This is a genomic window from Natronoflexus pectinivorans, from assembly GCF_004345615.1.
GTDB classification, from domain to species: Bacteria; Bacteroidota; Bacteroidia; order Bacteroidales; family Marinilabiliaceae; genus Natronoflexus; species Natronoflexus pectinivorans.
Map to the genome: position 1 here is coordinate 115,344 of NZ_SLWK01000007.1, position 57,671 is coordinate 173,014.

Genomic DNA, 57,671 nt, shown 5'->3' on the forward strand with positions numbered 1-57,671 from the left:
AGGAAGAATCTCAACAAAAGCACCAAAAGGTACGATTGATTTAACTTTTCCTTTGTAAACCTTGCCCATTTCAGGTATGGCTACAATGGCGTTGATTCTGTCAAGCGCTTTGTCAATGGCTTCTTTGTTATCGGCAGCAATGTCCACTTGTCCAAACATGCCTTCTTCGGTAATGGTCAAAATGGTTCCGGTAGAAGCTTGGATTTCCTGAATGATTTTACCTCCGGGGCCAATTACTGCACCAATCATCTCCTTAGGAATTTTAATTGAAACGATTCTTGGGGCGTGTGGTTTGTAGTCGGCACGTGGTTCTGGCATGGTTTCAACCAGTTTTTCGAGGATGTGCAAACGACCGGCTTTTGCCTGCTCAAGGGCTTTTTCAAGAATTTCATATGAAAGTCCTGCCACTTTTATATCCATTTGTGTGGCGGTGATTCCTTTTGTGGTACCGGTAACTTTAAAGTCCATGTCACCCAGGTGATCTTCGTCACCAAGAATATCAGACAATACTACATATTTCTCTGATTTTGTGTCGGTGATAAGTCCCATGGCGATACCGGAAACGGGTGCTTTAATTTTAATCCCTGCATCCATCAGTGCCAGAGTTCCTGCGCAAACAGTCGCCATGGATGAAGATCCGTTTGACTCAAGTATGTCAGACATAACCCTGATAACATAAGGATTATCTGCAGGAATCATTCCTTTAAGAGCTCTCATGGCCAAGTTTCCGTGACCAATTTCGCGTCGTCCAACGCCGCGGTATGGTCTGGCTTCTCCGGTTGAGAAAGGAGGGAAGTTATAGTGGAGCAAAAATCGGTCGATGCTTCTGTTAAGAACATCGTCCACGATTTTTTCGTCCATTTTGGTTCCAAGCGTAACGGTTGTTAATGACTGGGTTTCACCTCTTGTGAAAATGGATGCTCCATGGGGACCCGGCAAACAATCAACCTCACACCAAATGGGACGAATTTCGTCCATTTTTCGTCCGTCTATGCGGACGTTTTCATCCAGCATGAATCTGCGTACAGCCTCTTTTTCAACATCGTGGTAGTACTTTTTTATCAAATCCATTGGGATTTCGCTCTCTTCCTCATCGACATAGTTGGCCTCAATGAAGTCTTTCACTACCTGGCTGAAATCGTTAAGTCTTTCAAGTTTGTTTGGGTTCGCCTTTTTTGCAACAGCATAGGCTTTGTCATAGGTCTCTTTCCAAACTTTCTCACGTAGTTCTTCATCGTTTTCCTCATGGTTGTATTCGCGGGCTGGCTTTTTGCCAAGCATTTCAACCAGTTCCATTTGAGCTTTACACTGAATTTTGATGGCGTCGTGAGCCACTTTCATAGCTTCAAGCAGTTCGGCTTCTGAAACTTCGTCCATTTCACCTTCTACCATCATTATGTTGTCGTAGGAAGCACCTACGATGATGTCCAAATCGGCTTTCTGCATTTGTGAAACAGTGGGGTTGACTACCAACTGTCCATCAATGCGCGCAACACGCACTTCAGAAATTGGCCCCTTGAAAGGAATGTCTGAAACAGCTAAAGCAGCTGATGCTGCCAGTCCTGCTAAAGCATCGGGAGTACTCTCTTTATCAGCCGAAATTAGTGAGACATTCACGAAAGTATCTGCATGATAATCTTCCGGGAACAAAGGACGTAATGCTCTGTCCACAAGCCTGGAGACCAGAATTTCATAGTCTGAAGGACGAGATTCTCTTTTTTGGAAACCTCCGGGGAAACGCCCAATGGCTGAAAATTTTTCTCTGTATTCAACAGACAACGGCATAAAATCTGTGCCGGGTTTTGCTTCCTGTGCAGATACCACAGTTGCAAGTAGGTATGTGTTACCCATGCGTACAATGACAGAGCCGTCGGCCTGTTTGGCTAACTTTCCGGTCTCTATCACGATTGATCTTCCATCGCCAAGATCAATCACTTTTTCAATTGACTTAATCATAACTTTTCTAAAATTTTTCGTCCCAAAGATAGAATAATATCTATGGACAATTAACTTTTTATCGATAAATATTCGTTAAACAGTTTCTGCAATAGATCATTATGCTTTTCGATTAGCAGAGGTTTATTTTGTGTAATGTGTTGTTATTGAGGGTTATAATACAGTGATGTTGTAGTTGTATTTTATTGATATCCTGCACGATATGCAAAATTGAATTTTTATTGAATAACGATGTTTTACTGGAAACGATAAGCAAAAACGAACGATTTTTACTAAGATAGAGAAACTGTTTATTGTAGTTTTTGTTCAAAACAGAGAATTGAAGATAAGAAGCGTTGGTTGGAGGGATAGGCTGTGAATTAAAAAAGGCAACTCTTTTTAGTTTGAGTTGCCTTTTTGTTAGTTTCGGATTACTTACGTATTCCCAGTTCTTTAATAATAGCCCTGTAGCGGTTAATGTCTTTGGCTTTTAGATAATCGAGCAATCTGCGTCGCTTACCTACCATTTTTACCAACGCATGTTCTGTGCTATAATCTTTTTTGTTTGACTTGAGATGCTCAGTCAAATGCGAAATACGGTGAGAAAATAATGCAATCTGGCTCTCTGGGGAACCAGTATCAGTATTAGACTTTCCGTACTTTGCGAAGATTTCCTTTTTTACTTCTTGATTCAAATACATAACAATATGATTGTAAAATTATTTTGAGCCGCAAATATAATTCTTTTTTATGAATTGTATTGAATTCGAGAGTGGTTTTTTGTTTTATATCATTTTTTTATTCGAAGTAAGGGTTTTTTTTGTTTTTTCTGTCTTTTAATTGAGAGGTGAGATTTTTACGTAAAAAATTTCCATTAGTTTATACGGTTTAGTTCAATGAATTAGAAATAATAAATTCTATAGATATGAAACGATTTTATATTATCGGATTGCTTTTCTTCCTTGTATTAGGTGGAATGCATGCACAACGGGTTGTAAAAGGTTATGTACTAACATTGGATGATTTCACAGTATCGAATATTGAGATACGTGCAAAAAAATCCGGAGCCGCTGTTCAGTCTGATTCAGCCGGTCATTTTGTAATAGTCACAGAAGAGCGCGACGTACTAACTTTTTCAGGAAAAGTCTTTGATAGGGAACGAGTTCGAATTAATCGACGTACTCCGGATACTTTGGAGGTAAATATTAAGTTTAAGAATACTCCGGAGAACCGACAGTTGGCTGTAGGATATGGTTATATGAACGAGCGGGACGTTACTTTTGCAGCATCTCAGATAGACCATAAACGAGAAGATTTCTGTATGTATAGTGATGTTTTTGAATTGATTAAAGGGCGTTTTCCGGGCGTTCAGGTACTATCAGGTGGGCGCGAACCTGAAGTTATTATTCGGGGGATGAGTTCTGTGGTTACTTCAAACTGTGCGCTTTACGTAATTGATGGAGTGGTTGTAAACTCAATTGGACACATTTCGCCATGCCAAATCTCCAAAATAAGTGTATTGCGTGATTCTTCAGCCTCTATTTACGGAAGTAGAGGGGCGAATGGGGTGGTGTTGATTGAGACGCACAGAGCGCATTGAGATTAGCTAACTAAGTTGGCACGCATACGCGTGCCAACTTAGTTTAAGTGCTCATTATTCCAGTATTGTTTGAAACGTTCGCCCATTATGTTATTACTAGTTTCAGAGCTGGCTATGATACCCAATTATTAAACAACTCTAAACGAATGTTTCATTAGAGAAGGTTTAATCGGGCTCTCATATAATTCTTGAAAATTCTTCAAATATTACACAGATGTTCTTTTTTTGCTGATTTTATTTATTTACTAAACCGGAAATAATCAAAATCTGCAAAACCGGAATCATTGGTGGTTTGCTGACGGGTACAGAAAACACCAACTTTTGCTCCAATCCAGTGACCACGAGTCGCTCTAAATTTTGTATCCATTGATCTGAATCTTCGACCATTGGTGCTGTAGCTGAATTCTGTCATAAAGTCTGCACCAACTTTTATGCGCAGATAAACGGTTTTTGTGTCAACTTTTTGTGCAAAGACTTCTTTTTCTTTCTCGCCGTGTTGAGCTCCGTTGTTGATGTTGTAAACCAGATAGATGCCATCTTCACGATCTTCAAGCGCAAATGATGCATAGTTTCTACCCATTACAATTACGCCTGCACGTTCGCCAAGTTTGTTTTCATTGGGGTTGAATGTCATTTTTGTTTCCACAGTAAATGCTTCCCCGGGAAATTTTTGCAGCAACAGGTTTGGTACTTGGTAATAACTTACAGCATCTTCAGGAATCAAATCAGAGAAGAGTCTTAATTGTTGAGTTCCGGGGTTAATAAATGCCCAAGTATTTTTGGGATTGGCGTGCCACTGCCATTGTAAACCAAGTTCTACGTTATCAAATTCATCAGAATCGGGAGGCGTTACAATAGGAAAAGTGCCTCCAACATTTGGTTTGCGGTGATGAGATACTGGTTCTCCAATGCCATCACCATTGTTGTCGATGCCAATGATTGGCCAACCGTCATTCCATATCATGGGGTTCAGATGAGTGATTCTTCCGTAAGCATCTTTACACTGAAAATGAATGAACCAGTGTTCTCCTGAATCTAGTTGAACCCAACCACCCTGGTGAGGGCCGTTTATGTTGGTGTTTCCTTGGTGCATTACAGTTCTGTTTTCGTAAGGCCCATATACATTTTTAGAGCGGAGTACTTCCTGCCAGCCCGGAGTTACACCACCTGCCGGGGCAAAAATGTAGTAGTATCCGTTCCATTTGTAAAATTTGGGGCCTTCAATGGTTTCATGTGCTTCATGTCCGTCGAACACTATTTTGCCTTCGTTCAACAGATGAGTTCCACAAGGACTCATTTCACTCACCACCAAAATGCTCTTGATGCCTGCTCTACTACCTGCATAGGCGTAAACCAGATAGGCGCGTCCGTCATCGTCCCAAAGAGGAGAAGGATCAATCAGACCTTTACCTCCCTGAACCAGGTGCGGTTTACTCCAGGGGCCTGCCGGGTCCTCAGCTTTAAGCATGTAGATTCCAAAATCGGGATCACCATAATAAATGTAAAACTCATTGTTGTGATAACGCATGCTTGGAGCCCACACTCCGTTTCCATGTTGTGGTTTTGAATAATGATCATAAGGCATTTGACGATCCAGAGCATGTCCGATCAATTCCCAGTTAACCAAATCTTTAGAATGAAGAATTGGTAACCCCGGAATGGCATTAAAACTGGAAGCTGTCATATAAAAATCATCGCCAACCCGTATTACGTCCGGATCTGAATAGTCGGCGTAAAGTATGGGGTTTTTAAAGGTTCCGTCGCCTTGGTCTGCTACCCAGACATCAGAAACGAAGGGGGTTTGGGCGGTAACAGTCGCAATTAATATCAGCAAAACTGATAAAAGTGAAATATTCCTCATTTTAAACTGATTAATATGTTAATTATATAATTAGTAGTTTGTTAATCTTTTTATTTGATTAATTATCAAATGTTTACGGATTCTGCTTGATGTTGTGCAATTATCAGATAATAAGAAGCTTACTTATGTCTAATAATCTCGAAGTCTAACGATCTATTGATAATGTAAATGATTATTATTGATTTGTATGTATGATTTTATCCAACGGATTCCAGTTGTCGTCTCCTCCAAGCACAGTTTCGATGGAATATTTGGCTGCTTGCTCACTGGTGAGTTGGTGCGACCAGAAAACTCTGGTTTCGGGAGAAGCACCCGGGCCAAATGAGTTGTACTCAGCATAAAAAGCAGTTTGTTCTGCGAGCGGTTTATTCCAGTTGTGCCATCCTGCCGGATGCACAACTTCGCTCATATAGCAGTTCAGAAATACCGTTTGTGCATGGTCTCGCCATGGTCTACCCAAGTAAAACGAATGCTCAGGAGCGTTGCCCGTAATAGAGCAATTATTGAATACAAATCCATGATTTGTATCTTCATTGGTTGAAGCAGCAGTAATATATCCACGATTTTTTGGGAATATAATACAGTTTTCAAACCATGCGGTTGACCATCCGAAAATGAAATCAACTGTACCTTCAATGTAGCAGTTTTTATAAAATTGCCTGCTCCCTGCCTTGTGAGGATAAAGTGTATCCTGATAGCCCAAAAAACGACAGTTTTCAAAAATAATTCTATCTCCGGAAATTCTTACTGCCACAGCCTGACCTACAGGCCCGGCTGTGTTGCTAAAAGTGATGTTTCGGGCTGTAAAATCATTTCCAAAAATAAAGAATCCTGAAGATCCTGTGGTTCCCATCTCTTCACCGAAACGGTTGTGACGTGCCGCATAATCATCAAATGTAATTATTGTGTTTTCAGATGATTCCCCAATGAAAGTTACATTGTTTTTTGATGCCGGAAGCACCAGTTTTTCTTTGTATTCCCCATCTTTTATAAATATGATGGTTTCATTGCGCCTGAAATCTGGAACAGCCATAATTGCTTCCTGCACCGATTTGAAATCACCTGATTCATCTGTTGACACAACAAAATGGTATTGTGGGTTCTCAGTTGGTGTCGTTTGCGACACTAACAGGCAGATCATCATAAATATTTGAAGGATGCTGATCATATATTAAATGTTAACGGTATGACATTTCGATGGATGACAAAATGAAAGGTCCCACACCTTTCGGGTCGTTGTCGCGTATTGGTTCTGAGATATAATATTCAAAAGTTCCGTCCCGGAAGGGATTTCCACCTAATCCGGCTACTTCGCAGCACATTTCTAGGCTGATGGTTCCATCTTCATCTTCACGGATAAGATTTTCAATGATGCCATTGTATGCATTTTTTGCATATTCGAAATATTGAGCATCCAGATATCCTAAACGTGTGCTTTTTAGAAGAAAGTATGTAAGCATGGTTGAGGCAGTTGCTTCTTCATAGTTTCCTTCACGGTCGGGTTGTTCCGGTACTTGTGACCACAAGCCGGTTTGCGGATTTTGATAACGAACAACTCCCTCAGCCAAGCGGTTTATCAGTTGAATCATGTTCTGTTTTTTTGGATGATCGTCTGGAAACCATGATGTGGCGTCAACTATTCCCATGGCGTACCATCCTAAAGCGCGACCCCAGAAACCCGGCGAAAGACCTGTTTCCGGATCAGCCCATTTTTGTTCCCGTTTTTCATCCCATGCGTGGTGATACAATCCTGTTGATGGGTTGTACATATTTTTATCTACCAGATAAAACTGAAGTGCTATGTCATCAAATAAATCCGGTTCGCTAAAAACGGCACCATATTGAGCCAGAAATGGGGCTCCCATGTAAAGTCCATCCAACCACATTTGCCAGGGATAAACTTTTTTATGCCAAAATCCGCCTTCAGAGGTTCTTGGATGGTGGCGCATTTGCTCTCTCAGTAACTCAATGGCTTTAAGTAGTTTTTCTTCTCCGGTAATCTGATAGAGTTCAATCATAAATTTACCTGGATTAATTCGATCAATGTTATAATCGGTTAATTTATAAGTTAGAATTGAACCATCTTCAGAAATAAATTTATCAACAAATCCCTGAACGTAGTCAAGATATTCTTCGTTTCCAGTCTCCTTATACACCTCCATCAGAGCAGTCATCATCAGTCCATGGGTGTATTCCCATTTTGGCGTTTTGCGGAAGTCGATCATCCAAGCCTCCGGGTTGCGTTGCATGTCACACTTTGCCATGCGTTCAGCCCATTCAATATATTTATTGCTATAGTTTGTGCAGGAATTAACCAATAAGACCATAGTAGCCAATAAAAGGAATGATTTTTTCATGCTTCAAGTTTTATTTTAATTGCAATTTATTTAAATCTGAAGATTTAAAGGGGATACCAATTAGCTTAAATTGTATTATGAATTGTTTATTTTTATATTTTGGAGAAATAAAACATAAAAGGGGCTGCCATTTTTGGCAGCCCCTAAAGATTTTTATTAATTTGAAGGCACGGATAACTCGTTTACTTCTCCTTCGGATATGGCCAGGCAACAACGCCCCCTTCCAGCACCTTAACATTTGTATATCCTAAACCCTGTAAAAACATCGCCGCTTCATAACCTCGTAATGAAATCTGACAATAGGTGATTATTTCCTTGTTTTTATCCTGAGGTAAATCATCAATTCTTTTACGAATCATTCCTACCGGTATAAGGGTTTCGCCAATTCCCAAACGCATGTTTTCGTATTCATCAGGCCCACGGGTGTCAAGTATAAACATGGCATCACCATTATCAAGTTTCTTTTTCAGTTGAGGTCCGTTTATGCCTTTAAAGAATCCGCGCATTTTGTTTTCCATTACATGTGAGGTCGCAATGCTATGATCCACCGCCATCGAGAATGGAGGAGCATATGGAAGGTCTGAACTCACGATGTCTTCCACGGTTTGTTTTGCTTTAATGGCTGTTGCCCATATGGCAAGTTGCTTGCTCACCTCTCCGGGTCCTAGACATTGTGCACCCAACAATCGTCCTGTGTTTTTTTCTGCAATCAGTTTTGTTATAAGAAGCTGCCCGCCCATGAATTTTGGTTTGTCAAAGCTGGCATTCACAGCCACTTCGTAATCAAAACCGGCTTCTTTTGCTTTTATTTCAGAGAGTCCGGTTATGCCGGCGCCAAAATCAAACAGTTTGCAAATACCGGTTTGAATAGTACCCGGGAATTTGGCCGTGTTGCCCAATATCATGTTTTCTCCGGCCACTCTTCCTTCCAGGTTGGCCAGGTCTCCATAAGGAGCCAGAACATTTTTTCCGGTTATTAAATTGGGAATTTCACAACAATCGCCTGCTGCGTATATATCCGGGTCGTTGGTTTGCATGTGTTGGTTCACTAAAATTCCTCCCAATTGGCCAATTTCGATGCCGGCTTCCCTTGCTAATTTGATATTGGGTTTTACTCCAATGGCAACAACTGCCAATTCGCAAGGTATTTGTGTCCCGTTTTGAAGTTTTACAGCTTCTAGTTTCCCGTTTGACCCTATAAACTCCGCAACTCCGTTTTGAGTAATGACATTGGCTTTGGTTTTTAGGTAGTTTTCTATCAATTTGGCCATGTCCCAATCCAAAAATGAGAGCAGTTGAGGGAAAAGTTCCACCAGCGTTAACTCTATTCCTGCCAGATGGAGAGCTTCAAGAGTTTCAATGCCAATAAGCCCACCACCAATAACAACAGCTTTTTTAATTTTTCCTTCGTCTCTGATTTTACGTAAATAGTCGGCATCCTGCATGGATTGAAGTGTGGTGATTCCTTCCAGATTAATCCCAGGAACCGGAGGCATATTGGGCGTGGCTCCAGTGGCTATGATTAATTTGTCATATTCTTGGTCGCCGGATTCTCCGGTTTGGTGATTGATGTACTCTACTTTTTTGTTTACTCTGTCGATGCGGGTTATTTCTGTATTGATAACAGCCTTTATGCCTTTTGCGTTCCAGTAGAATTTCGGATCACGTACTACGCCTGTCGGGGTGTTCAGGAGTTTGTTTCTCTCATCAAAAACCCCTCCTACGTAATACGGAAATCCGCATGATGCCATGGAAAGGTCGGGTCCTTTTTGAAACATGGTGATTTCTGCATTCTGATCAAGTCGCCTTGCTCTCGCTGCGGCTTTTGGGCCTGCTGATGACCCACCTATTACAATTATTTTTTTATTTGCCATGATGATTTTTTGTTTGCTGATTTAAAGTTGCAAATATAATAAAAATGTAATAATATAAAAAAGTAGATATATAAATATGAAAATAGGTGTTCTTGTAGGATGTTGATTTTAACATAAATTGATTTTTATAAACAAAAAACACCTATATTTATCTCCGAATAATAATCCTAAATTATTGAAATTATGAAGAAGTTTTTTTTATTTATTGTTTTCATTAGTTTATCTATAAGTATGGTATCTCAGCGGATATCGAGGGACTCCAAGAGTATTCAATTTGTTAATTATCCATCTTTGTTAATGCCTGGAGTTGAGACCTATTCAACAAGTATTGATCTCAGCGCAATTGAAGGTTTATTGGAGGAAGGGAGTATGTATGTGTGGACATACAAAACTTTAAATTCCATACTCGGGCCTCAAGGATACACCCATAAAGAGAATGAGAGTGATATTGAAATTACACTTGTAGCAAAGAATTATCTGGTTTTCCCCAGCGTAACAGATGCCTCACCTGATTATGAATCTGCCTATTATCTTCCAACATATACAATACCTTTGGACTGGGAGATAGTAATTGAAGGAGCAGTTTCTCAAAGAATTCTATTATCGGAATATAAAGATAGCCTCCAGATAGTGGTTCCTCTAAGAGATGTTGGTGGGAGATTGCATAAGATATCAGATGCTGAGAAGGTTAAGGAGATAATGGAGGGTGAAAGTGAACAAATTTTAAAATCTGCGGAAAGGCAGTTTCTCTCTGAAATTATGTTGTTTACCAGTGAGGTTGTAAACAGGTCACTAAGTTATGATGTTGAGGTATTAGAAGTCCCGCTCTTTTCTTTAAGATCGAACAGACAAGTTGATGTTACCGATTGGGAGGATCCTCACAAAAATGCAGAAAAGTTATTTGAAGAATTAAGGAATGGCGTATCACCAAACGAATTGTACAATAAATACACTGATGTGTTTGATTTTTATGCACTCAAGATAGAGGAATTTAGGGGAGATGTTCGAAAGAATCGCAATTTATTGGAAGCAGCTTCAACAAATCTTATAAATATGCTGATGATAGTAAAGCCGGATGCAATAACTGTTGATCATATAGATGTGTTTGTTGAGACCAATAACGAATCCGGATCAAGAGAAGAAAAACGGAATAAATTGATGTCTCGAATTTCACACGCCTTAGCCGTTTACGAGTCAAGAAATGCATGTGAACGCGATTATGCTGATTTGTTTAATATGCCACCTTTATCAAATAATGAATATGCGGTAACTTATACAATGTCATCAGGTGAAACTAAACAAGGTGTTGTTACATATTCAACATTCTATGGGCTGCGACCTTCTGATGCATGTGTGGGTTTTTCTTTGTATGATATAGATGTTTTTAATAGTTCAGACGGAAAAGTTTCCTCTCGTCAAGCCTTAGATGTTCGAGATATTGATTCATATGAAATTTTTGGAGATAAGTATGTAAAAGTAAGGTTTAGTGATCCTACTGTAGTCTCTTTAAGAGGCGAGGAGAGTTTTATGTGGGAACTTATGGATGGAGATGTCTCAATTTATTGGCTTACTGATTCAGGGAGATCAGGTGCAGTCATAAGGAAAGGGAATAGAGGACAATTGGTATTTAATTATGCCCGATTGGCGGAGATGCTTGATGACAAGCCTGCTATAGCGGAAAAGATTCGAAATGGACATTACGGAAATCCTGAAATTAGAGAGCGTTCGTCTCGACTTGGAAATATGATGCAACAGGGTGTTGTTAATGATATTTGTCCCAGAATACTTTTAAATATTGTAGCTGATTATAATGAACTCAATTAATCCACTTATTTTAAGAAGCCCATGCTTTTAGTATGGGCTTTTTTACGTACTGGTAAGTGAGATGTAAAAAAATAATGTAAAAGAACTGTGTGGAATAATAATGCTCTCAGCAGATTATACTTGTTATGCGCCAAGTGCTTTCAGCGCATGGTAAACCAAAAACGCAGGCCACACAAATGACTTTAATACTCCCAACACACCACCCCAAAAAGTTGTGGCAACAGAAATGTAGTAGATAACTGCACCTATCCATCCAAAAATATAGATGAGGCCTGTTGGCGCTTCTTTATCAATTCTTTTGGCTTTGCTTTGGGTGCATTCTGAGTTGGTTTCCATACTGTTTTGAATTTAATTGTTGTTGCGTTTTTCAATTCTGATGGATTTTCTTCTGCCAATGGTTCTGTAATAAACATAGAGAAGAAGTACTGCAAATAATGAAGGAACCATGATGTATGCGGGCAGTTCATTTTCGGTGAAATGTTTGATGAGGAAATTAATTCCAATAATGACCAGACCAATAGGTAATATCCATCTTCCGGTTCGGTTCATGCTTAAATGAAGAGAGAGGGTTTCATCTTTCTTTACTGAAATGGGAAAGATATAACTGGATGCAATTCTTGATTTAATTTGCAGAGAATGGCTTCCTTCCTTTAATTGAATTTCAGTTTTTCCGGAATTGGAAATATTACCTTCCTCTCTTCCATCAATCCAGATTGAATAATCCACCGTTGAATTGGTGATTTCGTTTGAGCGGGTAATAATGAGTTGTGCCATTTGGTAATATAAGGTGATTAATCATTACAAAGCCGTTATGTTTAAAACATAACGGCTTTGTAATTAATGAATTTGTTAGTTCCTTCTTAAATGTGCTTTTGCATCTCTCGCGGCTCTGAACTCATTTTCCGGAGCCCAGTTTGGAAAGTGGTCGGTATTGGCCAAGTCTTTTCCAACATTATAGAACAGCCATAAATCCTGATGAATACCATCATAATTCCACAAATCGTGAACCACATCAGTGGGAGCGTGGTAACGTGATGCAGCATCTTGCTGAACCATGCGCGTGTACTCTTCGTCACGCCCAATAAAATCGCTTCCGCCATTGGCATAAATCATAGGAACTCCCTGCCGTGCCATATTAAAATGGTCGCTGCGATAGTAATAGCCCCTTTCAGGAAATGGATTTGGTTTAACCATGCGATTTTGAACTGAGGCATGCTTGTCAAGGTAATCATCCAGTTCAGATAAACCGAACCCAATGGAAACGACATCGTTTGTTGGCCCATAAACATTCAATGCATCGATGTTAATTCCGGCAACAGTGGTGGCAATGGGGAAAAGCGGATTTTCTGCATAAAATCTGGAGCCAAGTAATCCCGACTCCTCGGCAGTAACAGCCAGGAATGTCACAGAGCGTTCCGGTGCGCCCTCTTTCATAAATCTTTCGGCAATGGCCATGATGCCTGCAACACCGGTGGCATTATCAATGGCGCCATTGTAAATGTCCACACCCTGCTCGGTCACAACCATGCCAAGATGATCCCAGTGAGCCATGTAAATAACAGTTTCTTCCGGGTATTTGGTTCCCTCAATGTAGCCAATTACATTGTGGCATTCAGAGTGGTTAAAGGTATTGTTGAATGATACCGAAGCTGTTAAACCTAGTGGTTGTGCCACAAAATCACGATGCGCCGCCGCTGCGATGGTCTCCTGAATATCGATACCAGCTGCATCAAATATTTTAGTGGCTGCATCCAGATGTATCCAGCCTTCAACCGGAAGCCTGTCACGGTTTCCGTTGGTAATAACGCCATATTGCGTGCCCGACCAGGAATTTCTTACCACCTCCCATCCATAACTGGCCGGTTCTGTTTGGTGAATGATTAATGCGCCGGCAGCTCCCTGACGAGCAGCTTCTTCAAATTTGTAAGTCCAGCGACCATAGTATGTCATGGCATTTCCGGTAAACATGGTTTCGTCACCTGTGGCAAATCCAGGGTCGTTCACTAAAATTACCACTGTTTTTCCTTCTACATCAAGGCCTTCGTAGTCGTTCCAGCCATACTCGGGAGCAACCACTCCATAGCCGACAAACACCAACTCACTTTTGTCGAGTTTGAGCGATTCTTCAAGGCGATAACTGCCAACCACCATGTCGTCAAGGTAGTTGAATGAAAGCTGAGTTCCGTTTCCGGCAATGTTTAGGGTGGTGAAATCGGAACCGGTGACTTCTACCAAAGGAACTGCCTGAAGGTAAGAGTCTCCGTTGGCTGGCTTAAGTCCAATTTCCTGAAAACGCGACTTGATAAAGTCGCGTGCTTTAATTCCACCCGGTGATGCCGGTGCACGTCCCTCAAATTCGTCAGAGGCCAGTATGTTAATATCAGTCTCAATATTCTCCCCAAAAGGTTCAATGGTATATTCGGGTGTGGCACAGGCCATGAGAGTCATTAAAATGGCTCCGGGTAAATACTTGATGAATTGAAATTTGTTTTTTCGTTGCATGGAATCTTCTTTTATTGTTTATTTTTATTGGTCGATAGTCATTTTTTATTTGTCATGATTGGCTGAAACAGCCTTATTTCTTAATATTCTTAAATATCTTAAATCTAATTTTTTCTAAAATCTAAGCATCTGTCCTTTGACGACTTGTAAAGATAAAGATAAAACATTAATAAATAAATGAGATTTCTACATACATCAGACTGGCATTTGGGAAAACGTCTGGAACGATTCAGCAGAATTGAAGAGCAGCGTGAAGTTTTGGAGGAGATTTGTGAGATTGCCGAAAAGGAGAAAGTTGATGCAGTGTTGATTGCAGGCGATTTGTTCGATGCTTTTAACCCTTCGTCGGAAGCGGTTGAGTTGTTTTACCGGATGCTAAAAATAATGGCTGAAAACGGTAAAAGAGCCGTGATTGCCATTGCCGGCAATCACGATTCGCCCGAGAGAATTGAAGCTCCTGATCCGTTGGCCCGGGAGTGTGGGATTATTTTTGCCGGAATGCCCGATTCGCAGGTAACTCCTTTTTCTTTGGAATCCGGCTTGAGAGTATTGAGCAGTGATCCGGGGTTTCTGGAAATGGAACTTCCCGGTTATGATTATCCTTTGCGATTGCTGTTGACACCTTATGCCAACGAACTTCGGTTAAAGACAATGTTAGCCGTTGACAATAAAGAGTCGGATTTGCGGGAAATTCTAAAAAGCAGGTGGGAGAGTATCATTCAAGGGCACCCGCATCAAACCGGAGTAAATGTTTTGATGACTCACCTTTTTGTGATGAATAAAGGGGAGGAAAAGCCGCAAGAGCCCGATGATGAAAAACCAATTCTATATGTTGGTGGAGCACAGCCTGTGTTCAGCAGCGACTTTCCCGAAGGTTTGCATTACGTCGCTTTGGGACATTTGCATCGTCCACATCAAACGGGAGGTGGGAAATGTCCGGTGGTTTATTCCGGAAGTCCGTTGGCTTATAGTTTTGCTGAGACCAATCAGCAAAAAAAGGTTTATATCATTGACGCTGAACCTGGGAAGGCCGCGGAAGTCAAAACTGTAGATCTGAAATCAGGCTACAAGCTGATTTCAGTAAAGTTTGATAATGAAGATGCTGCATTGGAGTGGCTTCGGGATAACCAGGAGTTATACGTTGAACTTACCTTGGTTTCTAACACTTATATTACAGCCGATACGCGCCGCAAATTATTTGCGGCACATCCACGTATTGTCACCCTTATTCCCGAAGTTGAGTCGGGAAGAGAATCCGACTCAGGCAACAATGCCATAAGCATTGATTTAACAAAAAGCACCGAAGAACTTTTTGTTGATTTTTTTAAAGAGAAAAAGGGACAGGCGCCCAATGGCCGGGTTTTGGATTTGTTCAGGGAGTTGATGGGAAGTGAGAAAAGGTTGAATTAATTTACCAGTTACGCAAAGATACCGACCAAATGATACCACATAAATTAAACTTGCAGGGTTTATACAGCTACATTAACAAGCAGAGCATTGATTTTGATAATTTAACCCGTGATGGACTTTTCGGGATTTTCGGAAGTGTCGGCAGTGGAAAATCTTCGGTGCTCGAAGCCATTTCGTTTGCGTTGTATGGAAACACCGAACGGTTAAACAGCAGGGATAATCGTGCTTATAATATGATGAACTTGCGTTCGGATAAGATGTTTTTGGAGTTTGAGTTCAGCAACGGCGAAAACCGCCGTTTCCTTTGTCGGGTGGAGGGAAAAAGAAATTCCAAAAAGTTTGAAGATGTCGGAAAACTCAATCGAACTTGCTACGAAATGGCAGAAAACGGAGAGTGGATTCCCATTGATACGCCTGTTGAGGAAATAACAGGGTTGAGTTACGATAATTTTCGCCGCACTGTCATCATTCCGCAAGGGAAGTTTCAAGAGTTCCTGCAATTAGGCCCAAAGGAGCGCACTGCCATGATGCAGGAGTTGTTTCACCTCCACAGGTACGACCTATACGCCGGAGTGGCTGAGCTGCACAACAAGTCGGTGAAGGTTTTGGATGGCCTTGACGGGCAATTAAAAACGCTAGGAGAGATAAAACCTGAACAGATTGAGGAGCTCACCGTTCAACTGGAAAAATTGAAGGGTGAATCAGTCACGCTGGAAAAGGAGCTAAAGGATGTTCAGGATAAACTGACCGCTTTAAAACGACTTCAGGAGTTAAAAGTAAAACAGGAAAATGCGCAGAAATTTCTTTCTCAATTGGTTGAGAAAGAAAAGGATGTTGATAATCAGGAAAAGGAGTTGAATTTATACGAAAAAAGCGTGCGGCTTTTTAAATCACTCTTGGATGCATCACATCGTTTAAAAAACGATGTATTGGGTAATGAAAAATATCTTAAAGATGCACTTCTCGAACATGAAAAACTGAAAAAGCAACTTGAAGAGGCGTCTGTTCAATTTCAAAAAACTAAAATAGAATACGAGAAGCGTGATTTAATGAAACGCGAAGCTGACGAGATAAAGAAGTTATCGGAGGTTTTGACCTTTAGGCAGACTATTGGAGAGTTGATAAAGCGGCGGCAAAAAGGTGAGCAGATGCTGAAAGAGAAAAGAGCTGTGCAAACTGATATACGGGAAATGATTCAAGGCGCATCGGTAAAATTAACCATTGAAAAGGCGCAGTTACCGGATTTTGCCGTTTTGATGGAAATTAAGGAGTGGTACAGGCATCGGGAGCAGCTGAATAAAGACGCTGCAAGCCTTTTGAAACAGCAGCAAGAACATAATCAGCAGAGTGAAGATTTTGAAAGTAAGCTGCAAAAGCATGTTAGGGAATTGGGTCTTTCCATGCCTGATGGCATGGAAACTCTCTCTTTTTGCAAGGAATTATTGAAACAGGCGGAGTTGCAAACAGCAAAATTTGAGGAACAGTTAAAGGAGATTGAACAGAACCGTGTCCGCCTGAAAGTGCAAAATGAGTTACAGGGATTTGCCGTTGAATTGAAAGATGGGAAGCCTTGCCCTTTGTGTGGTTCGGAACATCATCCGGATTTATTAAAACCCGAAAATGTGCATGAAGAACTAACTGCGCTAAGTCAACATACTGACGTCATTCAGAAGGGGAGGCAAAACATCGCAATGCTTGAGAAACATATTCTAAAAATTCAGGCCGAGTTATCCTCTTATTGGAACGAGAAAACAAGAAACGAGAAGGAAATTTCGGCAAACAAGCAGGAGACTGAGGCACATTTGAAAACCTTCCGCTGGGAAGGACACCGTCCGGATTCGTCGGAAAAGTTAACCCGGGAACTTGAAAAACATAAAACACTGACAGTGGCGATTAATGCCGGTGAAAAAATGCTTGACCAATTGCGGAGAAACCTTGAAGATGCAGAAAAGGACTTGAAAAAATACGAAGAGCTTTTAACCACTTTAGGAAATGAACTGACCGCGAAAGAGAGCCGTGTGGAAACGCTCCTTGCCGACATCCGCCATCTAAATATGGAAGATTTCAGGGAAGCAGGTGCGCAGGAGCTGATTGATAAATCCTCCGAGTTGGTAAAGATGGCAGATGCTATTGAAATCCGCTACCAAAAGGAGGAGGAGCATGTCAACGGGTTAACCCGAAAACAGAGCGAACTTACCGGGAAAGTTTCAGAACTTCAGAAAGCGGGGTTGCAATTGCGGGATTCTCTCACCAAAAACGAACTTAAAATTGATGATTTGCTCAGGGAGAACGATGAATTAAATCGTGAAAAGTTATTGGCAATCCTGGCGTCCGAACCTGATGTGGATAAAATCAGAAAGGAGATTGAAGAATACCGGAATCTTTTGGCAGCAAAGCGTTCGGAAGTGAAACAACTCGAAGCTGATTTGCAAGGTCAGAAGTTCGATCCCGTTGAGTGGGAAGCGTTGAATAAGAGAAACGAAACTCTTTCCGATAATTTCAAGAAACTCAATATTGAATCCGGTCAGCTGGCGGAAAAAAAGAAGCGGCTCGAAACAGATTATCTCAAGTATAAGGAGCTGACTAAAACACGTGAGGAAGCAGAACTGCGTGCTGCCGATTTGTCCGACCTGCGTAACTTATTTAAAGGCAGTGGGTTTGTTAACTATATATCCACCGTTTATTTGCAGGAGTTGTGTAAAGCGGCCAACGACCGATTTTATAAACTCACACGGCAGCAGTTGTCGCTTGAATTGGGCGACGACAATATGTTTTACATCAGGGATTTTCTCAACGAGGGGCGGGTCAGGAGTGTTAAAACCCTGTCGGGAGGACAGACTTTTCAGGCGGCTCTCTCTCTCGCCTTGGCTTTGGCAGACAGCATTCAGAAGCACACCAGTGAGCACGGCAATTTTTTCTTTTTGGATGAAGGGTTCGGAACACTGGATAAGGATTCACTCCGGGTTGTGTTTGATACGCTGAAATCATTGCGACACGAAAACCGCATAGTTGGAGTCATCTCACATGTGGAGGAGATGCAGCAGGAAATCACCACTTTTTTAAAAGTGGTGAATGAAGAGAAAACCGGCAGTCAGGTAACTGCCAGTTGGGAAATTTCTTAGTTTTGTTCGAGCATGCGGTTGATTTCTTCAGCTTTCTCAGGTTCATTTAATCGTTGATAGGAATTTCTAAGAAGCAGCAAATACCTGCGGTCCCTTGGATTCATTTCGCGTAATTCAAGAGCCATGTCTCTTACTTGTCTGAAGTCTTCGGAAAGATTTCTCAACTCACGTCTTAATAAGGCATATGTTGTTGCGTTTTCATTTTGGTGATATTTTCTCATTTCTGCTTGATATCTGTTTTCAGCACGGGTGTATTTATGGCGTGCACGGTGAAACAGTGCACCTTCATAGAATGGTTTATGGTCGGGCCATTTTTTCAATCTCTCTTCGTATTTTTCCAGAATTCCTTCGTGTTGCCCGGTTCTTTCCAGAGCTCGCATGTATGCACTCTGAAGATCTAAAACATCTTTATATTCAATTTCATCATAGATGCTTAGAGCCCATTCGAAATTTCCTTGTCGAACATTGCTGACAAAAAGCTCTATGAGTCTTTCGTCGGCAAAACTAAGTTCAACAGCCGTTGTATCATTTGCCGGTTCCTGTGGAGGAGATGTTGCAAAAGAATGATGCATAAAACCATGAAAAAGAGCGGCTGTGAATAGTAAAGCAGTAATGTTTTTAAGTTTATTCATATCTTCAACGTTTAGTACCTGGATTCAAAAATAGTATTTTTCTCTTTTATTTTGGAAATCTTTGATCGATATTTGTAATTACAAGTCGGGCTGACTTTGAAGTAATTGTTTGTAATAATTTTAAAACAGCTACTTAGTACCAATATAAAACTTATGCTTTATTTTTAATTCATTCCAATTGGTAATACAAATTTAATACCGTAAAACTGCGTTGGAAATTAATTTTTTAATTATGAATAGAATCGTTTTTTTTTCGGTCATTTTATTAATTGTAAATTTGACTGTTGAGTCTCAGGGTGCAGAAAATGAAATTATAAATCGTATTTCGAGGTACGTCGGCGTAGAAACCCATAAAGATACGACCAGAATTCACGATCCGGTGATGATTAGAGAAGATGGTGTTTACTACATGTTTTCTACCGGATGGGGAATAACAATATTTAGTTCACCCGACATGATTAATTGGAAACACGAATATCCTATTTTCACCGAAGTGCCAGAATGGACTTTGGAAATTGTTCCAGATTTCAGAGGTCATTTTTGGGCTCCGGATGTTGCCTTCTTTAATAATCAGTATTATGTCTACTATTCCGTATCATCCTTTGGGCGAAACACATCAGCCATTGGAGTTGTTACCAACAAAACGTTGAATCCAGACAGCCCGGATTATGAATGGATTGATCATGGAGAAGTGATTCGCTCTATTCCTGGTGAAACTAACTGGAATGCCATTGATGCCAATATTATTCTGAGTGAAGATGGAACTCCATATATGTCGTTCGGATCATTTTGGGGTGGTTTAATGTTAGCCGAATTGAATCCTGATGGATTGTCACTTGCACATCCTATTGAGGATCTGACTCTTTTAGCAACTCGTACTACCGGGGAGAATCCCATTGAAGCGCCATTTATCTTTAAAAAGGATGATTATTATTATCTTTTTGTTTCGTTTGATTTTTGTTGCCGTGGAGAGGATAGCACATATAAGGTGGTCGTGGGTCGCTCAAATATAATCGAGGGTGAGTATTTTGATATGGATGGTCTTTCCATGTTAAAGGGAGGAGGTACTACCGTGGTTGAAGGTGGAAGTGGATACGCTGGAGTTGGGCACAATGCGGTGGTTTCGTTTGATGGAGTTGATTATTTGGTATTTCATGCGTATGATATGAGCCGGGGAGGAGGAAGCTATTTGAGAATACTCCCTATTAGATGGGAAGATGGTTGGCCGGAAGTTGATTTTTAATTTTGATCAAAAAATAAAACAACTTAACTTGTATTTACAAGTTGAGTTGTTTACATTTGCAGAAAAAAATATTGCAAATGGCTACAGTAATTATTATGCCCAAACAGGGGCAGTCCGTCGAAAGTTGCATCATAACTGAGTTTAACAAGAAGAAGGGAGACAAAGTAAACAAAGGAGATGTTTTATTTGCTTACGAAACTGATAAAGCTTCATTTGAAGAAGAATCACCGATTGATGGTGTTTTATTAGAACTGTTCTTTGATGAAGGTGACGAAGTTCCGGTTCTCACAAATGTTTGTGTGGTTGGTGAGGAAGGCGAGTCTGTTGAGGATTTTCGTCCTGGAGGTGATGAAGGTGCGTCAAAAACAATAGAAACACCTGAAAAAGAAATAGTCGAATCAACATCGATAACGGAAGATGCAGCACCTGCTCAAACTCCCGAACCACCTGCTTCAGCAAATCAAAGTTTCGGAGTTTCACCGAGGGCTCGCAATCTGGCTGAAAAGAATGGTATAGATCTGCAGAGCATTGCTGGGACTGGTCCTGGAGGACGGGTTATAGAGCGTGATGTTTCTTCTGCATCACAAAAGCAGGGAAAAGTTACACCACTTGCAAAGCAATTAATTGCTGAGGAAAATCTTCAAGCAGGGGTAGGTTCGGGATTGGGAGGAATGATAACTTCCAACGATCTGCAATCTGGAAATCCGGTTTATGGTGAAGGTTTTGAAATAAAACCACTTACCAATATGCGTAAGCTCATTGCAAAAGCAATGCACGCATCACTTCAAAATTCTGCACAATTAACACATCATCTGGGTGCCGATGCCCGAAGAATTCTTGAACTGCGTAAAAAAGCGAAAGCCGCATTGGATAATGGGTATCCGATTAACATTACGCTGAACGACATGATCTGCTTTGCCGTAATTAAGGCATTAAAGCAATTCCCACAAGTAAATGCTCATTTTATGGGCGATGGAATGAAGTTGTTTAAGAAGGTGCATTTTGGTTTGGCGGTTGATACCGATCGAGGACTAATGGTTCCTGTGGTTAAAAATGCCGATGATTTATCCATAAAAGGTTTGGCGAGCCAATTTAAAGAGATTGCCAATGCTTGCCGCAAGGGAGGTATTTCACCTGAGTTGCTGGCTTCAGATGCAGCATCTTTTACAGTTTCCAATCTCGGGAATTATGGAGTTGAAATGTTTACACCAGTCATAAATTTACCCCAGGTAGCTATTTTGGGAGTTAACACCATAGTTCCACGGCCAAAAGATTTAGGTGATGGCGTTTATGGCTTTGTGCCATATCTTGGGCTGAGTCTTACTTACGATCACCGGGCTCTGGATGGAGGAGAAGCAACGCGCTTCGTAAAGCAGGTGGCCATTGAAATTGAGAACCTGGAAATTGACTTTATTTAAAAGAGATGTATAGATGATATGCGAATAGATAGAAAAGATAAATCATAACATTTCTTTTTAGTGTATCAATCTTTCTAAAATTCTATTATCTAACAATCTAACATCTAAGAGTCTAGTATCTAACGGTCTAATAATCTATACAAAGCATGTACAATTTAGCAATTATAGGTGGCGGTCCTGCCGGTTATGTAGCTGCAGAAAGAGCAGGTGCAAAAGGGTTAAAGGTGATTCTTTTTGAGAAAAAAGATCTGGGTGGTGTATGCCTCAATGAAGGTTGCATTCCTACCAAAACTCTGCTTTATAGCGCCAAACTTTTAGATAATGCCAAAGCCGGTGAGAAATATGGTATTACGGCTGAAAATGTTTCTTTCGATTTTTCAAAAATGATGGCTCGTAAGAACAAAGTGGTAAAGAAGTTGGTAGGCGGCGTAGGGATGAAAATGAAACACCACAAAGTTGAAACAGTAAAGTCAAAAGCAATTATTAAGAGCAGGACGGCTTCAGGCATAGAAATAGAAGCAGAAGGTCAGTTATTTTTGGCTGAAAATGTGCTCATCTCCACCGGTTCTGAAGCTTCAGTTCCTCCAATACCAGGACTTAAAGAGGCAGGTGACGTGATTGTAACCAATCGCGAGATTCTGCAATTAAGCGAGTTGCCTAAATCATTAGTGGTAATTGGTGGAGGTGTAATCGGTACTGAGTTTGCCAGTTTTTTCAGTAGCCTTGGAACCAAAGTAACGGTCATTGAGATGTTGGACGAAATTTTAACCGGCATGGATCGTCAAATGAGTGCCATGCTTCGGAAAATGCTTGAGAAAAAAGGGGTTGAGTTTCATCTTTCTTCTAAGGTCACTGAGGTTAAAGGAAATGTTGTGGTATTTGAAAAGGATGGAAAATCTGATTCAGCACAGGGTGAAAAAATATTGCTAAGTGTTGGTCGCCGACCTAATATAGAAGGCGTTGGGCTTGAAAATATTGGGGTCGAATTATTCCGAGGAGGAATTAAGGTAGATCAACACATGCGCACAAATATTCCAAATGTTTATGCTGCAGGCGATGTTACCGGATTCTCCTTATTGGCACATACAGCAAGCCGCGAGGGTGAAGTTGTGGTTAATAATCTTACCGGGCGAAAAGATGTGATGCGTTACAATGCCATTCCCGGTGTTGTATATACCAATCCTGAATTTTCCGGAGTAGGAATTACAGAAGACGTTGCAAAGGCGAAAAAGATTCCATATAAAGTAGCTACTTTACCAATGGCGTATGCCGGACGGTTTGTAGCTGAAAATGAAGGGGGAGAAGGGTTATGTAAAGTTTTGGTAGGAGAAAAATATGGTGAAATATTGGGTGTTCACATGCTTGGAAATCCCTCCAGCGAAATGATTTATGGTGCTGTAATGGCCATAGAAAATGAAATGACTTTAAAAGAGATGGAAGAGGTTGTTTTTCCTCATCCCACCGTTTCTGAAATATTTAAGGAAAACGTTTTTGCCTTTTAAAAGGCAAAAACATCCATCTTACATGAATGGGAGATAAAAAATCTTCCACATCAAATAGCAAAAAAAATATAATAAATAAAACAGACTATGCCTAAAGTACAGTTTCTTGATCCCAACGAATCCCGAAAGGGTGGAAGTATTGAGTTTAAACCGATTCCGGTTAATCAGTACAACAAAACGGTTAAGGATGAATTAAAGAATTTTTCCAAAGATGAACTGATTCGCATTTATCATGACATGGTGGTAATTCGTGAATTTGAAACCATGCTGAACTTAATTAAAACAACAGGAGAATATAATGGGGTGTCTTATAATCATCCCGGACCAGCCCACTTGTCTATTGGACAGGAGGCTGCTGCTGTGGGAATGGCATTTACCTTAACGGTAGAAGATTTTATTTTTGGATCTCACCGGAGCCACGGAGAAATTTTGGCTAAAGGATTAAGCGCCATTGCCAAATTGAGCGATGATGAGTTATTGGAAATCATGGAGAAGTTTTTTGATGGATCAACGCTTAGTGTCGTGAAGAATGGATTTAATGGTTCGATAAAGGAATTGGGGCGTAGATTTTTGATTTATGGCACACTTGCGGAGGTTTTTGCGCGGGAAACAGGATTCAATAAGGGATTGGGAGGTAGTATGCATGCCTTTTTTACACCGTTTGGAGTTTACCCCAACAATGCCATTGTTGGAGGGAGTGGGGACATTGCCGTAGGAGCAGCCTTATTCAAAAAAGTAAACCGGAAACCCGGTATGGTGGTTGCAAACATTGGTGATGCATCTATGGCTTGCGGTCCGGTTTGGGAAGGAATCACTTTTGCCGCTATGGATCAATTCACCAAACTTTGGGAAGGCGACATGAAAGGTGGACTTCCGGTTATTTTCAATGTAATGAACAACCAATACGGAATGGGTGGTCAAACCTGTGGTGAAACCATGGGATATGGAATGGCTGCTCGTATTGGAGCCGGGGTTAATGAAGATCAAATGCATGCCGAACGAGTGGATGGTTATAATCCGTTGGCGGTTATTGATGCCTATAAGCGTAAACGAAAAGTTATAGAAGAGAAACGTGGTCCTGTATTGCTCGAGGTGCTTACCTACCGTTATTCCGGACACTCTCCGTCAGATGCTTCGTCGTATAGAAGCAAAGAGGAGGTGGAAGCCTGGCAATCACACGACAGCATTGTCGGATATGGAAAACAATTGGTTGAAGCCGGTGTCGCCACCGAAAAAGATTTGGATACTGTTTCTGAAGATGTGAAAAGCATCATATTTGATATGTTTAAGTTATCCATTGATCCCGAGGTTTCTCCATACATGGATATGGAAAAGCATCCTGAGTTGATTGGAGACATGATGTTTTCCAATGAATCAGTGGATGCCATGTTGCCAGGTAAAGCAGAGGTAAATCATAAAATGTCCGAGAATGCACGTGTTAAACAGCTGGAGAAAAAAGAGCGTTTTGCCTTCGATAAAGATGGAAAGCCATTCTCTAAAATGAAACAATACCAGTTGCGCGACGGGATTTTTGAGGCAATTATTGACCGTTTTTATAAAGATCCTTCGCTGGTTGCTTATGGAGAAGAAAACCGGGACTGGGGTGGTGCCTTTGCCGTATACCGTGGGTTGACAGAAGCATTGCCATATCACCGGCTTTTTAACTCACCCATTGCCGAAGCTGCAATTGCAGGAACTGCAATTGGCTATGCTATGTGCGGAGGCCGGGTGATTCCTGAAATCATGTACTGTGACTTTTTAGGACGCAGTGGCGATGAGGTCTTTAATCAGCTGCCTAAATGGCAGGCAATGAGTGGTAATGTGTTGAAAATGCCTGTGGTCATGCGTGTTTCTGTAGGGTCAAAATATGGAGCACAGCACAGTCAGGACTGGACTTCTCTGGTGGCTCACATACCTGGATTGAAGGTTGTTTTTCCCGCAACTCCTTACGATGCAAAAGGGTTAATGAATTCTGCACTACAAGGGACTGATCCAGTGATTTATTTCGAGAGTCAGAGGCTTTACGACATCGGGGAGCAGTTTCACGAAGATGGGGTTCCTGCCGGATATTATGAAATTCCGTTTGGAGAACCCGATGTTAAAAGAGAAGGAAAGGATGTTACTATTTTAACAATTGGTGCAACACTGTATCGTGCTCTTGATGCCGCCAAAATACTTGAGGAAAAACATGGAATGTCCGCAGAAATTATTGATGCGCGTTCTTTGGTGCCTTTTAACTATGAAAAAGTAATTGAATCGGTTAAGAAAACCGGACGCATCATCATTTCCGGAGATGCCACTGCACGTGGTTCATTCCTGAATGATTTGGCACGAAACATTGCAGAATTGGCGTTTGATTACCTTGATGCACCTCCGGTTGTGGTTGGGTCGCGAAACTGGATTACGCCTGCATTTGAGTTGGAAGACAGTTTTTTCCCGCAGCCTGATTGGTTCATAGATGCCATTCATGAAAAAATGGTTCCGTTGAAAGGACATGTGTGTAAAAGCAATTTCACAGATTCAGAGCAGATCAGAAGATCCAGATTGGGGGTGTAGTTTGAAATGCTTTAGATGGATTAGAAAATGGAGTTACAACCATACCGTGATCTCAATATTTTTCTCTGTCTGTAATTCTGCTTTCTAAAAATTGATAAGTTTTTTTGTAAATATTTTTCAAGTATGAATTATTATTTAAAATTTCCCGATAAAGCCACTCTTTTGCAAAAGGCAGAAGATATTCAGGATTGGAAGTCTGTAAAGGTAAATTCTCACCTGCACACACCATATTCCTTTAGTGCTTTTGATTCTGTGCCGCAAGCGCTCGATATGGCACTAAAGCAAGGAGTGCGTGTGGTTGGAATTAACGATTTTTACACCACCAATGGTTATCCTGAATGGGCTTCAGAATGCAACAAGCGCGGGTTATTCCCGCTTTTTAATATTGAGTTCATCAGTTTGAATAAAGAAGACCAGGCAAATGGTATCAGGGTGAATGATCCAAATAATCCCGGACGCACATATTTGAGTGGGAAAGGACTTTCTTATCCCTTTAAACTTGATAATCCCTGGTTACAGCAACTATTGGATGTGCGTAACGAGTCGAACAGGCATGTTGAGTCTATGTGTCAAAAGTTGAACGGGATATTAGAAAGCATAAAATCTCCTTTTAATCTCTCATTTTCAGAGATTGAAAAAGAGATGACAAACGGGAATGTCAGAGAAAGACACTTAGCAAAGGCATTGAGGTTAAAGGTGGAGGAACGTTTTTCCTCGTTAGAGGAAAAACTCGCTTTTTATCATGAATTGTTCGGCGGAAAGGATTTAAAATCATCTTTAGATGATTTTGCCGCAGTTGAAAATGAAATTCGTGGGAACCTTCTAAAGGCAGGAGGAGGGGCATTTGTTCCTGAAGATCCAAAAGCCTTTTTGGAAATGGAAACGGTTAGGCAAATCATTCTTCAAGCCGGCGGTATTCCAACCTACCCTTTTCTTGCCGACGATGCCAATGGCAATTTTACCGATTTTGAGAACGACCTTGAAAAAGTAGCCGAAATATTGAAATCAAGGGGGATTGCCTCTGTTGAGTTCATAACAACCCGCAACAGTGTGTATGTGCTGGAAAAATATGCAGGCTATTTATATGATAACGGATTTGCAGTAACCTTCGGGTCTGAACATAACTCTCCTGCCATGGAACCCATTGAACTGTTTGCAAGGAACATTACTCCTTTAACCGATCGGTTAAAGGAGATAAATCTTCGAGGAGCAGCGTTGATAGCTACGCATCAGTTTTTTGTTTCAAAGGGCGAACAGGGATATGTAAACAAAGATGGTATGGCTGATGTCTCAAAACGCGAAGAGTTTGAGAAAATTGGCAGAGCTATAATCAGTCTTGCTTAAGGTTCTTATAATTCAAAACGAAAACCAAACACAAACATGAACGAGGGTTTAAAGAAAATAGCAGAAATATCCAGGTTTTATGGCTGTCAGAAGGAGTTTGTGATAGCCGGAGGAGGCAACACTTCTTATAAAACGGATGATCGCTTGTGGGTTAAGGCGAGTGGTTTTGCACTCTCAACCATTACTGAAGAGGGTTTTGCCATGCTCGACAGGGCAAAACTTGCTGAAATTGCTTCTAAGACCTATAGCAGCGATGCATCTGAACGCGAGAATCAGGTGAAAAATGATTTGGCTGCTGCCAATCTTACACCCGAAAAACGTCCTTCTGTTGAAACATCCATGCATGATGCCATTGATTACAGTTACGTGGTGCATCTGCATCCGACTTTGGTGAATGGCGTAATGTGTGCAAATGATGTGGAAAAATATTTAGAGCCGGTTTTTGGTCCCGAAGCTCTTTATATTCCATACATCGATCCTGGATATATTCTTTTTAAGGAAGTTGAGAAACGAATATTGGCATATAGAAAGGATAACGGTTTCGATCCAAAGGTCATTTTGTTGCAAAATCACGGAATTTTTGTTTCTGCCAATGAGGTGGATGAAATAAAGGAGATTTACAGCAAGGTGATTGAGTCAATAAAAAACAATGTTAAAAAGGATATTCCTGAATCGGATATTGAAATATCCGATTTAGTTACATCTGTGGTGCCTGCCATTAGGATGATTGCAAGTGAATCGGAGTTGAAAACAGTACAGGTGCGAAACAATGGGCTGATTCGGTATTTTTCCGGTTCGGCAGATGCTTTCTCAAGAATTGAGAAACCATTTACCCCCGATATAATTGTTTATTGCAAGTCAAAATACATATATATAGATGAGGTTGAATCTGCCAAAACCATCATTTCTGAATTTCAGCTAAAATTCAACCAGTTTGTTTCAGAAAATGGTTATCCACCCAAAGTGGTTGTGGTAAGAAATCTTGGCTTGTTGGCCATTGGAGATACCAGTGCACAAACAGATATTATTTTGGATGTGTTTGAAGACCTGTTGAAGATCTCATGGCTGTCCGAATCCTTTGGAGGACAGCATTTCATGACCGATGCGCAAATCAGTTTTATCGACAACTGGGAAGTTGAAAACTATCGACGGAGCATTGCTGCCGTGGACTCAAAAGGTCGTGTAGAAAACCTCACCATTATTGTAACAGGTGCTGCACAGGGATTTGGAGAAGGAATTGCGCGTGAGCTTAAGGAGCAGGGAGCCAATATTGTTGTGGCCGATTTGAACGAAACGAAAGGAAACGAAACGGCAGAGCTGTTTAATTCCCTAAAAGGAGGGAATAAAGCAATTTTTGTAAAAACCGATGTCTCCGACATCGATCAAATAAAATTGTTGGTGAAAGCCACTGTTTCCCGTTTTGGTGCAATAGACGCATTTATAAGCAATGCCGGTATATTAAGAGCCGGGGGGTTGGATGAAATGACACCCGAATCCTTCGATTTGGTTACAAAAATCAATTATAACGCCTATTTCTATTGTACAAAAGTTGTTTCAGAAGTAATGAAACTTCAAACCAGCCACAAGTCTGATTATTATGCTGATATAATTCAAATTAACAGCAAAAGTGGTTTAAGCGGCAGTAAAAAGAATTTTGCTTATGCCGGAGGTAAGTTTGGCGGAATAGGTTTAACCCAATCATTTGCATTGGAATTGGCAGCCGATCGCATAAAGGTAAACAGCGTTTGTCCCGGTAATTTTTATGACGGACCGCTTTGGAGTGATCCTGAAAATGGACTTTTTGTACAATACTTAAATGCCGGAAAGGTGCCGGGTGCTAAATCCATCGATGATGTTAAGAACTTTTACCTGGGTCAAACACCAATTCAGCGCGGATGCACTGTAAAAGATGTGGTTAAGGGAGTTATATATCTGATTGATCAGGAGTTTGAAACAGGACAGGCTTTACCTGTTACAGGTGGTCAAATTATGTTGAAATAATTCCGGGAGACCGGATTAAAAATGTGATAATGAAAACAGAAGCAGTACGATTATACGGAAAAAAAGATCTTCGTTTGGAAGAGTTTGAGCTTCCTCCAATAAAAGAAGATGAAATATTGGCAAAAGTGATATGCGACAGCATTTGCATGTCGTCCTACAAAGCGGCAACACAGGGGACTGATCACAAAAGAATCCCCGATGATGTTTCTGATAACCCAATTATTATAGGACATGAATTTGCGGGGGAACTGGTTGAAGTTGGGTCTAAATGGGCTTCTGAGTTTAAGGTCGGCGATAAATTTTCCATACAACCGGCATTGAACTATGCAGATGGTCCGGTAGGAATTTTAAGTGCTCCCGGGTATTCCTACAAATACATTGGAGGCGATGCAACTTATGTTATCATCCCGAAAGAGGTTATGGAGTTAGGATGCTTGCTGCCCTATAAAGGCGAAGGCTTTTATCCCGCCTCTTTGTCAGAGCCTTTGTCGTGTGTAATTGGTGCTATGCATGCCAATTACCATACAACACCAGGTTCTTATGTACACAAGATGGAAATTGTGGATGGCGGTAAAATGGCCATTTTGGCCGGAGTAGGACCAATGGGATTGGCTGCCATTAATTATGTGTTGAACCGCGAGGATCGCAAACCTTCACTTTTGGTTATTACAGATATTGATCAGGGAAGGCTTGACAGAGCTGCCTCACTGTATTCTGTGGAATATGCAAAATCTAAAGGGATTGATTTACGTTATGTTAATACCGGTTCATCGAGTAATGTAGCCGCCGACTTAAAGGCAATCACCAATGGATACGGATATGATGATGTGTTTGTATTTGCTCCGGTAGTCCCAATCATTGAACAGGCCGATGAAATCCTTGCTTTTGATGGTTGCCTGAATTTCTTTGCCGGTCCCGGCGACTCCAATTTTAAAGCTCCGTTGAATTTTTACAAAGTCCATTATGAATTTACCCATTTGGTAGGAACAAGTGGAGGCAACATGGACGATATGAAAGAGGCTTTGGAGATGATGGGAAAAGGGCTGGATCCGGCCGGTCTGGTGACTCACATTGGCGGATTGGATGCGGTGATAGACACAACGTTAAAACTGCCTGAAATTCCGGGAGGCAAAAAGTTGATATACAATCATATCAAGATGCCACTGACACCTATCTCGGAATTTGAAGAGAAAGGGAAAACAAACCCATTGTTTGCCGAACTTCATGAAATATGCCAACGTCACAATGGTTTATGGAATCTTGAAGCGGAAAATCTTATTCTCGAAAAATGGAATAAGCTTAATTAAAGAATTGTATTGACCAGGTAAGGGCTGTCTTAATTTATTAAGGCAGCCTTTTTCGTTTAAACCATAAACAATTTTCTGATTAATTATATCGCTACCTGCTATGTTGTTAGCGAGTTTTTTGCGCTTGTTCGGTTTCGCATCTTTTCACTTTTATTGAAGTTATTATAAATAATGTCAAAAAATATAAACAATGTGTCACTTTGTGTATTGTTAAAAATTGTAGATGCCTATAAATTTGGTTCATAAAATTTGTGTCATTTTTTAATTGTGATTTTAATCTCGTTTTCATAATCTAATTGTAAATTATTATGCAAGCATTGTTAGGAATTCTGTTTCATTCTATTGGAGGTTTCGCTTCCGGAAGTTTCTATATGCCTTATAACAAGGTAAAGAAATGGTCGTGGGAGACATATTGGTTACTTGGTGGATTGTTTTCTTGGTTGATCATCCCTTTTTTGGCAGCCTATTTAACGGTTCCTGGTTTTTTTGAGATTCTACGACATACTTCTGGTCAACTACTTTGGATTATCTATTTCCTTGGTTTGATGTGGGGTATTGGAGGTTTAACGTATGGTTTGGGAGTTCGTTATTTAGGAATGTCCTTAGGAAATTCTGTTATTTTAGGTGTTACAGCTGCTTTTGGAGCACTGGTTCCTCCCATCTACTACGATATAATGGGCACGGTTGATAAAGTATCATTTTCTGATATGTTAAACTCCTCTGGAGGTCTTGTAGTCCTTTTCGGTGTAGCAGTATGTTTAACAGGTATTGCACTTACAGGTAGAGCCGGGCTATTAAAAGAAAAGGAACTTTCTTCGGAACAAAAATCTGCCAGTGTAAAAGAGTTCGCGTTGGTTAAAGGCTTAATCGTTGCAATTATCTCTGGGGTATTAAGTGCATTCTTTAACTATGGTATAGAAGCAGGAAAGCCACTTACCGATTATGCAATATACGAACTGGGACATAACCCTCTTTTTGTAAATAATGTTACGTTTCTGGTTATTTTATGGGGAGGCTTAACTACCAATTTAATTTGGTGTGTTTATTTAAGTATAAAAAACAACAGTTACCCTGAATATGTAAGCAAAAAAACTCCTCTCTTGAGGAATTATATGTTTGCTGCTCTTGCAGGTACCACATGGTTTCTACAGTTCTTCTTTTATGGAATGGGCGAGAGCAAAATTGGAAGTGGCGCCAGCTCCTGGATTCTTCATATGTCAACCATCATTCTTACAGCAAATATGTGGGGTATCTATAATAAAGAATGGAAGGGCACTTCCCGTAAAACCATTTTAACCATTTCCATGGGTATCGGAATTATTCTGTTATCAGTAATTATCGTGGGCATTGGTAATTCTATGGGAATAAAATAGATATGATGGAATGCCAGTAAAGGAGTAACTGAGTTGATTTAACTCCAATCAAACAAACAATCATCCAGATAAAATTTAAAATACATGCCATTATGGATAAAAGAGAACTTATAGAAAAGGCTTATGAACTGGCCAGAGAACAATATAAAGCATTTGGTGTGGACGCCGATGCGGTTGTTGAAAAAATGAATGATGTTCAAATCAGCTTGCATTGCTGGCAAACTGATGATGTTGGTGGATTTGAAAAACCCGATGCCGAGTTAGGAGGCGGAGGAATTCAAGTTACAGGAAATTTCCCGGGAAAAGCTCAGAATATAGATCAAATGCGTCAGGATTTAGATAAGGTCATGTCGCTTCTTCCAGGTAAACAACGCTTGAATCTTCATGCAATATACGGCGAGTTTGGTGGTCAATTGGTCGATCGTGATCAGATTGAGGTGAAGCACTTTCAAGGTTGGATTGATTGGGCCAAACAGCGAGGCATGGGACTTGATTTTAATGCAACTTGTTTCTCACATCCCAAAGCCGATGATGGATATACTTTGTCAAGTAAGAATGAAGATGTTCGACGTTTTTGGGTCGAGCATGTGAAGAGATGTAGAGCCATCACTGCTGAAATGGGAAAACAACTGGGGTCACCGTCTGTTCATAATACTTGGATTCCTGACGGATCAAAGGATGAATTGGTAGATCGTAACGGCCATCGGGCTTTACTAAAGAAGTCTTTGGATGAAGCGTTTGCACAAGATTATCCACGAGAGTTCATGCTTGATGCTGTAGAAAGTAAGTTGTTTGGTATTGGTGCAGAGTTCATGACTGTGGGGTCTCACGATTTCTATCTTGGGTACGCTATTAAAAACAACAAGTTGATTTGTTTGGACAATGGACATTTTCATCCCACTGAGCAGGTTGGTGATAAGGTGTCTGCTTGTCTTCAGTTTGTTGACGATCTGTTATTACATATTACCCGTGGAGTTCGATGGGATTCGGATCATGTGGTTGTGTTGAATGATGAGATTCAGTTAATAGCATCGGAAATTATTCGCAATGACTTTTTAAATAGAGTTAAAATTGGATTAGACTTTTTTGATGCCAGTATAAATAGAGTAGGAGCATATGTTGTGGGCACGCGTGCAACTCAACAAGCATTCATGAAAGCTATGCTTGAGCCATATGCCATTTTGAAGGATTTTGAAGAAAAAGGCAAATATTTCGAAAGACTAGCCTTGTTGGAAGTGATGAAATCACGCAATTTTGGAGCAGTATGGGATTATTACTGTCTGAAGAACAATGTTCCGGCCAGTGATGATTTTATTGCGGAGATTCAAAAATACGAGAAAGATGTTTTGTTAAATAGATAGTTGATTTGTTTTCGGGGAATTAACCTGTAAGGTTAATTCCCTTTTTTGTTTAAAAAGCATGTCATGTTGAAAGTTATAGCTGTTTTTGATATTGGAAAAACAAACAAAAAGCTTCTTTTGTTTGATCAGAATCTTGATGTTGTTCATCAGCATGAAGAGCCATTTTCCACCATCACGGATGAAGATGGAGAAGAGTGTGATGACATAGAGAGAATAGAGAAGTGGCTCTTCTCTTCCGTTGAATCTTTGATTAAGGAGGGGAGGTATCAAATTTGTGGTATTAACTTTTCTACTTATGGTGCTTCATTGTGCTGGCTCGATGAGAACGGATCCAGGTTAACGCCAGTATATAACTACTTAAAACAAGTCGGTAATAAATTTCAAAATGAGTTGTTTTCTGCTTTTGGTGGTGAAAAGGAATTTTGCAGAAGTACTGCCAGTCCGGCTCTTGGAATGCTATTGAATTCGGGTGTTCAGATGTTATGGGTGAAATCGGAACAGCCAGAGGTGTTTAATAAATCTAGATACATACTGCATTTCCCACAATACTTATCATCCTTGTTTACCAAAAGGTTTGTGTCGGAGCATACATCCATAGGATGTCATACATTTCTGTGGGATTTTGATAAAAACAAATATCATCAATGGTTATCAAAGGAAGGCATCTTTTTACCAGAGCCAATTAGTAACGACAAGATTACTAATGTAAAAATACATGATCAGGAGATTGCCTGTGGTATTGGAATTCATGATAGCTCTTCTTCGCTGGTGCCTTATTTTAAAGGATCAGCTGAACCATTTTTACTTATCAGCACCGGAACCTGGTGCATCAATATGAATCCTTTTAACCATTCTCCTTTAACTTTGGATGAGCTCAGACATGATTGCCTTTGTTATATGAGTATTCAACAAAATCCGGTAAAATCTTCAAGGTTTTTTATGGGGCATATTCATGATGTAAATGTGGAGCGCATCACAAGGCATTTCAAAGTTCCCGCGGATGCTTATAAAAAAGTTGAGATTGATGAGGTTCTATTGTCGGAATATATCACTAATGGAACCTCTGAAATGAAATTCTTTATAGGCGGTGTGCCTATAGATTATGTGGATACATCCACAAATCTTAGCCAATTTAAGAGTTTCTCGGAAGCTTATCACCGATTTATGTATGACCTTACGATAAAAGCATACGAATCAATTCTGCTTATTTCAGAGTCAGGAAGTTCTGCAAATAATGTGTTTATTTCCGGAGGATTTGCTCGTAATGAGATTTTTGTCAGGTTGCTTGCCGGTTTTATGCCAGAGAAAAAGGTGTTTACAACGCAGGTGGATAATTCCAGTGCATTGGGTGCTGCTTTGGTTATTTATGATAAGGTATTTCAAGGGTCTGCTCCTGAAATAAATCTGGGTCTGGTTGAATGGGATGGAATCTCTATATTAAAGCATTAAAGCATTAAAGCATTAATGCATTAATGCTTTAATCTCTTTTCTCTGTCACTTCGAAACTTGTTTTTCGTTATTCATATCCATTAAAATATTCGGAAAGATGAAATTGCTTAACACCAAATTTATGCATCCCCGTGACCAGATTGTTATGGTGATCGACAGGGTATACAAACGTGGTTTAACGACTACATCCGGTGGAAATATCAATTCCATCATTTTAACACAGTCTCCTTATTTAATGGCTTATGCCGTTTCAAATTAAATGATATAGAGGACTTAAGACGTAAATTTTGACTTAATCCTATCACTTATAAATAACTCATTGTTCTTTTTAAATCCGTTTTAGCTATGAATCTAAAAAGTCTTTTTTTAAATTTTATAATATTAATCACAACTCTGATAGTTGTCAGTTGTCAATCCTCAACAGAACATTGTGGAGAACCTGCGCCTAAGCCTCTGTTTAGGGATCCGGTATATGATGGTGCTGCAGATCCTGTTATTGTTTGGAATCATGATGAGGAGAAGTGGTTTATGTTTTATACCAACCGGCGGGCAAAAGATATTTCCTTAGATGGATTTGAATGGGTTCACGGCACCAGGATTGGAATTGCTGAGTCATACGATGGAGCCAATTGGGCATACCGAGACACAGCAAACATTAATTATCGAATGCCGGATTACACCCATTGGGCTCCTGAAGTTATTGAATATGAAGGATTGTACCATATGTTTCTTACTTATGTTCCCGGGATATTTAGAGATTGGCGCCACCCACGAGATATCATTCATCTTACAAGCACCAATCTGTTAGACTGGGATTTTGAATCAGTTTTGGAATTGGCTTCAGATCGGGTTATTGATGCATGTGTTTTTCAATTGCCTGATGGTACCTGGCGCATGTGGTATAACAACGAGCGAGCTGGTAAAGCCATGTATTTTGCCGATAGTCCGGATTTATATAATTGGACAGATAAGGGAAGAGTACAAATAGATCGAGCGCGTGGAGGTGAAGGCCCAAAAGTGTTCGAATGGAAAGGTCATTATTGGATGATAACGGATGTGTGGAGTGGACTTGCACTCTATAAATCAGATGATTTATTAAACTGGACAAATATCCCGGGAAATCTGGTAGAGAAACCTGGTATTGGAGAGGATGATAAGGTTATGGGCGGACATGCTGATGTTTTAATCAGTAACGACAGAGCATATTTGTATTATTTTACTCATCCTGGTCGCAGGGATGGTGTGGATCCAGATGATTTATTTGAACAGCGAAGGAGTTCTATTCAGGTTACTGAATTGTTCTATGAGAACGAGAGATTGGTGGCATACAGAGATTCGGTAACTTATGTCTGTCTGGTTCCTCCTGTTAGGTTTTAAATTTTATAGATTACTATACGGTCTTTGATGGAGTCAGTGCTTTTTATTTGGTTTTTATAAAACCAATGAATGAAGGGGGATATGTTAACAGTATTCATATCAATAAAATAAAGGCTGACAAAACAAGGGAGGGCATCCTTGGGATTGAAACCGACATGTTATATCAATGGAGGCACATAGTGCCGACTTATATTAATTGTTGTTTATTTAAAATCATTGTTGTCCGGTAAAGTTTTCGAGATTTCTCCTTTTGGTAAAAATGGCAAGACTTTCGTGGTTTATTGCTTTAAATGGGGTTCGTTACGGCAAAGCCGTTACGAACCCCATTCAATTAATACCCAAATAGCTCTCATTTAAACAGAAGTTTTTAAATTAATTCTTTTATACCGGACATCAGTGATTGCAAATCTAAATATATCTGATCTTTCGATTCAAATCTTTGTTTCCAAGTTTCTATAATTTGATTTAGTGGAACCAGATAAAACTCGCACCGAAGCCTCGGGACTCGTTTCATACTTTCTTAAGTTGGGTTAATTTATTCTTTTGGATTGATCATATGCAATTGAGGTGTTTGAGTTTTGTAATATCATAATGTGTAAAAAGATCAAAAAGTGCCAAAAAATTTAAATAATAGATCATTTTGTGTATTGTCACTTGTTAATATAGGTTATAATTTTAGTTATTAAATAAAGAGATTGAATTAGCCCTCTTTTAGATTGATAAAGATCAGAAAAACAGGCTTTAATCTTTCCCGAGTGGTAGTCGAGTATTAAAGTTGAGGTTGTGTTTGTAATTGCAAAACGAATTTTAGCTTTAATAATAGTGTTGAGTTATACGAAAAAAGTGTATAAAATTATTAATTGCGGGTTGTTAAGATGATAAATTAAGGTAATTATAATTAAAGAAATATGATGAGAGTTTTGTTTTTATTAAGAATGGTGGTTTTATTGGCTGTTCTGGTTTTAATTAGCTCAGGATGTGAGGATGAAGATTACTTTGAAAGACCAGGCTGGCTTGAAAAACCCATCTATAACTATTTAGAAGAACAGGGAAATTTTAACTACTATCTGGCCTGTGTGGATAAATCGGGGTTTACCAGAAATTTAAAATCTTCAGGATTCTATACTGTATTTGCTCCTAATGATGCTGCTTTTACTGAGTTTATGAGCGAGCATGGAATCAATTCTATTGATGATATATCCAATGAATTGGCACATCAAATTGTCAGTTACTCATTGGTTGCAGTTGGATCATTATCTGAACAAATCGACGATTATCAAAGAGAAGTTCTTCCAGAGGAAAGAGAAAGAAATCAGAATATTGCCTTCAAACGTACTACGTTTAATTATAAAGGGGTTTATACTTATACTGACTATAATGGTGTGGAGCGAAATGTGATAGATGTAAATGCCGTTTTAGAAAATCCAAACCTCGGTGGAACTTTCGTTATGAATGATTTCAACATGAAAAGCATTCCTTTTTTTACCGAGCGTTTTCTGAATTCAAATGGTTTATCTGTATTTGATTACAATTTCTTTTTTCCTGAAACTGAGTTTTCAGGCTTTAATGTTGTGGATGCAAAGGTTCTTGATCATGATATTGTAACCGAGAATGGAGTAATTCATGTTGTTGATAAAGTGATTCTTCCTCTTCCTAACTTAGAAGAACTTTTAATGACCACAGATGAAAGTTCCGATTTTTTTAATATGCTTGAAAATTATAAAGTAAGTTACTTTCGTGCACCACGGGATTTTGAAATTCAGCAGGAGCAAGCAACTGGTCAATATAGAGAAATATTTGTTAAGTCTTATGGCTCACTACATTTCCCCCCAACTGTAGAGAACTTTCTCAGATATGGAGGCGGATATAGAACGGATAATCAGATTGATGGCTGGACAATGTTTGCTCCAACTAACCAGGCTTTACAAAATTACTTAAACACTGAGTTTTTGGGTCGAGGTTATAATTCGTTGGATGAGATGCCTCAGTTTGTAATTGATGAGTTCTTAAATGCACATTTTTTCAGAACAACTGTGTGGCCATCCAGATTTGATCATGTTCAGAATCATTTTGGTGAACCAGCCAGATTTGATGTTAGCACCAATGTTGTTGGCCAGGCCATGGGCAGTAATGGCTTGTTTTATGTCGTGAATAAAGTGCAGGAGACCAATGCGTTTTCAACTGTTCTTGGAGATATTCTGTTAAGCCCTTCTTATACTACGATGTATCAGGCCTTGGTGTCAACGGAGAATAATTTTATTCTTCGTAACCCCATACTCCACTTGGATGTATTCTTAATTAATAATCAACATTTTGATAATATCAATTTGAATTTTAATGTCGGATTAAATCAATGGGAACATAATAACCCGGATTGGGGAAATATGGCAGCCTTCACCATTCTTGACAGATTGGTGAGCCTTCACATTATTTTTAATCAGGATATTGATTTAAGTGAAGGTTTCGGCTTGATTCAAACCAACGCAGGTGAGTATATTCGTTATTTGGCAACACCAGCTGGCACAAGGGTTTGGGGGCCTGGCCAATCACTTTCAACCGCTGCTCGACTTGTTCTTCAGGATGGTGAAATTGCAAATGAAACAAGAAATGGACGAACCATGACCCTGGATCGACCATTGATGTTTTCAACCAGAAACATTGGATATTACTTAGATGGAAATGCAAGTTACCGGGCTTTCTTTAGATATCTTGAAAAATCAGCTAGCTCTCTTGTAGAAGGAGCCGAAAGCCCAGACGAGTTTAATAGGATGGTGTATAATCCTGATAATAGACAGATTGCAGGTATCGCATCTACCACAAATCAAACTTATTTAATTCCAAACGATCAAGCAATCCAAAGAGCCGTAACTGATGGATTATTACCCCCAATTGGCCCTGCTGATTTTACTCAGGCGGAGCAAGAAATGGTATTGAGGTTTGTTCGATATCATATATTAAATGATAAAATCATTTATAGTAATGCTGATTATAATTATGAAGAGGTGTTTACTCATTATCGTGATTCTGATGGTGAAACACAGGTTTATGTATTCAGCAATTCCAATGATAGGATTGAGTTCACTGATAGGAGAGGCAGATTTGCCACCGCAACCGCAACCGCTACCAGCACCAATACAAACGTTTTAGCTAATCGGGCAGTGATACATTTGATTGATGATTATTTAGATTATCGCCCTGTAGAAAACGATTAGTAAAACCACGGGTAGAAAATTATTTTGAATAAAATGATAGAATCTATGTTTAAAATATTAAGATCAATATTGTTAATTCAGGCATTGCTATTGATTGCCATTGCTTCAACAGCACAGCAGCGTGCCATTGTCAGAGGAAAAGTTACCAGTGCCTTTGAACCTCAAGGAGTCATTGGGGTAACTGTAGCAGAGTTGGATGCCAACAATAGGCTTGTGAGTGGTACGGTTACCAATCTGGACGGTAATTATCTGTTGGAAGTTAGAAATATAGAAAACCGATTACAGTTTACCAGCATCGGTTATCTGGATCAAATAGTTGAAATTCAGGGAAGAACCACAATTAATATTGTGTTGGATGAGGCTGTTACAGAATTGGCAGGAGCAGAAATTGTTGCTCACCGTCGTACTCAGACCGGAAGTCTAAATGTACCGGACAGAAACTTAGCGATACCTATTGCAAAGATTTCTGCTGATGTGTTCGAAGGTGTGCATGCATCATCCATTGATGAAGCACTTCAGGGAAGATTGGCCGGAGTTGATATTACTGCCAATACTGGAGATCCGGGTGCAGGTATGAACATCAGAATTCGTGGAGTAAACACACTTACAGGTGATGCTTCTCCGTTAATTGTTGTTGATAATATTCCTTATGAGATAAATGTTTCCTCAGATTTTAATTTTGCAACAGCCAATGAAGAGGGTTATTCTCAAATGTTGAATATTCCTGTTGATGATATTGCCGAAATTGCTGTTTTAAAAGATGCAGCCGCTACTGCTATGTGGGGGACGAGAGCTGCAAATGGTGTGCTGCTTATTACAACGCGTAGAGGTTCGAGGTCAACAAAACCTTTAATCAATTATACTTTTAGAGGTACATATACTTTCGATCCACCTACAATTCCTCTGTTGAATGGAAATCAGTACAACACATTAATACAGGAAGCATGGTTTAACAGCTATGGAACTCCACTTCCTTTTGATACTTATCGTGAGTTTCTGCAAATCCCAGATGATCCATATTTCTATCATAACTATGGGCAAAATACAAACTGGTTAAAAGCAGTTTCTCAGAATGGTTTTATTCAAAACCATGACTTCTCTATCTCTGGTGGAGGAAACAGAGCTGTTTATCGATTTTCTGTTAACTATCAGGGACAGGAAGGCACCACTATTGGTACCGGACTGGATCGATTGTCTACACGGTTGAATCTCGATTATACGATCTCTGACCGCTTGAGGTTGAGAGCTGACTTTGCCTATAATCATGCAGACACACGAGGAAACTACCGGGATAATACATTTAGGGACAGCAGAGAGTTAAGATCTGTGGCTTATAGGAAAATGCCTAATATGTCAATTTACGAATACGATGCTTTTGGAAATTTAACCGGGAATTTCTTTTCGCCAGAGTTTAATGCACAAGGAACTGCTCCAAATACTTATAACCCTGTCGCGATGGGTAACGATGGATTTACACGGACAATCAATGACAGGATTACGAACCGACTTTCTTTGTACTACGAAATTCTGGAAGGGTTAAGATATACAATGGATCTCTCTTTTGATGTTAATACCAATAAGGTAAGACGTTTCTTGCCGCAGACTGCTACTGGCAGAACCTGGACAGACTCTTGGGTTAACAGAGCTTTTGACAAAGATGATGATTCATATACCATTTATACCAACAACCAACTCTATTTTAACAGGATGTTTAACGCCATCCATGATTTTACAGCTTCCCTAAATTTTCAAACCAATGAACGCATAGGAAGTCTTTACGAACTTGAAACAGCAAACTCGGCTTCTTCGTTGTTGCAGGATCCTTCATTGGATAATAAATACAGGGAAGCTGGTCTTGGCTTTAATTCAGGACCATGGAGAGGTCGTGATGTAGGAGCAACTGCCACTGTTCATTATGTCTTGTTAGATAGATATATTGCTTCGGGTAGTATCAGGTATGAAGGTAACTCTAAATTTGATGAGAAGAATCGATTTGGAATGTTTCCTGGTGTTTCTGCAGCATGGCGTATTTCTGGAGAACCATTCATGGAGGATTTTACCTCACTGAATGATTTAAGGCTGAGATTTAGTTATGGAGAAAACGGAAGAGTTCCTAGGCGAGAAGGAATGTTCTTTAATAATTATGGAACATTTGCTTGGTCATACTTAGGTTATAATGCAGTTTACCCTATTAATATGCAATTGGAAAACCTTAAATGGGAATCTTTTAATAGTACCAATTATGGAGTGTCAATTGAGATGTTTAATGGAAGGTTGATGGTGGATGCTGATTACTATCTGAATACAACCAAAGACATGCTTGTCTATGATACTCCAATTCCATCAACAACAGGCTTTTCCAGAATCAATGTTATGAACTTGGGAACTTTAGATAATATTGGGTATGACTTATCGGTACGTACCGTTCCAATTCGTCAAACCGATTTGAGAGTAACTTTTGATTTTAATATAGCAAGAAATTACAATATACTTAGAGAAGTTGCAGATAACTATCCATTAGAGAGAAGTCTGACTCTTTATAATGGCCAATATAGGCACATTGTTCAGGTTGATAACCCCATTGGTTCTTTTTACGGTTATCGTTATAAAGGAGTATATACCGATCCGGATCAGCTAATAGCAAGAGATGCAGCAGGAAATCAAATTCTAGACCCAAATGGAAACCCTGTATATATGGTGTTTGATTATGGTAACGTAAGGTATCCTTTCCAGTTGGGCGATGCAATGTATGAGGATATTAACCATGACGGAAATATCGACGCACAGGATGTGGTATACATTGGTGATGCAAATCCTGATTTCTATGGTGGATTTGGATCTCTTATTGATTATAAAAACTTCTCCTTTAACTATTATTTCTATTTCCGTGTTGGAAATGATATTATAAATAGAACCAAGATGGACGGAGAAAATATGTATTACTTCGACAATCAACTTGCTTCTACTCTGCGCCGATGGAGAGCACCAGGTGATGAGACAGATATCCCAAGAGCGATGATGGGGCAGGGTTATAATTGGTTGGGCTCCGACAGGTTTGTTGAAGATGGATCATTCCTGAGATTAAAGTATATCACCTTAACATATAGAGTACCCAACTCTTTTTCTCAGAGGTTTGGCATGCAAAACATGCGTTTGTCGGCCACAATGAATAACCTGTTAACATTTACAAGATATACCGGGCAGGATCCTGAGATAAATATTAATCAAAGATATGGGGATATATTTACAGTAGGCGAAGACCATTCGCGCACACCGGTGGCCAAACAATTTACGTTTAACATGTCTGTAACATTTTAAGAACCTGGAGATGATAGCCGGAATGAAGGAACATTAAAACATGAAAATGATGAAAAAGTATAAATTATATATTTCAATTCTATTTATAGCCTCTTTTGCTTTTAGCTCCTGCTCTGATTGGCTGTATATAGAACCTGAGGATGGAGTTACTGTAGATCAGTTTTGGCAAACAGAAAGAGATGTACATGCAGCTGTTATGGGGTGTTATGCTTCCATGTTAGGTGGAACCACTCATCCCGTGGCCGAAGCAATGTTCAATTGGGGAGAATTGAGGGCGGATATGATTCGCTCCTTTCGATCTATAAATAATGATTTTGAGCAGATTAATCAGGGAGAAATATTACCAACCAATAATTTTGCAAGATGGAATGGGTTTTATACCACGATTAATTTGTGTAACACCGTTTTGGAATTTGGTCCAAAGGTGGTTGAACGAGATGGGGCTTTTACTCAGGCCAGAATGAATGAGTATAAAGGCGAGGTTTTGGGATTAAGAGCTCTACTCTATTTTTATCTGGCAAGGGTATTTAATGAAGTACCATTGGTATTGGAGGCAACAACTACAGATAGCCGAATTCAGGCTCGTACAAAGGCTAGTAATGCTGATATTTTTGCACAAATAATCAGTGATCTTGAAGAGGCTGAACGTCTCATCCCAAGAGATCATGGACGATTAGAGGAAAACAAAGGCAGAATTAATTACTATACAATAAAAGCCATTCAGGCCGACGTTTATTTATGGCTTGATGAGTTTGATAAAGTCATAGAAGCTTGTGATGAGATCATTCAGTCTGGTCAGTTTGCATTGGTTCCGGGAAATGAAAACTGGTTTACAACTTTATTTGTAGAAGGAAACAGCATTGAAAGTATTTTTGAACTGCAATTTTCATCTGAAATCTTAAATCCATATTACAATTGGGTGGCCAATGTTCAATGGTATAGAGCTAATACATTAACTATTGAATATTTGTGGCCCGTGAATATTCTTGCACTTCCCGAAGATGCTGATATTCGAAGCGATGGTGCTGCTTATCGTTCTGCCGACGGATATAGTATATGGAAATATATTGGGGCTAACAGAGAACAGAGAAAACCATTTAATGAAGCGACATCAAATTGGATTGTTTACAGATATGCCGACATTCTGTTAATGAAAGCCGAGGCCTTAGCTAACATTAATCAGGGAGCACAGGCTCTAACATATATTGATGTGATAAGAGACAGAGCTAATGCGCCAGACGACACCTATCAGAGCCCAACCGGGCAATTTGGACTCACATCTTATATTCTCGATGAGCGAGGAAGGGAGTTTGCCTACGAAGGCAAACGTTGGTTTGACATCTTACGTAACGCAAAACGCAATAATTATCAAAGATTGGACTTGCTTACTGATGTGGCCATAAGATCTACACGTCCGGAAAAGATTGAATCATTGATTAATAAATTAAGGGATACTGATTTTCACTATTTACCAATACATCAAAGTGAAATCAATGCCGGTTACCCGCATCTAAAGCAGAATCCTTTTTATGATCAAACGCAAAGATGATGTTTTAGTATTTTAATAAAATAAGTAAAAAAAGAACAATTGAATGCTTGTAGTATAGCATGTTGAAAATGAAAGAAGTTGAGGTTTTTGAGAGTTTCATCCAATGAAAAAAAAATAACACATGAAAAGGAAGATATATAGCAGTTTTTTGACAGTGATAATCCTCTTATCAATTGGGTTTGTGAGCTGTTTGGATCCGGCTTTTGAGGAGAGAACCAATTATCAGGAGCTAATTGGTGAGTTTTTGGAAAATAATCCGGATGAGTTTTCTATGCTGGTAGAGTTGCTTGAAAAGTCAGAAAGTATGTCCTTTTTAAAAGCTTACGGTGCATTAACCTTGCTGGCTCCTACCAATAGTGCTTTTGAAAAATTCTTTGCAGAATCTGAGTTTTCATCATTATCAGACATGGATCGAGAGGATCTCCGCAATATTGTAAGATATCATGTAATTACTGATACCATACCTTCCACCGAGTTTGTGGATGGACGAATGAACACGACCAATATGTTTGGCCATTATATCACAACCGGAACTTTTTTTAGAGACAATCAAGCTGTCTTAATGTTTAATAAATACGCTGAGGTTAGGCAAAGGGATATTCGTATGGCCAATGGAATCATTCACTCCATTAATGATGTAATCAGGCCAGAGCTTCAAACAGCAGCCGAAGTAATTGAGGCCGATAGTCGCTTTACCATCTTTACTGAAGCGCTTAAAAGAACAAGTTGGTTTGATACGCTTCATGTTGGGAATGGTCCTCACACAGTTTTTGCTATACCTGATGCTGTATACAAAGCAGAAGGTTTTGATTCTTTTGACGACTTGTGGGCAGATGTTGATCCTGATGAAGGAAATCTACTTGATATAAATAACCCAATGAATATGTATGTTGCTTATCATATTCTTGATAAAAATCTGCGCTACGTTTCTGATCTTGTTTTTGATCGGGTGGGACTAACCCGTGTTAGAAATGAAGTTGTGACCATTAGACCTGTTGGGGTAAATGTATTAGTGAATGATGATATTTTTGCCGGGATTCATGAGCCTGGTTTCGAAATAAATCGCGACGAGTCTGATCGAACTGTACTAAATGGTGTCCTTCACGTCATGAAAGAAGATTTCAGAATTAAAGAGCGACATCCTTTTGCTGTATACTGGTCTGTTACTGAACAGTTGGAAATTATGCGTATGCCCGGTGTATTCCGTCGTCCTGGTGATGCAGTTGTTTTACAACCCGGCGATCTTGAAAACATAACCTGGACCGGAGGCAATATTTTTTACGAAGGACGAGGTGGTGGAGCTGCAAATCCATGGGTGGTGCATGGTGATTTGTTTAACATCATGCTGAGACCGGAGGTGATTCCATGGGTTGAGCTTAAAACCCCTGTGTTGGCTGCTGGTGATTATAAAATTTGGATCTGTTTCAGGGGTTCAAGTGCAGAAAGACACCCCGTATTTTTTGTCCATTTTAATGATATTCCGTTGCCAAATGTTATCCGCACCTCACCATATAACCCAACAAACAGAACCGAACGACCTGGTTATTCTGAAAGGGAACTTGAAAGTCGTGGCTATAAGTTTTATCAATGGAATCCTGATGACATTGCATACACACGTAGTGATGACAATGATCCGGATATTACACGAAATATTTTAGAGTCAAATTATATTGCCGATAACAGGGTATTTGCCATGTTAGCCGGAACTATTACCGTGCCAACAACTGGTTCACATGCGCTTAGATTCGTTGGTATTTCCGGAACAAAGGAGTTTTGGCTCGATATGGTACATTTTATACCAGTAGACGAAGATCAGTTATGGCCAAGGGTTAATACTAAAAATGGACGTCTTGTTACAAAAGAAGAGATCCATGAAGCATATGAAGTTTATCAAAGTCAGAATTAATTATTTGAAAAATGATATAGGTATCTGTCAATCAATAGCACTTATTTAGTTCATATTAAAAATAGTGTCAGTGGGGATGGATTTCTGTCAAACAAATTAAAGAGATGATAATTATGCAAATCAGAAGAATATTAACACTTCTTTTCACAGCTACAGCATTATTTAGTTGTAGTGACGCATGGGATGAACACACGTCACGAAATAAAGATGTGTCTAATCAAACAATTTATACATATTTGCAGGCTGATCCTCAATTTTCTCAGTTTGTTGCATTAATAGATGAAGTAGGCTATAAAGAAGAATTGACTTCATCAAAACAAATTACTGTTTTTGCACTTACAAATGGTGCGATGGAAATGGTGCCATCTACCTTTCTTGCTGATCAATCATCCAAAAAAGATTTTGTAGGTCACCATATAACCTATGGAAGAAATAATCTTTCAAATGATGCCAACGCAGGTCGAATTCAAATGTTGAGTTCGAAATGGTTAGAAGTAGAACAAGGATTGATAGATGGTTTGGCAGTATTGTCTTCAAGTCAGGCTTTGCTGAACGGATTTGTTAATGTTATGGACGAACCTGTTCTTCCACGACCTACCATTTGGGAATATGTTGAAAATATGGCTCCGCAAAATAAGCATGTTGACTACTTGAATTCTCTTACCAGTTTAACATTTTCCCCTGATTTATCAACCCAAATCGGGGTCAATGATTTAGGTCAGCCTGTTTACGATTCTGTTTTTATTTTTCGCAACTCATTTAATGATAATATTGCCGATTTATCTTCTGAAGATTCCACTCTGACGCTCTTTATTGTTGAGGATCAGGTTCTGGATCAGGAGTATCAGAAATTCTGGAGATATTACAGGGTTGTTAACGGTACAACAGCAAGGGATACTGCTGAAACCAAAATGCGAATAACAAGAGATTATGTTTTTAATGAGTCTTATTCGCCTGGAAATGTACCCGCAATGCCTGTTTCAGCAAATGGAATTCCCGTGGCATTTAGCGAAGACGCTGTTGTTGAATCTTTCAAGGCCAGTAACGGATATGTGTATGTTGTTTCTTCTGCGCCAGTTGAGGTTGCAGATCGAATCCGGCCAATTATTGTTGAAGGAGAATCACCAGAGGCCTACTATAGACTAACTACTGAACGAGCTGATGCACAAGGTTATCTTCGAATCAGAGAGCATGCGTCAGGAGGGCATGATTTTGTTTTGGACAATCACATTGCTGGTTCAAGTCAAAGGTTGACAGATGGATTGATTTTGCCTGCTGGCTTTTTACCATCTATCCAGTATCGGGTATATTGGAGAGCCATTAATGACTTTCGCACTTCTTATCGTTATCCAAGTGATAATGAATTAAGACAAAGGTTAGGTACAAGTGCAGTGATGACAAGGGACCCTGTCACAGGACGCGTAACAAGATTTGCACCTCCGGTTTTCTTTACAGACTTTATTCCTGTAACTGCTACAGAGTATTCCCCAAATCCGGAAGAAGATGAGGTTTTTGTTGGTACCGTTAACTTTGGGTCTATGCGAAATGTCTATTTGCAATTGGTTCCGGAAGGAGAGAGTACTCATCATATGGCCGTAACGGTAGATTATATAAAATTGGTACCTGTGTTGAATTAATATAGAGTAAATCCCGATTACTATGAATTATATAAAACGAATTTTTATTTCCTTGGTAGTAAGTTGCGCTGCAGTAATAGGATGGGGGCAGCATCAAAGCGCTGGTGAAGACATTATTGTTACAGGCGTGGTGTATAGTGCAACAACACTCCAGCCTATTGCTTTTGCCGATGTTTCATGCGGAAATTTTTCTTCTGATTTTTCCGGAATTGAGGGTGAGTTTTCAATTCGGGTAAGATCCTTGGAGGATGTTTTAACTTTTGAGTCATTAGGATATCACACGACTGAAGTCGTGCTTGCTGGTCGTGATAATGTTGATGTTTATTTGCAGGAGGTTTCCAACAAATCATTTCAACAGGCCACAAATGTCGGTTACTATAATATAAAAGAGGCCTATACTCCCCGATCATCTGCCTCAGCAAACAGATTACACGAACGTTCAAAATCAGGAAATACTTCTCCCGAAAAAGAGTTTGGGACATTTGCAGCCGGATTACAGATCAAAGAACGCACAGGGATAACCGGTATCGGGTCTGATCTGTTTTTACGTGGGTTTAATTCATTAAACGCAACAAATCAACCGCTTATCATTGTGGATGGAATGATATATGACATCACTAATTATGGAAATCCTTTGATTGATGGGTATAGAACCAATCCCCTTGGAGGAATTGATCTTGGAGATATTGAAAATGTTACTGTTATCAGAGATGCTGTTCCAATTTATGGTGCAAAGGCTGCCAACGGTGTGATATTAATCACTACATCGCGAGCAAACCGACAGGCTACTATTATTGATTTTCAAATGCATGGTGGAATCCATATGAAACCAGAGGTTTATCCGCTAATGAGTGCTGAGCAATATAAACCTTATCTCAGCGAAATGTTCCTTTCAGCCGGGTATACTCCGGGTGAAGTATCTCAAATGCCATATTTTACAACCTCTCCTCAACAAACCGGGTTTTATAGAATGAATAATGATATCAATTGGCAAAGAGAGGTTTTCAATCAGAGTTATTCATCAAACTATTCTCTTCGGATTAAAGGTGGTGATGATGTTGCTCTATATTCGCTGGGAGTTGGATATATGCATCAGGGAGGAATGGTTGAAGATTCAGATTTTTCAAGGTTTAATCTGAGGTTTAATTCAGATATTAGTTTCTCACCACGTTTAACACTAAATTCCAACATTAGCTTCGTTTATAATGATAATGAAATAGGAGCTACAGGATACAATTCCCCTGATGATGTGGTTGCTCAGGCAAGATTGAAAGCACCATTTATGCATCCATACATTATAAGTGAAGAAGGAAGTGTAAGCGCTTTATTTGAAGACTATGATGGTCTTGGGATAAGCAATCCATTGGCAATTCTTGATAATCATACTTTAAGAGGACAGAATTACAGATTTTTTGGCTCTTTTGATTTTAATTATCAAGTTAATGATAAGTTGACAATAAGCAATCTGATTGGGTTGTCTTTTGATAAAGACAGGGAAACCTTGTTTATTCCCTCCCATGGGATAGAGCCGATTACAACTCCTCTGGGAACAATTACCAATAAAATGGGCGCAAGAGTAATGCGGCACATGGCTGTTAACAATGATTTTAGAGCTCTCTATAGCAACAGGTTTGGCTATGAACATGGATTAAAGGCCGTGGCCGGAGTCAGAATGAATTTAAATAACATAGAGGAAGATTGGGGCCGAGGGTTCTCTTCTGCAAATGATAATTTGAGGACTTTATCTCATAGTTTAGGTGTATTGAGACAAAAGGGAGGATTTTCCGGAGCTTGGAACAGTTTAACTATGTATTTGTCTGGAGATTATGATTATAAGCATAAATACTTTTTAAATTTAAGTATGGCCGTTGATGGATCATCTCGTTTCGGTAGCGAAGCGGACGGTCTTGGATTAATGGGCTCTGTGTTTGGTTTCTTTCCATCCGTTGCAGGAGCCTGGTTGTTAACTTCTGAGCCATTCCTAAATGATGCCCACTCGCTTGATCTGCTTAAAGTAAGAGCCAGCTATGGAATGACAGGGAATGATGATATAGGTAATTACGCTGCCAAGCGTTATTATACAGCGTATAGCTTCTTGAGCTACCAAGGTATTGTGTTGGGGAATCTATACAATCCGGAATTAAAATGGGAAACCAATACGAAAATGAATCTTGGGATTGATTTTGCTGTACTTAGAGAGCGGTTTTCAGGTTCTGTCGATTTCTATCACAACAGAACACAGGATATGATTGACTTTGTGCCTGCCTCCATATATAGTGGGTTCGATTATAAGATCATTAATGATGGGGAAATGACTACCCAGGGGATGGATTTGTCACTTAATGCTCGATTGCTGAATGGAGCCTTCAGGTGGGATGCCGGAGTGACAGTTGGAAAATACACCACAAATATTGAAAAGATTAATGGTGACAGAAAGATTACAGACCTCTATGGAGCAAATATATTAACAGAAGTTGGGCAACCTCTTGGTGTCTTTTACGGATTTAAAACTAGTGGGGTTTATTCTTCTCAGGCAGATGCCGACAATGCCGGCCTTCAGGCATTGCTCCCAAACACTCAGTTGATGCCTTTTCAGGCAGGTGATGTTATATTTCAGGATGTTGACAATAATGGGATTATTGATAATAATGATATGCAAATTATTGGAGATCCTACCCCCGATTTTTTTGGTGAGTTTAATTCACGAGTGAGATGGAAAGATTTCACTCTTAATGCAGCTGTCTCATTTTCAGTGGGAGGAGACGTTTATAATTATCAGCGTAGACAATTGGAGAGCATGAGTGGTTATGGTAACCAAACTAAAGCTGTAGTTAATCGCTGGCAGTATGAAGGACAGCAAACTAATATTCCACGCGCAAATTATAACGATGATATTGGTAACAGCAGATTCTCTGACAGGTGGATCGAAGATGGCTCTTTTGTTAGATTGCGAAATGTTACGCTTAGTTACAATGTGCCGTTCCGTCCATTTGGATTTCAAAGTGTTGAAGTCTATGCCTCAGGTAATAATCTGATAACTTTTACTGACTACAAAGGACTCGATCCGGTTTTTAGTGCAGGGGCTTCTCCATTGCTACAGGGAATTGATCTTGGTATGTTGCCACATGCAACGTCATTTTTATTTGGTATTAAGATTGGTTTGTAACGAAACGATGATCAGTATATAGAAATGCAGATGCAATAGTTTGAGTTTTGACTGAAATATTGGATAGAGTGCATTAAACATATAAAAAACAACAGGGATGAAGAGAATAAAAATAATATTTGGAGCAGTTCTTACATCAATATTTATTTTAGGACTATCTGGTTGTAAAGATTTGCTTGAGGTAGAGCCAGATGATGTACTAACCGATGGCCAGTTTTATAGGGATATATATGATGCAGATGCAGCCATCAGAGGATTGTATGGCAAATTGATTGATCTGGCTCCTCAGTACGTGATTCTAAATGAATTGCGAGCAGATTTAATGGACGTGACTTTTAATTCCGATCACTATTTAAGAGAAATAGCCAATCATGAGGATGTCTCTCCTGATAACCCTTGGGTTAACCCGGCTCCATTTTTTTCGCTAATCAATGATTGCAATAGTGTCATCAGCAATTTTAAAACCATGTTGGAGAAAAACCGAATTAGTCGTGAAGCATACGAACCTCGTGTTTCTGATGCTATAGCTTTGCGCTCCTGGTTATATATGCAGTTGGCAATTCATTATGGTCAAGTACCTTATATAACTCAATCCATTGAGAAAGTTGACGATTTAAGTAAAATTGAGAGAGGAGAATTTCCTGTATTGGGAATTGAGGAAATGATGGCTGTTTTGTTAACAGAAATGGAGTCTGTTCCTTATAAAGGAATTTATACAGATGAATCTCTCTTTCGCGTTATAGATGGCTTCCATACGCGCACGATGTTCATAGATAAGGAATATCTTCTGGGAGATTTGCATTTGTGGAACGGGAACTACGAAGCCGCAGCGTCATATTTTAAAAGTATTATGGAGCGTTCGGCTGGTTACAATCAATTTGATCAGTATAAATTACCATATAGAGATAATGCACAGCCCGCAAATCCTGGCACCAGTAGATATACCAGCGGATATTTGCGTTTTTTTGATGAGGACTTGAACAGTGTTGTAAATTTTTGGCCAATGATGTTTCAAGACTATGGTACCGCTAACTATTTCGGTGAATGGTTGTGGGTGATGTATTTTCACAGAGACTATAAGCCCAGTCCTTTCTTTGATCTATTTTCATATCAAAATGGCGAGTATCTTTTGCAGCCTTCTCAGAAAATAATAGATGATTGGAACAGTCAGATACAGGGGAATCAATTTACTGGCGATTTCAGAGGTTCAATTGAAGATATTTTTGAGAATAAAGGCTCATATGATATGATAGGCGGGAATGCGGTCATTACAAAATACATTGCCGAATATGATGAATTGAATTCTCTTTCACGTCCCGGAAAATGGTTCTTATGGCGCGCCGGAAGTTTGCATTTGCGATATGTAGAAGCAGCTAACCGGGCCGGACAACACTATTTGGCCTGGTCACTTCTTAATAACGGAGTGCGAGCTAACTATCCGGGATCCGACAGACTTCCCGGACATGACTTTACCCATAGAAATGTGTCATATCTTACCGATGCCTTTGGAAACATTGTTTATGATTTGGAAATCAATGGAAATGATACTACCTTTTATATGACCAATTTGCCACATCCTTTCGATTTTGATGCACGTCAAACAACAGCCGCTCAAATTCCGCCTTTGTACCGCGGCGATTGGCACAGAGGTATCGGAGTGAGGGGACGTGTAAGTCTTTCCAATTTGGTTATTGGAGAAGATGATCCGGTGCTCGAAAGGCTTGAAGATTATATAATTGATGAAAGTGCCAGAGAACTTGCATTTGAAGGACAGAGATGGGCAGATCTGGTTCGAGTCTCCATACGGCGAGGCGATAACGCCTTTTTAGCAAACAGAATTGCAGAAAAATTTGAAGCTGCCGGAGATTTTTCCGGGGCTATAAGGGTAAGAGAGAAATTAGCGAATAGAGAAAATTGGTTTTTACCAATTTTTGAATGATGTTGCTGTTTTATGATTGATATGCCCCTCCGATAATTATCGGTGTACTAGATAATTAGTTTTAAATCCAAATTTGTTTGTAAATGAATGTCTAATTTCAAAATCGATGTTATGAGAAATCTTTATTCTTTAAGTACTAAAGTGTTAGCTTTGGTTACAGCCTGTTTCTTTATAGGTTCTATGGTGCAAGCACAGGAAACTATTAATTGGCGTGGTTCTGTTAGTACCGATGCTACCGATGTTCAAAACTGGGATCCGCCAACAGGAATGGCTGGAAACCATATCCGAGTAGGTCACATTGGAACCTATAATGATCCTGAAAATCCTAATCACCCAATCGTTACTGGCGAAGAAGACTTTTCTTTTGTTAGTATAGGAATTGCGGGGCCGTATCATTTCATTGAGGAAGATGAGGATGGAATTCCAACCGGAGTAGAAGATGGTCCTTATGGTCCCGGTCAAATAACTTTTTCAATGGCTGATGGTTCTGTTGCCAGACAGGAAGGTCCTAACGATACTCACGCTTTCCCTGGAGGTGTTTTGATTGTTAATTCAGGTGAGGTAAATTTTCAAAGAAGTTATCACATGACTGGATCTCCTGAAGCCATGGTTATTGTTGAAGGCACTGGACGTGCTACTTTTAGAGATTTTTTTGGAATTGGTGACAGAGATCAGAATGTAGGAGGAAATGTGATTATTAGAAATGATGGGGTTATTCATGTTACAGGTGCGGGAAGAATGATCCGTGTATGGGATCAGTTTAGCCGTATTAATATTCATGATAATGCGCAATTAATAATTAATGGAGATAATAGAGGCGAATATGCTTCATTGGTGGCTAACGACATCATAACAGGTGGAGAGAATTTTTATATCAATTATTACTACCAGAATGAATTAAATCAGACTTTTTACGTTGCAAAACCAGAAGGTACGGTTTGGACATATTTTACCGATCGTCTGCAGGAGCGTGCTGAGTTTTTGGTTGTAGGTGAGGCTGGATCTGAGGTGGCTTTGGAAAACAGTGATGTTGTTGCTGCTGCTACTAATTTTGAATGGAAATACGGAACTGATCCTGAAGGTCCTTATACAAATGTTTTAGGAAGTTCTACAGAGGCAAATACTTTCGTACCAACTTTTGATGAGTCAGGTACTTTTTATCTTGTTTGTGAAGTAACCACTCCTGATGGCCAAGTTACTTCTAATGCACTTACTTTTGTAGTTGGTTCAGCTAATCTAAGTTTAACTCCTGATGGTGTTCAATATGTTCGTGGAGAGCAGATTGGAGCAGAAATTACTGTTACTGCCGATCAGGGAACTATTGAGAGTGGCGAATGGAAATGGTCTCAAACTCCAGGAGTTGGATATCAGTCATTTGATCCTGTTATTTCGGGAACATCAATATCTCCTTCTTTTGAAACACCCGGTGCATACTTCATCCGCTTTGAAGGGGTAGTGGACGGATCTCCTGACATCAGTTCTGAAATCAGAATTGTTCAGCAAGTATGGGATGCAGGCCCACTCAATCTTACTTGGGTAGGTGGTGTTGATGATGATTACCATAAGGCAACAAACTGGAATCCAATGGCTCAGCCTCACAGAAACAATATCATTATTCCTGTGGATGTGCCTCATTATCCTGTGTTTAGCCATGGAGTAGATACCATCATGGGTGGATCAACCATACATCATACAGCTGCTGTAATGGATGGTGAAACTGTTGTTGAACCAGCGAAATCGGCTATGCTTATTATTCGTGGTGGAGAAACTGACTCATTGAAGTGGAGAGGTAATGTTGATAATTTTAGAGGTATTCTTCAAGTTGAATCAGGTGTGTTTGTTAAAGATCAGGATTTATTGAGAATGCACTCAAATTCCGCCACTGTTAATGTAACCGGAACAGGTGTTGCTATTTTCAATCAGTGGGGTAGTAATAACCATCCTAATTTAATGATGGGTAACTCAAATGCACCAACCGTTGGAGGTCAGGTTCATGTTTCCGGAAACGGAAAAATATATTTCCATCCTGCACCAATTTTCCGTTTTGCTGTTGATGCCGAAGCAGAATTCTCATTCTTCACTGTTAGTGAAAATGGTCAGTTTATTTTCCAAGGAAATCATACCAGTGGAACAACCGGTTATATAACAAATAGAAGAATTCGCGTTCCGGAAGAGCATGACTTTATTAATGTTTATGATCATGTTACAGATTATACTTATGTAATGGCTCGCGACCTTAATGCTTTTGGTATTGAGCAGACAGGTATGTTTATTATGCCTATCCTTACCGATTCTGAGGTGTTAACTTTAGTGAATACCGATGGTCTAAGTGAGTTCACATGGAAACATAGTCACAGTCCATTTGGTCCTTGGGAATCATTTACTCCTGAAGTTGCTGGCGATGCAGTTACCGTTCAATTCGAGAACATTGGTGAATATTACGTAGTTGCTGAAGCTGGTGATGGAACACTTTCATCTAACACATTGATGTTCCGCATTATTGATTTTGCAGTGGAAATTGATGAAGATGGCGGTGTTTATACACTGTCTGTTGAATTACCTGAAGGAATGACTGCTTTAGGATGGCAATATAAATCAGCTGAAGAAGCCAATTTTGAGGAGTTTGAATTGGCCGGAACTGAGCTGACTTACTTGGTTGATCCATTTGACTTTATGGTAAGCGACGGTGTATTCCACGTAACTTATTTAGGAGTTATGACGGATGATGCCGGACAAGATGTACAATTGTTAGCAGTACCAGTTACTGTAACCATTGCCGATGGAGATCTTGTTTCAGTAGTACTCGGACAACATTCAACTTCATTAGGTAAAGTGAAATCCTTGAATGTAGGAGTATATCCGAATCCAAACAATGGAACTTTCACTTTAAATGCCGGAGCGGATTCATACCTTGTTGAAGTAATTGATATGAATGGAGTGATTGTTGACTCCAGAAAAGTTTCGGGTGATGGACAATCAATTACCATTAATCAAAAAGGTATATTCATGGTAAAAGTAACTTCAGCCACTGGCGTAGGAGTTTCTCGTGTAATCGTTAAATAAATTCAATCATTGAATTTATGAGCATTAATTAAGTTCATATAAACAAATAGCATCTTTCACGGGTTACCGTGAAAGATGCTATTCTTTTTTAAAGAAAAAACCTGAAAGGTTTTGCCTGAAAATGTTGATGTTATTTCTTTTATCATACAGTCCCGATGGATTCGGGATTAGAATATCGAAACCTTTCAGGTCTTAACTACTCAATTTTTTATCCCTTCAATGTTTCACAATCAAAGCCTTACTTAATTGCCCAATTGTTTTGATGGAGAAGTAGTGTCGTGCTGAAATGTTTTAAACACCAACTGTTATGAGGCTTTATATTATTTTTGTTTTAATTCTGGGATCAACATCAACTCTATGTTCCCAGATGCGTGTTGAAAATCTTAATCGTGGATTGGTTGCGGTCAGGCAACATGATGGGTATTATTTAAAGTGGCGACTACTGGGCAATGAACCTTATAATACTTCTTTTGACATTTATCGTAATAATAAAAAAATTAACGATCGGCTCATCGTCGACGTAACTTCTTATGTTGACTCCATTGCACCACTTAACAGCGTTTATAACGTTAAAGCAATAATTGACGATTTGGAAACTGAAATGTCTTCTCCCGCATTTATTATCAATAACACCCAGGGTGAAAATGCCGGTTTTTTTGATATCTCATTAAGACAGCCTGCAGATGGGATTCATGGTGGTAAGTATTTTGCCAATGATGCAAGTGTTGGCGATTTAACCGGAGATGGAGAATATGAAATTGTTGTGAGTTGGAGTCCAAATAATGCGAGGGACAATTCGCATCGCGGAATATCAGATAATGTGTTGTTGGATGCATATACGCTTAATGGTGAATTTTTATGGAGGATTGATTTGGGTCCAAATATTCGTGCAGGAGCTCATTATACACAGTTTTTAGTTTTTGATTTAGATGGTAATGGCCGTTCAGAAATCATGGTAAAAACTGCGCCCGGAAGCCGGGATGGTAAAGGGCATTTTTTAAGTAAAGGAACGGCCTCAGATGCTGATCATTCAATTGTATACAGAAACCGTTCAGGATATATACTTGAAGGGCCAGAATATATTACAATTTTCGATGGACTTACAGGAGCTGAATTGGCAACAGCTGATTATTGGCCACTTCGTGGAAATGTTTCCGACTGGGGAGACAGCTATGGAAACAGAGTGGATCGATTCAATGCCACCATTGCTTATTTGGATGGAGAGCGCCCAAGTGCAGTTTTTCAAAGAGGTTATTACACCCGAATGACACTGGCTGCATGGGATTGGCGCGATGGAAAACTAAGTCTGAGATGGACTTTCGATTCTGATGATCCTGGTCATGAGCAATATGCCGGACAAGGAAATCACTCCATACATGTGATAGATGCCAATAATGATGGTCGCCATGATATCGTAACTGGTTCGGCCGTCATAGGATCAGACGGAACAGGTATGCATACTACCGGTATGGGACATGGAGATGCCACACATGTTACTTACATGATTAAAGATCACCCTTACCCACAAATTTTTATGCCACATGAGTCGGGTGGTCATGGGGTTTCTTTAAGACATGCCAATAGTGGCGAAATTATTTTTAATCATAGAAACCCCAATGATGTAGGTCGAGGAGTTGGTGCTGAAATTGATCCGGAAATTCCGGGATTTCATTTTTGGGGTACTCACCGACTTGGACTATTTGATATGAATGGGGATGTTGTAGGGGATGTGCCAAATTCAATGAACTTTATAATTTGGTGGGATGGTGACTTAAGTCGGGAATTAATGAACCGAAATCGAATTGATAAATGGAGTATAAGTAATAATAGTTC

At 39.7% G+C, this 57,671-nt stretch carries 35 protein-coding genes (2 of these 35 cut by a window edge); 25 read left to right on the forward strand and 10 right to left on the reverse strand.

All coding sequences use genetic code 11. From position 1 onward, the window contains the following. Together pnp and rpsO are read right to left on the reverse strand one after the other, a co-directional pair. Positions 1 to 1,956, reverse strand: partial view of a polyribonucleotide nucleotidyltransferase gene (pnp, locus tag EV194_RS10710; RefSeq protein WP_132434034.1) — the 5' portion only. 180 nt of this gene lie to the left of the window's left edge; 1,956 of the gene's 2,136 nt are visible here — the first part of the coding sequence; the start codon lies at positions 1,954 to 1,956; the stop codon falls past the left edge of the window. Between the two features lie 410 nt (positions 1,957 to 2,366). Then, on the reverse strand, positions 2,367 to 2,636 hold the full coding sequence (gene rpsO / locus EV194_RS10715; RefSeq protein WP_079557140.1) for a 30S ribosomal protein S15: 270 nt from the start codon (positions 2,634 to 2,636) through the stop codon (positions 2,367 to 2,369). Positions 2,637 to 2,860: 224 nt separating this feature from the next. Between rpsO and EV194_RS10720 the strand changes: the two genes are divergently transcribed. Beyond that, entirely contained in the window at positions 2,861 to 3,535 is a 675-nt protein-coding gene (locus EV194_RS10720; protein ID WP_132434035.1) for a TonB-dependent receptor plug domain-containing protein, read from the forward strand. Positions 3,536 to 3,773: 238 nt separating this feature from the next. Here EV194_RS10720 and EV194_RS10725 read toward each other — a convergent pair whose 3' ends face one another. From EV194_RS10725 to EV194_RS10740, 4 genes are all read right to left on the reverse strand, one after another. Further along, entirely contained in the window at positions 3,774 to 5,396 is a 1,623-nt protein-coding gene (locus tag EV194_RS10725; protein WP_132434036.1) for a glycoside hydrolase family 43 protein, read from the reverse strand. A 175-nt stretch (positions 5,397 to 5,571) separates the two neighbouring features. Beyond that, positions 5,572 to 6,540, reverse strand: a complete 969-nt coding sequence (locus EV194_RS10730) for a pectinesterase family protein (protein WP_243699394.1) — start codon at positions 6,538 to 6,540, stop codon at positions 5,572 to 5,574. A 34-nt stretch (positions 6,541 to 6,574) separates the two neighbouring features. Beyond that, positions 6,575 to 7,753: a glycoside hydrolase family 88/105 protein gene (locus EV194_RS10735; protein WP_132434038.1), complete on the reverse strand. Its 1,179-nt coding sequence runs from the start codon at positions 7,751 to 7,753 to the stop codon at positions 6,575 to 6,577. Between the two features lie 182 nt (positions 7,754 to 7,935). Next, on the reverse strand, positions 7,936 to 9,627 hold the full coding sequence (locus tag EV194_RS10740; protein ID WP_132434039.1) for an FAD-dependent oxidoreductase: 1,692 nt from the start codon (positions 9,625 to 9,627) through the stop codon (positions 7,936 to 7,938). A 183-nt stretch (positions 9,628 to 9,810) separates the two neighbouring features. Here EV194_RS10740 and EV194_RS10745 point away from each other — a divergent pair, with 183 nt between their 5' ends. Beyond that, positions 9,811 to 11,451 (forward strand): hypothetical protein, encoded by a 1,641-nt coding sequence (locus EV194_RS10745; RefSeq protein ID WP_132434040.1) that lies wholly within the window; start codon positions 9,811 to 9,813, stop codon positions 11,449 to 11,451. A 123-nt stretch (positions 11,452 to 11,574) separates the two neighbouring features. Here EV194_RS10745 and EV194_RS10750 read toward each other — a convergent pair whose 3' ends face one another. The 3 genes from EV194_RS10750 to EV194_RS10760 form a co-directional block, all read right to left on the reverse strand. Then, on the reverse strand, positions 11,575 to 11,787 hold the full coding sequence (locus EV194_RS10750; protein ID WP_132434041.1) for a hypothetical protein: 213 nt from the start codon (positions 11,785 to 11,787) through the stop codon (positions 11,575 to 11,577). 12 nt (positions 11,788 to 11,799) lie between these two features. After that, positions 11,800 to 12,225 carry a hypothetical protein gene (locus EV194_RS10755; protein ID WP_132434042.1) on the reverse strand — a complete coding sequence of 142 codons (426 nt, stop codon included), beginning with the start codon at positions 12,223 to 12,225 and terminating at the stop codon, positions 11,800 to 11,802. Between the two features lie 75 nt (positions 12,226 to 12,300). Further along, positions 12,301 to 13,953, reverse strand: coding sequence for a M28 family metallopeptidase (locus EV194_RS10760; RefSeq protein WP_207916005.1), 1,653 nt, complete (start codon positions 13,951 to 13,953; stop codon positions 12,301 to 12,303). A 177-nt stretch (positions 13,954 to 14,130) separates the two neighbouring features. Between EV194_RS10760 and EV194_RS10765 the strand changes: the two genes are divergently transcribed. Next, positions 14,131 to 15,363 (forward strand): metallophosphoesterase family protein, encoded by a 1,233-nt coding sequence (locus tag EV194_RS10765; protein ID WP_132434043.1) that lies wholly within the window; start codon positions 14,131 to 14,133, stop codon positions 15,361 to 15,363. A gap of 29 nt (positions 15,364 to 15,392) precedes the next feature. Continuing rightward, positions 15,393 to 18,485 (forward strand): AAA family ATPase, encoded by a 3,093-nt coding sequence (locus tag EV194_RS10770; protein ID WP_132434044.1) that lies wholly within the window; start codon positions 15,393 to 15,395, stop codon positions 18,483 to 18,485. Here EV194_RS10770 and EV194_RS10775 read toward each other — a convergent pair. Next, positions 18,482 to 19,117: a hypothetical protein gene (locus tag EV194_RS10775; RefSeq protein WP_132434045.1), complete on the reverse strand. Its 636-nt coding sequence runs from the start codon at positions 19,115 to 19,117 to the stop codon at positions 18,482 to 18,484. The two genes, EV194_RS10770 and EV194_RS10775, sit on opposite strands and share 4 nt — an antisense overlap. Before the next feature lie 232 nt (positions 19,118 to 19,349). Here EV194_RS10775 and EV194_RS10780 point away from each other — a divergent pair, with 232 nt between their 5' ends. From EV194_RS10780 to EV194_RS10875, 21 genes are all read left to right on the forward strand, one after another. Then, a complete protein-coding gene (locus EV194_RS10780; RefSeq protein ID WP_132434046.1) occupies positions 19,350 to 20,360 on the forward strand; it encodes a family 43 glycosylhydrolase in 1,011 nt (336 codons plus the stop codon). A 77-nt stretch (positions 20,361 to 20,437) separates the two neighbouring features. Continuing rightward, positions 20,438 to 21,778, forward strand: coding sequence for a dihydrolipoamide acetyltransferase family protein (locus EV194_RS10785; RefSeq protein ID WP_132434047.1), 1,341 nt, complete (start codon positions 20,438 to 20,440; stop codon positions 21,776 to 21,778). 146 nt (positions 21,779 to 21,924) lie between these two features. Beyond that, the gene (gene lpdA / locus EV194_RS10790) at positions 21,925 to 23,280 is read left to right on the forward strand and encodes a dihydrolipoyl dehydrogenase (protein ID WP_132434048.1); all 1,356 of its coding nucleotides are present in this window, start codon (positions 21,925 to 21,927) and stop codon (positions 23,278 to 23,280) included. Positions 23,281 to 23,367: 87 nt separating this feature from the next. After that, entirely contained in the window at positions 23,368 to 25,836 is a 2,469-nt protein-coding gene (locus tag EV194_RS10795) for an alpha-ketoacid dehydrogenase subunit alpha/beta (protein WP_132434049.1), read from the forward strand. Positions 25,837 to 25,959: 123 nt separating this feature from the next. Next, positions 25,960 to 27,180 (forward strand): PHP domain-containing protein, encoded by a 1,221-nt coding sequence (locus tag EV194_RS10800; protein ID WP_207916007.1) that lies wholly within the window; start codon positions 25,960 to 25,962, stop codon positions 27,178 to 27,180. A gap of 36 nt (positions 27,181 to 27,216) precedes the next feature. Further along, on the forward strand, positions 27,217 to 29,181 hold the full coding sequence (locus EV194_RS10805) for an SDR family NAD(P)-dependent oxidoreductase (protein ID WP_132434050.1): 1,965 nt from the start codon (positions 27,217 to 27,219) through the stop codon (positions 29,179 to 29,181). A 29-nt stretch (positions 29,182 to 29,210) separates the two neighbouring features. Further along, complete coding sequence (locus EV194_RS10810; RefSeq protein ID WP_132434051.1) at positions 29,211 to 30,488, forward strand: zinc-binding dehydrogenase; 1,278 nt, start codon at positions 29,211 to 29,213, stop codon at positions 30,486 to 30,488. A gap of 308 nt (positions 30,489 to 30,796) precedes the next feature. Then, on the forward strand, positions 30,797 to 31,861 hold the full coding sequence (gene rhaT, locus EV194_RS10815; protein WP_132434052.1) for an L-rhamnose/proton symporter RhaT: 1,065 nt from the start codon (positions 30,797 to 30,799) through the stop codon (positions 31,859 to 31,861). Between the two features lie 92 nt (positions 31,862 to 31,953). Then, positions 31,954 to 33,222, forward strand: a complete 1,269-nt coding sequence (locus tag EV194_RS10820; protein ID WP_132434053.1) for an L-rhamnose isomerase — start codon at positions 31,954 to 31,956, stop codon at positions 33,220 to 33,222. A gap of 63 nt (positions 33,223 to 33,285) precedes the next feature. Further along, positions 33,286 to 34,671 carry an FGGY-family carbohydrate kinase gene (locus EV194_RS10825; protein WP_132434054.1) on the forward strand — a complete coding sequence of 462 codons (1,386 nt, stop codon included), beginning with the start codon at positions 33,286 to 33,288 and terminating at the stop codon, positions 34,669 to 34,671. Positions 34,672 to 34,768: 97 nt separating this feature from the next. Beyond that, positions 34,769 to 34,930 (forward strand): hypothetical protein, encoded by a 162-nt coding sequence (locus EV194_RS16905; RefSeq protein WP_165921856.1) that lies wholly within the window; start codon positions 34,769 to 34,771, stop codon positions 34,928 to 34,930. Between the two features lie 86 nt (positions 34,931 to 35,016). Next, positions 35,017 to 36,048: a glycoside hydrolase family protein gene (locus EV194_RS10830; protein WP_132434055.1), complete on the forward strand. Its 1,032-nt coding sequence runs from the start codon at positions 35,017 to 35,019 to the stop codon at positions 36,046 to 36,048. A 908-nt stretch (positions 36,049 to 36,956) separates the two neighbouring features. Next, positions 36,957 to 39,260, forward strand: a complete 2,304-nt coding sequence (locus tag EV194_RS10835) for a fasciclin domain-containing protein (RefSeq protein ID WP_132434056.1) — start codon at positions 36,957 to 36,959, stop codon at positions 39,258 to 39,260. Between the two features lie 45 nt (positions 39,261 to 39,305). Continuing rightward, the gene (locus EV194_RS10840) at positions 39,306 to 42,578 is read left to right on the forward strand and encodes a SusC/RagA family TonB-linked outer membrane protein (protein WP_165921862.1); all 3,273 of its coding nucleotides are present in this window, start codon (positions 39,306 to 39,308) and stop codon (positions 42,576 to 42,578) included. Between the two features lie 49 nt (positions 42,579 to 42,627). Continuing rightward, the gene (locus EV194_RS10845; protein WP_165921863.1) at positions 42,628 to 44,127 is read left to right on the forward strand and encodes a RagB/SusD family nutrient uptake outer membrane protein; all 1,500 of its coding nucleotides are present in this window, start codon (positions 42,628 to 42,630) and stop codon (positions 44,125 to 44,127) included. Between the two features lie 121 nt (positions 44,128 to 44,248). Then, positions 44,249 to 46,033 carry a fasciclin domain-containing protein gene (locus EV194_RS10850; RefSeq protein WP_132434059.1) on the forward strand — a complete coding sequence of 595 codons (1,785 nt, stop codon included), beginning with the start codon at positions 44,249 to 44,251 and terminating at the stop codon, positions 46,031 to 46,033. A 113-nt stretch (positions 46,034 to 46,146) separates the two neighbouring features. Next, complete coding sequence (locus EV194_RS10855) at positions 46,147 to 47,670, forward strand: fasciclin domain-containing protein (RefSeq protein WP_165921864.1); 1,524 nt, start codon at positions 46,147 to 46,149, stop codon at positions 47,668 to 47,670. A gap of 22 nt (positions 47,671 to 47,692) precedes the next feature. Next, positions 47,693 to 50,836, forward strand: a complete 3,144-nt coding sequence (locus EV194_RS10860; protein ID WP_132434061.1) for a SusC/RagA family TonB-linked outer membrane protein — start codon at positions 47,693 to 47,695, stop codon at positions 50,834 to 50,836. A 97-nt stretch (positions 50,837 to 50,933) separates the two neighbouring features. Then, entirely contained in the window at positions 50,934 to 52,775 is a 1,842-nt protein-coding gene (locus EV194_RS10865) for a RagB/SusD family nutrient uptake outer membrane protein (protein WP_132434062.1), read from the forward strand. 111 nt (positions 52,776 to 52,886) lie between these two features. Further along, positions 52,887 to 55,838, forward strand: a complete 2,952-nt coding sequence (locus tag EV194_RS10870; RefSeq protein WP_165921865.1) for a T9SS type A sorting domain-containing protein — start codon at positions 52,887 to 52,889, stop codon at positions 55,836 to 55,838. Positions 55,839 to 56,145: 307 nt separating this feature from the next. Continuing rightward, positions 56,146 to 57,671 carry the 5' portion of a rhamnogalacturonan lyase gene (locus EV194_RS10875; RefSeq protein ID WP_207916009.1) on the forward strand. The gene runs 319 nt beyond the window's last position, so only the first 1,526 of its 1,845 coding nucleotides appear in the window; its start codon is at positions 56,146 to 56,148; the stop codon falls past the right edge of the window.

Bases quoted from the DNA above. Each gene is read 5' to 3' on its own strand.
- rpsO (WP_079557140.1), bottom strand. From the start codon at position 2,636: ATGTATTTGAATCAAGAAGTAAAAAAGGAAATCTTCGCAAAGTACGGA.
- EV194_RS10720 (WP_132434035.1), top strand. From the start codon at position 2,861: ATGAAACGATTTTATATTATCGGATTGCTTTTCTTCCTTGTATTAGGT.
- EV194_RS10725 (WP_132434036.1), bottom strand. From the start codon at position 5,396: ATGAGGAATATTTCACTTTTATCAGTTTTGCTGATATTAATTGCGACT.
- EV194_RS10730 (WP_243699394.1), bottom strand. From the start codon at position 6,540: ATGATGATCTGCCTGTTAGTGTCGCAAACGACACCAACTGAGAACCCA.
- EV194_RS10735 (WP_132434038.1), bottom strand. From the start codon at position 7,753: ATGAAAAAATCATTCCTTTTATTGGCTACTATGGTCTTATTGGTTAAT.
- EV194_RS10740 (WP_132434039.1), bottom strand. From the start codon at position 9,627: ATGGCAAATAAAAAAATAATTGTAATAGGTGGGTCATCAGCAGGCCCA.
- EV194_RS10745 (WP_132434040.1), top strand. From the start codon at position 9,811: ATGAAGAAGTTTTTTTTATTTATTGTTTTCATTAGTTTATCTATAAGT.
- EV194_RS10750 (WP_132434041.1), bottom strand. From the start codon at position 11,787: ATGGAAACCAACTCAGAATGCACCCAAAGCAAAGCCAAAAGAATTGAT.
- EV194_RS10755 (WP_132434042.1), bottom strand. From the start codon at position 12,225: ATGGCACAACTCATTATTACCCGCTCAAACGAAATCACCAATTCAACG.
- EV194_RS10760 (WP_207916005.1), bottom strand. From the start codon at position 13,953: ATGCAACGAAAAAACAAATTTCAATTCATCAAGTATTTACCCGGAGCC.
- EV194_RS10765 (WP_132434043.1), top strand. From the start codon at position 14,131: ATGAGATTTCTACATACATCAGACTGGCATTTGGGAAAACGTCTGGAA.
- EV194_RS10770 (WP_132434044.1), top strand. From the start codon at position 15,393: ATGATACCACATAAATTAAACTTGCAGGGTTTATACAGCTACATTAAC.
- EV194_RS10775 (WP_132434045.1), bottom strand. From the start codon at position 19,117: ATGAATAAACTTAAAAACATTACTGCTTTACTATTCACAGCCGCTCTT.
- EV194_RS10780 (WP_132434046.1), top strand. From the start codon at position 19,350: ATGAATAGAATCGTTTTTTTTTCGGTCATTTTATTAATTGTAAATTTG.
- EV194_RS10785 (WP_132434047.1), top strand. From the start codon at position 20,438: ATGGCTACAGTAATTATTATGCCCAAACAGGGGCAGTCCGTCGAAAGT.
- lpdA (WP_132434048.1), top strand. From the start codon at position 21,925: ATGTACAATTTAGCAATTATAGGTGGCGGTCCTGCCGGTTATGTAGCT.
- EV194_RS10795 (WP_132434049.1), top strand. From the start codon at position 23,368: ATGCCTAAAGTACAGTTTCTTGATCCCAACGAATCCCGAAAGGGTGGA.
- EV194_RS10800 (WP_207916007.1), top strand. From the start codon at position 25,960: ATGAATTATTATTTAAAATTTCCCGATAAAGCCACTCTTTTGCAAAAG.
- EV194_RS10805 (WP_132434050.1), top strand. From the start codon at position 27,217: ATGAACGAGGGTTTAAAGAAAATAGCAGAAATATCCAGGTTTTATGGC.
- EV194_RS10810 (WP_132434051.1), top strand. From the start codon at position 29,211: ATGAAAACAGAAGCAGTACGATTATACGGAAAAAAAGATCTTCGTTTG.
- rhaT (WP_132434052.1), top strand. From the start codon at position 30,797: ATGCAAGCATTGTTAGGAATTCTGTTTCATTCTATTGGAGGTTTCGCT.
- EV194_RS10820 (WP_132434053.1), top strand. From the start codon at position 31,954: ATGGATAAAAGAGAACTTATAGAAAAGGCTTATGAACTGGCCAGAGAA.
- EV194_RS10825 (WP_132434054.1), top strand. From the start codon at position 33,286: ATGTTGAAAGTTATAGCTGTTTTTGATATTGGAAAAACAAACAAAAAG.
- EV194_RS16905 (WP_165921856.1), top strand. From the start codon at position 34,769: ATGAAATTGCTTAACACCAAATTTATGCATCCCCGTGACCAGATTGTT.
- EV194_RS10830 (WP_132434055.1), top strand. From the start codon at position 35,017: ATGAATCTAAAAAGTCTTTTTTTAAATTTTATAATATTAATCACAACT.
- EV194_RS10835 (WP_132434056.1), top strand. From the start codon at position 36,957: ATGATGAGAGTTTTGTTTTTATTAAGAATGGTGGTTTTATTGGCTGTT.
- EV194_RS10840 (WP_165921862.1), top strand. From the start codon at position 39,306: ATGTTTAAAATATTAAGATCAATATTGTTAATTCAGGCATTGCTATTG.
- EV194_RS10845 (WP_165921863.1), top strand. From the start codon at position 42,628: ATGAAAAAGTATAAATTATATATTTCAATTCTATTTATAGCCTCTTTT.
- EV194_RS10850 (WP_132434059.1), top strand. From the start codon at position 44,249: ATGAAAAGGAAGATATATAGCAGTTTTTTGACAGTGATAATCCTCTTA.
- EV194_RS10855 (WP_165921864.1), top strand. From the start codon at position 46,147: ATGCAAATCAGAAGAATATTAACACTTCTTTTCACAGCTACAGCATTA.
- EV194_RS10860 (WP_132434061.1), top strand. From the start codon at position 47,693: ATGAATTATATAAAACGAATTTTTATTTCCTTGGTAGTAAGTTGCGCT.
- EV194_RS10865 (WP_132434062.1), top strand. From the start codon at position 50,934: ATGAAGAGAATAAAAATAATATTTGGAGCAGTTCTTACATCAATATTT.
- EV194_RS10870 (WP_165921865.1), top strand. From the start codon at position 52,887: ATGAGAAATCTTTATTCTTTAAGTACTAAAGTGTTAGCTTTGGTTACA.